General features: G+C 66.5%; 42 protein-coding genes, 1 tRNA gene and 1 pseudogene. 21 read left to right on the forward strand and 23 right to left on the reverse strand.

Features of this window, described 5'->3' with window-relative positions; all coding sequences use genetic code 11:
- Nucleotides 1–163: 163 nt before the first annotated feature.
- Nucleotides 164–1,684, reverse strand: a complete 1,521-nt coding sequence (locus tag A6A04_RS09055; RefSeq protein WP_068492086.1) for a pentapeptide repeat-containing protein — start codon at nt 1,682–1,684, stop codon at nt 164–166.
- Between the two features lie 141 nt (nt 1,685–1,825).
- Here A6A04_RS09055 and A6A04_RS09060 point away from each other — a divergent pair, with 141 nt between their 5' ends.
- Nucleotides 1,826–3,667 carry an ABCB family ABC transporter ATP-binding protein/permease gene (locus tag A6A04_RS09060; RefSeq protein WP_068492163.1) on the forward strand — a complete coding sequence of 614 codons (1,842 nt, stop codon included), beginning with the start codon at nt 1,826–1,828 and terminating at the stop codon, nt 3,665–3,667.
- A gap of 16 nt (nt 3,668–3,683) precedes the next feature.
- On the opposite strand, the gene A6A04_RS09065 is transcribed toward A6A04_RS09060, so the two are convergent.
- The 6 genes from A6A04_RS09065 to A6A04_RS09090 form a co-directional block, all read right to left on the reverse strand.
- The gene (locus A6A04_RS09065) at nt 3,684–4,475 is read right to left on the reverse strand and encodes an ABC transporter permease (protein WP_068492089.1); all 792 of its coding nucleotides are present in this window, start codon (nt 4,473–4,475) and stop codon (nt 3,684–3,686) included.
- Nucleotides 4,472–5,446 carry an ABC transporter ATP-binding protein gene (locus tag A6A04_RS09070; protein ID WP_068492091.1) on the reverse strand — a complete coding sequence of 325 codons (975 nt, stop codon included), beginning with the start codon at nt 5,444–5,446 and terminating at the stop codon, nt 4,472–4,474. Before A6A04_RS09070 ends, A6A04_RS09065 begins: the two co-directional genes overlap by 4 nt.
- Nucleotides 5,447–5,541: 95 nt before the next feature.
- Nucleotides 5,542–5,835 carry a CcdB family protein gene (locus A6A04_RS09075; RefSeq protein ID WP_068492094.1) on the reverse strand — a complete coding sequence of 98 codons (294 nt, stop codon included), beginning with the start codon at nt 5,833–5,835 and terminating at the stop codon, nt 5,542–5,544.
- A 3-nt stretch (nt 5,836–5,838) separates the two neighbouring features.
- The gene (locus tag A6A04_RS09080) at nt 5,839–6,096 is read right to left on the reverse strand and encodes a type II toxin-antitoxin system CcdA family antitoxin (protein ID WP_068492095.1); all 258 of its coding nucleotides are present in this window, start codon (nt 6,094–6,096) and stop codon (nt 5,839–5,841) included.
- Nucleotides 6,097–6,145: 49 nt separating this feature from the next.
- Nucleotides 6,146–7,549 (reverse strand): cobyrinate a,c-diamide synthase, encoded by a 1,404-nt coding sequence (locus A6A04_RS09085; protein WP_068492098.1) that lies wholly within the window; start codon nt 7,547–7,549, stop codon nt 6,146–6,148.
- Entirely contained in the window at nt 7,546–8,547 is a 1,002-nt protein-coding gene (locus tag A6A04_RS09090) for a glycosyl transferase family protein (RefSeq protein WP_068492100.1), read from the reverse strand. The genes A6A04_RS09085 and A6A04_RS09090 overlap by 4 nt, the downstream gene beginning before the upstream one ends.
- A gap of 92 nt (nt 8,548–8,639) precedes the next feature.
- Between A6A04_RS09090 and A6A04_RS09095 the strand changes: the two genes are divergently transcribed.
- Nucleotides 8,640–9,323, forward strand: coding sequence for a class I SAM-dependent methyltransferase (locus tag A6A04_RS09095; protein ID WP_082914821.1), 684 nt, complete (start codon nt 8,640–8,642; stop codon nt 9,321–9,323).
- A 52-nt stretch (nt 9,324–9,375) separates the two neighbouring features.
- Here the strand turns inward: A6A04_RS09095 and A6A04_RS09100 are convergent, their stop codons facing one another.
- Both A6A04_RS09100 and A6A04_RS09105 read right to left on the reverse strand, forming a co-directional pair.
- A complete protein-coding gene (locus A6A04_RS09100) occupies nt 9,376–10,221 on the reverse strand; it encodes an OmpA family protein (protein WP_245651141.1) in 846 nt (281 codons plus the stop codon).
- 28 nt (nt 10,222–10,249) lie between these two features.
- Nucleotides 10,250–12,277, reverse strand: coding sequence for an AsmA family protein (locus A6A04_RS09105; RefSeq protein WP_068492102.1), 2,028 nt, complete (start codon nt 12,275–12,277; stop codon nt 10,250–10,252).
- Between the two features lie 281 nt (nt 12,278–12,558).
- On the opposite strand from A6A04_RS09105, the gene A6A04_RS09110 reads away from it, so the two are divergent.
- Nucleotides 12,559–13,833 (forward strand): diguanylate cyclase domain-containing protein, encoded by a 1,275-nt coding sequence (locus A6A04_RS09110; protein ID WP_068492103.1) that lies wholly within the window; start codon nt 12,559–12,561, stop codon nt 13,831–13,833.
- On the opposite strand, the gene A6A04_RS09115 is transcribed toward A6A04_RS09110, so the two are convergent.
- From A6A04_RS09115 to A6A04_RS09155, 9 genes are all read right to left on the reverse strand, one after another.
- Nucleotides 13,815–14,393 (reverse strand): GNAT family N-acetyltransferase, encoded by a 579-nt coding sequence (locus tag A6A04_RS09115; RefSeq protein WP_068492105.1) that lies wholly within the window; start codon nt 14,391–14,393, stop codon nt 13,815–13,817. The two genes, A6A04_RS09110 and A6A04_RS09115, sit on opposite strands and share 19 nt — an antisense overlap.
- A gap of 89 nt (nt 14,394–14,482) precedes the next feature.
- Nucleotides 14,483–15,415, reverse strand: a complete 933-nt coding sequence (locus A6A04_RS09120) for a ribose-phosphate pyrophosphokinase (RefSeq protein WP_068492107.1) — start codon at nt 15,413–15,415, stop codon at nt 14,483–14,485.
- Nucleotides 15,416–15,520: 105 nt separating this feature from the next.
- The gene (locus tag A6A04_RS09125) at nt 15,521–16,429 is read right to left on the reverse strand and encodes a hypothetical protein (RefSeq protein WP_245651142.1); all 909 of its coding nucleotides are present in this window, start codon (nt 16,427–16,429) and stop codon (nt 15,521–15,523) included.
- 106 nt (nt 16,430–16,535) lie between these two features.
- Entirely contained in the window at nt 16,536–17,303 is a 768-nt protein-coding gene (gene pgeF, locus A6A04_RS09130; protein WP_068492109.1) for a peptidoglycan editing factor PgeF, read from the reverse strand.
- Between the two features lie 2 nt (nt 17,304–17,305).
- Complete coding sequence (locus A6A04_RS09135) at nt 17,306–18,379, reverse strand: class I SAM-dependent methyltransferase (RefSeq protein WP_068492110.1); 1,074 nt, start codon at nt 18,377–18,379, stop codon at nt 17,306–17,308.
- A complete protein-coding gene (gene lgt, locus A6A04_RS09140) occupies nt 18,376–19,191 on the reverse strand; it encodes a prolipoprotein diacylglyceryl transferase (RefSeq protein WP_068492112.1) in 816 nt (271 codons plus the stop codon). The genes A6A04_RS09135 and lgt overlap by 4 nt, the downstream gene beginning before the upstream one ends.
- Complete coding sequence (rfaD, locus tag A6A04_RS09145; protein WP_068492119.1) at nt 19,191–20,177, reverse strand: ADP-glyceromanno-heptose 6-epimerase; 987 nt, start codon at nt 20,175–20,177, stop codon at nt 19,191–19,193. The genes lgt and rfaD overlap by 1 nt, the downstream gene beginning before the upstream one ends.
- Nucleotides 20,178–20,370: 193 nt before the next feature.
- A complete protein-coding gene (locus A6A04_RS09150) occupies nt 20,371–20,982 on the reverse strand; it encodes a ribonuclease D (RefSeq protein WP_068492122.1) in 612 nt (203 codons plus the stop codon).
- 141 nt (nt 20,983–21,123) lie between these two features.
- Nucleotides 21,124–21,210, reverse strand: a tRNA-Leu gene (locus A6A04_RS09155).
- A gap of 208 nt (nt 21,211–21,418) precedes the next feature.
- Between A6A04_RS09155 and A6A04_RS09160 the strand changes: the two genes are divergently transcribed.
- Nucleotides 21,419–22,426: a complex I NDUFA9 subunit family protein gene (locus A6A04_RS09160; RefSeq protein ID WP_068492124.1), complete on the forward strand. Its 1,008-nt coding sequence runs from the start codon at nt 21,419–21,421 to the stop codon at nt 22,424–22,426.
- Between the two features lie 34 nt (nt 22,427–22,460).
- Here A6A04_RS09160 and A6A04_RS09165 read toward each other — a convergent pair whose 3' ends face one another.
- Entirely contained in the window at nt 22,461–23,264 is an 804-nt protein-coding gene (locus A6A04_RS09165; RefSeq protein WP_068492126.1) for an undecaprenyl-diphosphate phosphatase, read from the reverse strand.
- Between the two features lie 246 nt (nt 23,265–23,510).
- Here A6A04_RS09165 and A6A04_RS09170 point away from each other — a divergent pair, with 246 nt between their 5' ends.
- The gene (locus A6A04_RS09170; RefSeq protein WP_068492129.1) at nt 23,511–24,923 is read left to right on the forward strand and encodes an NAD(P)-dependent oxidoreductase; all 1,413 of its coding nucleotides are present in this window, start codon (nt 23,511–23,513) and stop codon (nt 24,921–24,923) included.
- A gap of 105 nt (nt 24,924–25,028) precedes the next feature.
- Nucleotides 25,029–29,558, forward strand: coding sequence for a glutamate synthase large subunit (gltB, locus tag A6A04_RS09175; protein WP_245651143.1), 4,530 nt, complete (start codon nt 25,029–25,031; stop codon nt 29,556–29,558).
- Nucleotides 29,559–29,618: 60 nt separating this feature from the next.
- Here gltB and A6A04_RS09180 read toward each other — a convergent pair whose 3' ends face one another.
- Both A6A04_RS09180 and A6A04_RS09185 read right to left on the reverse strand, forming a co-directional pair.
- Nucleotides 29,619–30,101 (reverse strand): Hsp20/alpha crystallin family protein, encoded by a 483-nt coding sequence (locus tag A6A04_RS09180; RefSeq protein WP_068492172.1) that lies wholly within the window; start codon nt 30,099–30,101, stop codon nt 29,619–29,621.
- Nucleotides 30,102–30,474: 373 nt separating this feature from the next.
- Complete coding sequence (locus A6A04_RS09185; RefSeq protein WP_068492130.1) at nt 30,475–32,442, reverse strand: methyl-accepting chemotaxis protein; 1,968 nt, start codon at nt 32,440–32,442, stop codon at nt 30,475–30,477.
- A gap of 640 nt (nt 32,443–33,082) precedes the next feature.
- Between A6A04_RS09185 and A6A04_RS09190 the strand changes: the two genes are divergently transcribed.
- From A6A04_RS09190 to A6A04_RS09260, 15 genes are all read left to right on the forward strand, one after another.
- Entirely contained in the window at nt 33,083–33,613 is a 531-nt protein-coding gene (locus tag A6A04_RS09190) for a recombinase family protein (RefSeq protein ID WP_068492133.1), read from the forward strand.
- A 447-nt stretch (nt 33,614–34,060) separates the two neighbouring features.
- Nucleotides 34,061–35,188: a hydrogenase small subunit gene (locus A6A04_RS09195; protein WP_068492135.1), complete on the forward strand. Its 1,128-nt coding sequence runs from the start codon at nt 34,061–34,063 to the stop codon at nt 35,186–35,188.
- 6 nt (nt 35,189–35,194) lie between these two features.
- Nucleotides 35,195–36,217: a hydrogenase 2 operon protein HybA gene (gene hybA, locus A6A04_RS09200; RefSeq protein WP_068492137.1), complete on the forward strand. Its 1,023-nt coding sequence runs from the start codon at nt 35,195–35,197 to the stop codon at nt 36,215–36,217.
- Complete coding sequence (hybB, locus tag A6A04_RS09205; protein WP_068492139.1) at nt 36,210–37,415, forward strand: Ni/Fe-hydrogenase cytochrome b subunit; 1,206 nt, start codon at nt 36,210–36,212, stop codon at nt 37,413–37,415. Before hybA ends, hybB begins: the two co-directional genes overlap by 8 nt.
- 13 nt (nt 37,416–37,428) lie before the next feature.
- The gene (locus A6A04_RS09210) at nt 37,429–39,132 is read left to right on the forward strand and encodes a nickel-dependent hydrogenase large subunit (protein WP_068492141.1); all 1,704 of its coding nucleotides are present in this window, start codon (nt 37,429–37,431) and stop codon (nt 39,130–39,132) included.
- 84 nt (nt 39,133–39,216) lie between these two features.
- A complete protein-coding gene (locus tag A6A04_RS09215; protein WP_068492143.1) occupies nt 39,217–39,699 on the forward strand; it encodes a HyaD/HybD family hydrogenase maturation endopeptidase in 483 nt (160 codons plus the stop codon).
- Nucleotides 39,700–39,715: 16 nt separating this feature from the next.
- Nucleotides 39,716–39,949, forward strand: coding sequence for a HypC/HybG/HupF family hydrogenase formation chaperone (locus tag A6A04_RS09220; protein ID WP_068492144.1), 234 nt, complete (start codon nt 39,716–39,718; stop codon nt 39,947–39,949).
- Nucleotides 39,949–41,055, forward strand: coding sequence for a nickel-dependent hydrogenase large subunit (locus A6A04_RS09225; RefSeq protein ID WP_068492146.1), 1,107 nt, complete (start codon nt 39,949–39,951; stop codon nt 41,053–41,055). Before A6A04_RS09220 ends, A6A04_RS09225 begins: the two co-directional genes overlap by 1 nt.
- A gap of 1 nt (nt 41,056) precedes the next feature.
- Nucleotides 41,057–41,392: a hydrogenase maturation nickel metallochaperone HypA gene (hypA, locus tag A6A04_RS09230; RefSeq protein ID WP_245651144.1), complete on the forward strand. Its 336-nt coding sequence runs from the start codon at nt 41,057–41,059 to the stop codon at nt 41,390–41,392.
- The gene (gene hypB / locus A6A04_RS09235) at nt 41,392–42,231 is read left to right on the forward strand and encodes a hydrogenase nickel incorporation protein HypB (RefSeq protein ID WP_068492150.1); all 840 of its coding nucleotides are present in this window, start codon (nt 41,392–41,394) and stop codon (nt 42,229–42,231) included. Before hypA ends, hypB begins: the two co-directional genes overlap by 1 nt.
- Nucleotides 42,231–43,307, forward strand: a complete 1,077-nt coding sequence (locus tag A6A04_RS09240; RefSeq protein ID WP_245651145.1) for a Kae1-like domain-containing protein — start codon at nt 42,231–42,233, stop codon at nt 43,305–43,307. The genes hypB and A6A04_RS09240 overlap by 1 nt, the downstream gene beginning before the upstream one ends.
- A 110-nt stretch (nt 43,308–43,417) precedes the next feature.
- Nucleotides 43,418–43,654, forward strand: coding sequence for a HypC/HybG/HupF family hydrogenase formation chaperone (locus A6A04_RS09245; protein ID WP_068492152.1), 237 nt, complete (start codon nt 43,418–43,420; stop codon nt 43,652–43,654).
- Nucleotides 43,651–44,817, forward strand: a complete 1,167-nt coding sequence (gene hypD, locus A6A04_RS09250) for a hydrogenase formation protein HypD (RefSeq protein ID WP_068492155.1) — start codon at nt 43,651–43,653, stop codon at nt 44,815–44,817. The genes A6A04_RS09245 and hypD overlap by 4 nt, the downstream gene beginning before the upstream one ends.
- Nucleotides 44,814–45,863: a hydrogenase expression/formation protein HypE gene (gene hypE, locus A6A04_RS09255; RefSeq protein ID WP_068492157.1), complete on the forward strand. Its 1,050-nt coding sequence runs from the start codon at nt 44,814–44,816 to the stop codon at nt 45,861–45,863. Before hypD ends, hypE begins: the two co-directional genes overlap by 4 nt.
- A 160-nt stretch (nt 45,864–46,023) precedes the next feature.
- The gene (locus A6A04_RS09260) at nt 46,024–47,658 is read left to right on the forward strand and encodes a hydrogenase maturation protein (protein ID WP_068492176.1); all 1,635 of its coding nucleotides are present in this window, start codon (nt 46,024–46,026) and stop codon (nt 47,656–47,658) included.
- 6 nt (nt 47,659–47,664) lie between these two features.
- On the opposite strand, the gene A6A04_RS09265 is transcribed toward A6A04_RS09260, so the two are convergent.
- Nucleotides 47,665–48,657 carry a hypothetical protein gene (locus A6A04_RS09265; RefSeq protein WP_068492159.1) on the reverse strand — a complete coding sequence of 331 codons (993 nt, stop codon included), beginning with the start codon at nt 48,655–48,657 and terminating at the stop codon, nt 47,665–47,667.
- Between the two features lie 93 nt (nt 48,658–48,750).
- A pseudogene (locus tag A6A04_RS22685) lies at nt 48,751–48,970 on the reverse strand (efflux RND transporter periplasmic adaptor subunit); the annotation flags it as partial.

Raw genomic sequence — 48,970 nt, forward strand, 5'->3', positions numbered from 1 at the left:
GGGGAGGCCGGGAGGGGGGAGGCCGGGAGGGGGGAGGCCGGGAGGGGGGCTCGCGTCCACCTGCACTTCCGTTCCCGTCAGCCCCCACCCCAACCCACCCCCGGCAAAGCCGAGGGAGGGGGCTGAAACGACGCAGGTTAATGGCTCAACGCTATAGAAAACGTCACTCCGGCTTGGCCGGACGCGACAGGCCGGGCGGCAGGCGGGTGGCCAGATCGCAGATGGTCTTTTCCACCTGCCCCTGGGTCAGCCCCTCGGCCTTGGACAGATCGGCCTCGCGCAGATCGGCGCCGATCAGCACGGCGCCCTTGAAATCGGCCCCGGCCATGCGGGCGCCGGTCAGGGTGGCGCCCGACAGGTCGGTGCCGCGCAGGACCGCCCCTTCCAGATTGGATAGCCGCAGCTTGGCATGGCGCAGCGCCGCCACCCCCAGATTGGCGCCACCCAGATCCGCCGCCTCCAGCTTGGCGTAACGGAAATCCGAGCCGTCGAGACGGGCATCGGACAGGCTGGCATCGGACAAGTCCACATCCTTGAAGGTGGCGTTGGGCAGCAGCGCCCCGGTCAGGTCGGCCCCCGCCAGATCCATGCCGGAAAAGGTGGCGCGCTTGCCCTCGGCGCCCTTGCTTTGCAGCCAGGTTCCGTGCTCGGCCACCACGGCTGTGAGGTCGAGGGCCGCCACGTCGCCACCCTTGCGGGCCTTGTGGCCGGACTGTTCCATGGCCTCCTGCCACTGTTGGCGGCGGCGCTCGGCGGCTCGGCGGCGGGCCTCCTCGTCGGGATCGGGCTTGCGCACCGCCAGATCGCCGTCGCCGAGCTTGCCGCCCGCCAGCTTGACCGGCGCAGGCGCCAGATCATCAAGGTCGAGCTTGCCCCCCGAGGGGCGCTTGGCCACGGCCGGGGCGTCGTCCATGTCGAACGACCCGCCCGAGGGACGACGCCCACTGGCTGGCCCGGCGCCGCCACCGCTATATCCGTCCCCCGGAGCAGTCGGCGCGGGACGTGGCGCGGGCGCGGCCGGAACAGGAGACGCGGGGCGTGGCGCGGGCGCCGCAGACGGGGCGGCAGGCGCACCCCGCGCCGCCAGCCGGGCGGCCAGGGCGGCAACCTCGGGGATGGCCTCCTTGGCGGGGGCCGGCGGCGGCGGAGCGAAGCCGGTGACCACGGGCGCGGGCTTGTCCTCGCCCGCCATCTCGGGAAGCGGATCGGGATCCTTGATGGCGTTCAGTTTGGGCTTGGCCACCACCGTGGCGGGCGCCGCCAGACGCTGGGGATTGGCCAGGGTATCGGCCACCCGGTGCGACAGTTCATGGCCGGAAATGGGCTTGGGCAGGGTGCCCTCGATGCCCAGGGCCTTGGCCCGGTCGATATCGTCCTTCTGGCTGGACGGCGCCACCACCAGCACCGGCACCGCTTCGAACGGATTGCCCGCCGGGCGGCGCAGAGCCTCCAGCACCGCCAGTCCCTTTTCCGGCGAGGCCGCCAGGTCCAACAGCACCAGATCGACGCCACGCCCCATCAGCCCGGCGGTCTCGGCCGGGTCGCTGAACGGCGTCACGTCGCGCACCATCAGTTTGCGGAAGGTCTGGCGGGCAAGAAAACGAAATTGATCATCCAGGCCGAACACCAATAGCCGGACATTCTTCCAATCGGTGGCGGTCTGTCCGCCGGTGGGATGACGCATGAACCCTCTGCCCTCAACTCCTCGCCATGGCGGCGCCACGGCAACCTTCCCCCCGCTCCACCATAGTCATCCCTTGCACCCAGGGCAATTGCCTGGCTGTGTCGGGTTGCAACACCGCGTGACGAGGCTCATGTTATGCGGATGAGACCCCGTACCCCCTCCACCTACGACAAGGCGCGCGGCCAAGGGCCGAACGCCGACTGGACCACCATCCGCTCACTGCTTCCCTATCTGTGGCCGCCGGGCGAATCCGGCCTGCGGAGTCGGGTGGTGATCGCCATGATCTGCCTGGTGGCGGCCAAGGCCATCGGCGTCGGCGTGCCGCTGATCTACAAACAGGCGGTGGACGCCCTGACCGCCCGGCCCGAGGCGGTTCTGGTGGTGCCGCTGGGGCTGCTGGTGGCCTATGGCGCGGCGCGCGTCCTGGCCGGGACCTTCGGCGAGCTGCGCGACATCGTCTTCGCCAAGGTGGCGCAGAAGGCCATCCGCACCGTGGGGCTGCGGGTCTTCCGTCATCTGCACCGCCTGGGCCTGCGCTTCCACCTGGACCGCCAGACCGGCGGGGTATCGCGCGCCATCGAGCGCGGCACCAAGGGCATCGAGTTCCTGTTGCAGTTCATGCTGTTCAACATCATCCCCACCCTGCTGGAGATCGCCCTGGTCACCGCCGTGCTGTGGGGGCTGTACGACATCAGCTTCGCCCTGATCACCGCGGCGACCATCGTCTGTTACGTCGCCTTCACCTTAGGCATCACCGAGTGGCGCACCAAGTATCGCCGCGCCATGAACGAGACCGATTCCGAGGCCTCGACCAAGGCCATCGACTCGCTGCTCAACTTCGAGACCGTCAAATACTTCTGCAACGAGGACCACGAGGCCGGGCGCTACGACAAGGCCCTGGCCCGCTACGAGGGCGCCGCCACCAAGAGCAAGGTGACGCTGTCCATGCTCAATATGGGCCAGGGCGCCATCATCGCCATCGGCCTGACCCTGGTGATGATCCAGGCGGCCCGGGGCGTCGCCGCCGGGTCCATGACGCTGGGCGACTTCGTGCTGGTCAATGCCTATCTGGTCCAGCTTTACATGCCGCTCAACTTCCTGGGCTTCGTCTATCGCGAGATCAAGCAGTCGCTGACCGACATGGAATCCATGTTCCGGCTGCTGCGCGAGAATGCCGAGATCGAGGATTCCGCCCATGCCGCGCCGCTGGTCTTGAGCGGCGGCGAGGTCCGTTTCGACGATGTCCGCTTCGGCTACGATCCCGAGCGGGAAATCCTGGGCGGAGTGTCCTTCACCGTGCCCGCCGGACGCACCGTCGCCATCGTCGGCCCGTCGGGAGCGGGCAAAAGCACCATTTCGCGGCTGCTGTTCCGTTTCTACGACGTCAATGGCGGCGCCGTGGTCATCGACGGCCAGGATATCCGCGACATCACCCAGGCCAGCTTGCGCTCGACCATCGGCATCGTTCCCCAGGACACGGTGCTGTTCAACGACACCATCTATTACAACATCGCCTATGGCCGCCCCGGCGCCTCGAAGGACGAGATCGAGCAGGCGGCGCAGTTGGCCCGCATCCACGACTTCGTCATCACCCTGCCCCAGGGCTACGATACCCGCGTCGGCGAGCGCGGCCTGAAGCTGTCGGGCGGCGAGAAGCAGCGCGTCGCCATCGCGCGCACCATCCTGAAGCGCCCTTCCATCCTGATCTTCGACGAGGCCACCAGCGCGCTGGACACCCATACCGAAAAGGAAATCCAGGTCTCCCTGCGCGAGGTCTCCCGGGACCGCACCACCCTGATCGTGGCGCATCGCCTATCCACCGTGGTGGATGCCGACGAAATCCTGGTGCTGGACCAGGGCCGCGTCGTCGAGCGCGGCCGCCACGACCAATTGCTGGCGGCCGATGGCGCCTATGCCGGGATGTGGCGCAAGCAGCAGGAAGCCGCCCAGTTGCAGGAACGGCTGGAGACGGAACTGGCGTAAGTGGCAGCATCGCCGCTCAGACGGCGGCCACGCCTTTTTCCCGCTTCTCCACCCGGATCATGGACAGGCCCAGGCAGGTGGCGGCCCAGGCGATGGTGACCGCCAGCGAGGTCAGGTATTGCGGGTCGGCCAACAGGGTGACGGGTCCGCCATAGAACGGCGCCCGGATGATGATCAGGGCATGGCTGACCGGATTGGCCAGCATCACCAGCTTCATGGCCGCCGGAACATTGCCCAGCGGGAACAAGGCGCCCGAGAGCATCCACAGCGGCATCAGGAACACCATCATCACCGCGTGGAAGGCCGAGGTCGACTTCATGCCCCAGGCCAGCAGGAATCCCAGGGCCGAGAAACCGATGCCGGTCAGCACGAAGCCCATCAGCAGCAGAACAAGGCTGCCGAGGCCCAGATGCAGCCCGAGGAACGGGGCGGCTATGGTGAAGATCAGGGTCTGGACCAGGGCGATGGAGGTGGAGCCCAGCACCTTGCCCAGCACAATCCCCAGCCGGGGAACCGGCGCCGCCAGCACGCCCTGAAGGAAGCCCGCATCCCTGTCCTCGATGATGGTGATGGACGAGAAGATGGAGGCGAACAGCATCATCATCAGCATGACGCCGGGATAGAAATATTCGAGATAGGTGACGTTTTCCATGCCCGCCGGGCGGAACGAGCCGCCGAAACCGGCGCCCAGGAACAGCCAGAACAGCAGCGGCTGGGCGACAGTGCCCACCACCCTCTGGGGCTGGCGGATGAAGCGGGTGAACTCACGCTTGGCCAGCGAGACGGTGACGCGGGTCATGGCGCTCATGATCCGGTCCTCCGCAGGTCCAGGGCCAGGGCATGGTCGGGGACGGCGCGGCTGGTGACATGGACGAAGACGTCGTCGAGACCGGGCTGCTTGATGGAAATGGACAGCACCTCGGGCCGGTAGCGGTCGAGGATTTTTTCCAGCAGCGGCAGGCTTTCGCCGTTCTCGGTCTCCTCCAGGCGGACCTCGTCGCCGATGCAGCGCACCGCCAGGCCCATCTCGGAGCGCAGCCGGGCGGCCAGACCCTCGGTGTCCTTGGCCTGGACCACCACCATCTCGGTACCGATCATGGCCTTGAGCGCGGCGGGGGTGTCATAGGCCAGCAGCACGCCCTCGCGCATGATCGCCACCCGGTCGACATCGTCGGCCTCGGCGAAGACATGGCTGGTCATCAGCACGGTCATGCCCCGGCTTTTCTGCAGCCGATGCAGGGCGTCGAGGAAATTGCGCCGCGACACCGGATCAAGGCCGGTGGTGGGCTCGTCCAGCAACAGCACCTTGGGATCGGTCATCAGCACCTTGGCCAGTTCCACCTGCCGCGCCAGTCCGCCCGACAGGGTCGCCACCTGCTGGTCCAGCCGGTCGGCCAGATCGGTCCAGCCCAGCGCCTCGTCGCGGCGGCGGGAAAACTCCGCCCCGCGCAACCCGTAGAGATCGGCGTGAATCCTCAGATTCTCCGCCACCGACAGATGCTTGTCCACCGCCGGGCTCTGGAACACCACCCCCAGGATGGTCCGCACCTTCGCCGCCTGGGTGAACAGGTCGAAGCCGCCGATATGCACCGTGCCGGAACTGGGCAGCGCCAGGCCGCACAGGATGCGGAACAAGGTGGACTTGCCGCTGCCATTGGGGCCGGACAGGATGGCGAACTCGCCGTCGCCCACCTGTAGAGACAGATCGGAGATGGCGGTGCGGGGCGCCGTCTTGCGGCTTCCCGGATAGACGTGGGTCAGATGGTCGATACGGATCATGGCGGGCACTCTTCCACAGCCCGACGGGTGGGTAAAGAGCTAGCGTCGGCGCAGCATATTAAAATTTCTCAAGACTGGGATGCGCCACCAACGTGTCAGACGCCATCGAACAGCATGTCGATGGCGGGCTTGATGACGAAGTGCTCATGGGCCAGCGATCCCCGCCGGTTCCGTAACTCCGACACGGGAACCGAGGCCATCATCTGGGGCATCAGCACATAACGGGCATCGCCGATGGTGAAGACGGGATTCAACCGCTCGGCGGGCCGGGGGGCGAAATCCACGGGAAGCAAGGGAACCACCATTCGGGTCGCGAACCCGTCCAGCAGGTCGGACTGCGCATCCAGGACCAAGGTGCCGCCCAGGGCGTAGAGATCGAATTGCGCCATGCCTCAGAACCGCCGATAGCGGGCCAGCGGCAGTCCGTTGCGCTCCACGTGCTCGTTGAACGAGGCGATGGCGTCGGCATTGTCGTGGCGCCACTGCTTCGCCCGCATTTCCCTGATCTGCATCTCCAGCCCCAGTTCGCAGGCGCGCGAGACATTGATCTTCAGTCGGCGCGCCAAGTCCAGCAGGCTGGAATTGAGCGTCAGGTTGGCGGCTTTCCTCGGAGCGTCGGGGTCGAATTGAAGATCGTCTTTCAAAGGCATCGGCATCTCCCGCACATGACAAGACGGTATGCGCACAAACATGCGCATGTCAACTCCGGCCGACTTGCCTCACCTTGCGCACGAAGGCGACGAAGCGCGGCGCCCAGGGATTGGCGCCGACGCTGCGCAGATGGGCGTAATTGGCCAGGGTATTGCCGACCATGATGCCGTCCTGCTTTTCGGCGATGCCGGCGCCGCGCACCACCCGATAGGCGAAGCGGGGCGAGCCCTCGATATTTTCCAGCCGGGAATGGTGGAACTCATGGGCGGGAATGATGCCGGGGCCATCCTCCAGCCGGGGCCAGGGGAAATCGGCGGTCTCGCGCAACCGGACATAGCCGCGCCCCTGGGGTGCCTTGTGCATCACCGCCTCGCCGGGGATCAGGCCCACCATCTCGCGCCGCTGGCCGTGCCAGACGATGGCGCGCGACAGGAACATCAACCCGCCGCATTCGGCATAGATGGGCAGACCGGCGCGGCCCCGGGCCAGGATATCGGCCCGCAACGAGGCATTGGCCTCCAGCGCCTCTCCTTGGGTCTCGGGAAAGCCGCCGCCGATGAACAGCCCGTCGAGATCGGGCGGCAGGCAGGGATCGCGCAGCGCATCGAACGCCACCAACTCGGCCCCAGCGCGGCGCAACGCCTCCATGTCGTCGGGATAATAGAAGCCGAAGGCGACGTCTTGGGCGATGCCGATACGCAGATCGGCTTTCGGTGACGCCGCGACGGTGTCGGCGAAGACCTCGACCGGAGCGGCGGTGGCGGCCAGGGCCAGCAGCGCGTCCAGGTCCACCTGGGACGCCACCGCCCCGGCCAGCCGGGCGATGGCGGCGGCGGCCTCCTCGGCTTCGTTGGCGGGAACGAGGCCCAGATGCCGCTCGAGAATCCGCATCTCGGGGCCGCGATGGACGGCGCCCAGCACCGGGATGCGGGTGTAGTGGGCCACCACGTCGCGCAGCTTCTTCTCGTGGCGGGGGCCGCTGACCTTGTTGAGGATGACACCGGCGATGCGAAGAGTGGGGTCGAAGGCCTGATAGCCGATCAGCAGCGGCGCGATGCCCCGGGTCATGCCCTCACAATCGACCACCAGAACAACCGGCGCGTCCAGCCACTGCGCCAGCATGGCCGAGGAATTGGCGCCTTCCAGGTCGACCCCGTCGAACAGGCCCTTGTTGCCCTCGATCAGGCTGAGATCGGCACCGCGCGAGTCCAGTTCGAACGCCTGACGGATGGCCTTGGGCGGCTGGGTGTGGAAATCCAGGTTGCGGCAGGGGCGGCCGGTTGCCGCCGACAGCCACAAAGGGTCGATATAGTCCGGCCCCTTCTTGAACGGCTGCACCGCGAGGCCACGCGCCGCCAGGGCGGCGGCGAGGCCCACCGTCACCGTGGTCTTGCCCGAGGACTTGTGCGCCGCCGAGATCAGCAGCCGGGGGGCCGGTCGGGTCTGGTTCACACCGCCCCCGGCACCTTTGAGCGGTCGCGCTCGCGCCACAGCACCAGGGCCATGCCCTCGGCCTCGTCGATGGAGGCGGCGCGGCCCATGGCGCGCAGCGCGATGGCGGCGGTGCCGGAAATCACCGCCACGGCGGCCTCATCCTCGGCCTCGCCCCGCCACAGCGCCTTGAGCCGGGACAGGTCCAGGCTGTCCAGATGGGGCCGGGTGCCGGAAATCAGGGCGGGCCAGTCCTCGGACAAGGGCTGGCCATCCACCAGGGACAGCACCTCGCATTCCTTTTCCGGGCGGCGTTCCACCTCGCCGCCCTCGCCCTTGAATACCGCCATGCGGGCCTCGCCCAGCAGGCGCGAGGCCTCCTGGTGCACCGGGCCATAGGCAGGATGGGAGACGCTGGACAAAGCGCAGGCGGCGCGGAAGGGATTGACCAGCCGCGCCACGGTATGAACCGGCGAGCGCAGGCCCAGCAGGTGACGCAGTTCCATGATGGCGTGCAGTTGGGGCGACAGGTGTTCCAGGGTCATATAGGCGAAATTGCCGCTCTCCAGCCGCCGGGCGGCGTCGGCGGCACTGGTGGATACCGGCACGCCCAGGGCGGCCAGCGCCTCGGAGGTCCAGACCCGCCCGGCGGTATGGCCTTCCGATCCGTGCATGAACACCCGGATGCCGTGGCCCGCCAGCAGCAGCGCCGACAGCACGTAAAGGGGAAGCTGGCGGGTCTTGCCCGCATAGGACGACCAGTCGAGATCGATCTGGGGGGCGCCGGGCGGCGGGGCGACGAATTCGCGGATGGCGGCGGCGAGGCCCGCCGCCTCCTCCGGGGTTTCGGTCTTGACCCGCAGCAGGCAGAGGAAGGCGCCCAGTTGCACCGGCTCCACCTCGCCCTTCATGACCATGCGAAAGCCGTCCCTGGCCTCCTCGAAACTCAGCGGCCGCGACAGGCGCGGTCCCTTGCCGAGGACACGGACGAATGGGGCGAAGGGATGTTCGTGGCTCACGGGGCAACCTCTGTCTTGAACCGATCAACTTGGCCCATGATAGTCGAAGAACACCCATGCTTGGAAACATGCTTATTTCAGGAAACCATCATATGACGCTGGACATCCGAAGCGCCTTCGATGCCGCCGCCCAGAGCTATGACGCGGAACGCCGCTCGCTGATCCCTTGCTTCGACGAATTTTATGGCGCGGCAGTGGATCTGGTGGCGGAGATGGCACCGCCCAAGCCGCGCATTCTCGATCTCGGCGCCGGAACCGGCCTGCTGTCGGCCCTGGTGGCCCAGGCGCGGCCTGACGCCGAATTCGTGCTGTCCGACCTGTCCGAGGCCATGCTGGAGCAGGCCAGACGCCGCTTCGCCGGAACCACCGTCACGGCCTCGTTCAGGGTGATGGACCATCTTTCCCTGGCCGACGAGGCCGCATTCGATGTGGTGATGTCGGCGCTGTCCATCCATCACCTGGAGGACCCGGACAAGCGCGCGCTTTACGCCGCCTGCGCCCGGGCACTGAAGCCCGGCGGGCTGTTCCTTAACGCCGATCAGGTGGCGGGCGACACCGCCACCATGGAGGACCGCTACTGGCGCCACTGGTTCGATGCGGTCAAGGCCTCGGGCCTGGCCCAGGACCGCATCGAGGCGGCCATTCATCGCCAAAGCTTCGACCGCCGGGCACCCTTGGCGCCGCAACTGGACTGGCTGCGCCAGGCGGGCCTGGCCGAGGTGGAATGCCGCACCAAGAATGTCAGCTTCGCGGTGCTATGCGGCATCCGCGAATGAAAAAGGCCCGCCTCGTTACCGAGGCGGGCCCTGATCACTCACCGGATCGGGATCACTTCTCGAAGTAGATCTCGACGCGACGGTTCTTGGCTTCCTTCACATTGTCCTTGGTCGGCACGGCCAGCTTGGTCTTGCCGAAATACTTCTGGTCGACCTTGGAGGCCACGCCCAGCTTGCCCAGGGCGGCACTGACGGCATTGGCCCGATTGGCCGACAGCTTGTCGTTATAGGCGCTCTTGCCCACCGCGTCGGTGTGGCCCGAGACATAGATGCTGGTCGGCTTGATCTCGCCAGTGGCGGCGGCCACGTCCTTCAGGACCTTCTGGGCGTCCTTGGTCAGGGTCGCCTTGTTGAAGTCGAAATAGACGATGAAGGTCTTGACGATCTTCGGGGCGGCCGGAGCGACGGCCTTGACCTGCAGTTCGGGCTCGAGCTTCAGGAAAGCGGCACGGCAATCGGAAGTGGTGTCGCCTTCATTCTCTTCCTCGACCCAGCAGTCGAACTTGGCCTGGGCCTTGGCGGCGGCGGCGGGAACGCGCTCGCGCGCGCCATTGCCGTAATAGCCGATCAGACGGGCGCGGGCATCGCTCAGTTCCTTGACGCGAGCGGCGGGAACATTCCAAGCCGAGATTTCTTCCGGAGCGACCACCTCGCCGGTGGCGGCGCGCAGGCCCTTGCGGGCGAAGATCGCGGCGTCATCCCATTCGAACTCTTCCTTGGCCTCGTAGGTGGCATAGGCCTTGTACTCGGCGAAGAGAGCCTTGGTGAAGGCGCTGCCCGCGGTCGGCGCGGGGGCGGCCATGATCTCGTTGACCTCGGACACTTCCCACGGGGTGGCGCAGGCACCGGCCAGAGCGGTCATACCCAGGATCACAGCCAAACGAAATTGCTTCATCATTCTTGTCTCCAGTTTCTCGATTTAAGGGTTATCTGCCAAAAAGCTTGAGCGGATTGAGCGGCGCGGCGCCGGAATCACCCGGCTTGGCCGTGCCCGATGGCTTGCCGACGACGCCGCCGACCAGACCACCAACGGCATTGCCGATATTCTGGACGTTCTGCTTGAGCAGCGCTTCCAGGTCGGGGCGATAGCTGAGATTGTCCCACGGTCCCGTCACCAGCACCGGCACCACCAGCCCGGCGGCATTGCCGCCGCCCTGGCCTTCCAGCGAGGCCACGACCTTGGGGTCGATGCGGTAATTGACGCTGCGCTGGGGCAGATCCACCGTGCCCTTGCCCTCGACCCGCAACAGGGGCGACTTCAGCGCCAGATCGTTGTTGGTCAGGATGCCCTTGGCGATGGTGAAGGTGCCCCCCAGTTCGGCGAAGTCGGTCTTCTCGTTCGAGGCAGAGCCGCCGGTGAAGGCGGTGGCGACATTGCGCACCATGGCGGCCAGATTGATGCCCTTGATGGCGCCGTTCAGGAAGGCGAGCGCCCCCCTGCCGTCCAGGGAGGAGATGATCTGGCGCTGGCTCTTGCCCCGTCCGGCGACGGTGATGTCGAAATTACCGGTGCCCGACAGACGATCCATATCGGCGGCATCGGTCAGGAAGGGCTCGGCCTGCAGGCCCTTCAACTGGAAGCTGGCGTCGAGCCCGACCCCGGGCTGGCTGCCATCCAGCGCCACCCGGCCCTTGCCGCTGCCCTGGTAGAGCGCCAGTTCGGTCAGATCGGCGGCGAGGCGGCCGTCATGCAAGGCGATCTTCAGGGCGCTCTTGCCCACCTTGATCTTCTTGACCAGGATGCCACCGCAAGTGAGGTTGAAATCCACCTCCGCCGCCTTCAGGCCCGAAGCGTCGATGGGGTCGTCGCTCCAGCCGCCCTTGGCCGCCGCCTGCTGGCTTCCGGCGCCCGCCTTGCCCTCGCCCGCCGCCTTGCCGCCAGACTGGGCGGCGCCCTCGGGCGGCAGATAGGGGTTGAGGTCCAGCATTTCCACGTCCAGGCGACCCTTGATCACCGGCTTGGGCCCGCCGATGCCGACGCTGACCTCGCCCTTGCTCTTGATGGCGTCGATGCCGATGGCGGCCTGGCTGAAGTTGATCTGGCTGGGCGATGCCGCCAGCTTGCCGGTAATGGCCAGCGGCCCCAGGCCATTGCCCGCCATGGTGATGGGCGATCCCGCCCAGGCGGCGAGAGCGCGGATGGACGGCACCGCGAGGTCGAGGTCTCCGGTCAGGCCGGGGGTTGCGCCGCCCTTGGCGCTGCCCTTGAAGCCCAGCTTCACCGGCTCGGAGGCGATGGACAGGCTGGTGGCCGAGGCTTCGCCCGCCATCACCGCCTTCAGGCTGGCGACCTCGGCATTGATCTCGACCTTCTTGGCGTTCCACACCAGGCTGCCCTTGGCGGTGAAGGGCGAATCCAGGCTTTTCAGCGCCAATTGCAGATTGATCTCGGACACCTCCTGCTTGGTGCCGGTCTTGCCGTCGATCTGGGTCAGACGGGCATTGCTGATGCGAACATCGCCCAGGCGAATGTCGGACAAGCCACCGCCGGAAGCCACCGCCTGGGACGGAGCGGCAGGCTTGCCCTCGGCCTTGGCCTCGGGCTTGGCGCCAGCGGCGGCGGGCGGGGCGTCGAACACCCAGTTGCCCTTGCCCTGTCGATCGGTTTCCAGGGTAATGACGGGGTCCACCAGGACAAAACTGTCCACCTCGACCTTGCCGCCCAGCAACGGCATCAGCTTGAGGCGCACATCGACGGCGCCGAGGCGAACCAGATCCTTCGAGGAATAGCCGGGGGGATTGGACAGCGCCACATTGCCGACCTGGACCGACAGCGACGGAAACACCGACACCGCGACCTTGCCCTGGATCGACAGATCGCGACCGGTGGCGGACTTGACGCCCGCGACGACCTCGTCCTTGATCCGGTCGGCCGGTACCAGCATGGGCAACACGACCAAGGCGCCGATGATCAGGACAATCACCGCCCCCAGGACAATTAGACCCTTTTTCATCTCGTCATCCCCTCATGACTAGCCGAAAGGGATAACAGCCTATACCTCCGCGGCCCATTGGTCCAGACACCGCCTTTACAATGTCACCATTTGCCTCACTTCACCTGCTGTTGCCGTGGTCCTGCAGCCATGACGCTCAATTCGGACCGATTGCGGATAAAGCTCCACTTCTGATATAGGTACTACCAAGGCACACCGGGCGACGGAGGGATGAGGCCGCAGCCCGGAAGATTGCCAAGAGGGGGGTAATCCATGACTCTCGCCCACGCGGAGCCGGGGACATGACCGAACTGGACCTGAGCGGTCTGGCCGGTGTTCTGGAAGACAGTCCCATCGGCGTCTCCATCTCGCGCCGTCGGGATGGCGTCATCGTGTTCGCCAACCATACCTTCACCGAATTGCTTGGAGTCCCGCGCCAGACCCTGCTGGGATCCAGGGCCCGCGACTATTACGTGGACGACGACCAACGCGCCGCCGTGATCAAGCATCTGCGCCGCCACGGCAGCGTCGATCATGCCGAGGTCCAGTTCCGCCGGGCCGATGGCACCCCGTTCTGGACCCTGCTGACCATCCGCGAGAACACCTATGCGGGCGAGCCGGTCAATCTGGCCTGGGTCTATGACATCACCGAACGCAAGAGTTCGGAGGAAAAGCTGCAACTGGCGGCCAAGGTGGTGGAAACCGCCAATGAAGGCATCATGATCACCGGCCCCGACGGGGTGATCGAGGCGGTCAACACCGCCTTCACCCGCATCACCGGCTTCAGCCTGGACGAGGCGGTGGGCCAGAAGCCCAACATCCTGAAATCGGGTCGGCACGACCAGGATTTCTACCGCGACATGTGGCGTTCGATCCTGGAAACCGGGCAATGGCAGGGGGAAGTCTGGAACCGTCGCCGGACCGGCGAGGTCTTCATCGAATGGCTGTCCATCGCCACCGTGCGCGACGCCTCGGGCAGCGTGTCCCATATGCTGGGCGTGTTCTCGGACATCACCGCGCGCAAGGAGGATGAGGAAAAGGTCTGGCGTCAGGCCAATTTCGACGTGCTCACCGGTCTGCCCAACCGTTCGCTGTTCCTTGACCGCCTGGGGCAGGCGGTCAAGGCGGCGCGCCGCGACAAGACCCGCTTCGCCCTGCTATTCGTCGATCTGGACGGCTTCAAGGCCGTCAACGACACCTTCGGCCATGCCGTGGGCGACCTGTTGCTGCAGGCCGCCGCCACCCGCCTGTTGCTCTCGGTGCGCTCGTCGGACACGGTGGCGCGATTGTCGGGGGACGAATTCGTGGTGATCCTGCACGATGTGGAAAGCCGTGACGAAGTGGGCCTGGTGGCGGGCAAGGCGGTGGGGCGGCTGGCTGAACCCTACGACCTGGACGGCCATGCCGTCTCGGTCCAGGCCAGCATCGGCGTCGCCCTTTATCCCGATGACGCCGAGGACGCCGCCATGCTGATCCGCCTCGCCGACCGGGCCATGTACACGGTCAAGGGATCGGGCAAGAACAACTTCGCCTTCCACCAGATGCCGGAACGGCTGGTCTATCCCTTGGATTCCTGATCCCGGGTCAGCAGCCCGCCGGTCAGCGCGTCGCCATAGGCCTCGACCATTTCCGCCCAGTCATGGAACATGGCGAACAGACCGGCCTGCGCCTCCTGGGTCACGGTGATGGGATCGGGCGGAGGCAGGTCGAGAAAGGCCTCGGCCTCGCCCGCGTCGCAATGCAGCTCCATGCCGCTGCGCCGGGCCAGCGCCACCATGGAGCGGTTATCGGACAGACAGAGGGTGTAAAGCTTCTCGGCCCGCCGATTCCGGGCGAAGGCCACCGCCTGGGTCAGCAGATCCCGTCCGACGCCCCCGGCGCGATGATCGGCATCGACGCTGATGCCGATCTCGGCCACCGAGCCGTTGATGGCCACATGGACCGCGCCCACCACCCGGTCGTGCTCGACCACGCCCAGGATCAGGTCGTCGTCCCCGATTCCCGCCACATAGGCGTCGATGGAGGAATCATTGACGCCTCCACCGGCGAAGCGCATGCGCCGGTCATGCTCGGGCAATCGTTTCAGATGGTCGCTGTAGAGCCCACGTTCATGGGCATGAAGCTTACGGATCAGCATGGCGCACCTCGCGGTTTGCCCCCCTGCCTATAGAGATAAGGCGGTTATGCTGCACCGCAACATAAATTATGACCGATGGCGGAAATCCGTCAGTCGAACAGGCTGGAAACCGAGCGTTCCTCGCTGATGCGCTGGATGGACTCGGCCATCAGCGGCGCGATGGTGACCTGGCGGATGTTGTGAGCCAGCTTGACCGCCTCGGTAGCCGGGATCGAATCGGTGATCACCAGTTCCTCCAGCGGCGAGGCGGTGACGCGGGCCACCGCGCCGCCCGACAGCACGCCATGGGTGACGAAAGCCGCCACCGACACCGCGCCGGCCTTCATCAAGGCCTCGGCGGCGTTACAGAGGGTGCCAGCCGAATCAACGATGTCGTCGACCATGATGCAGCGTCGGCCGCGCACGTCGCCGATGATGTTCATCACCTCGGAGACGCCTGCCTTCTCGCGGCGCTTGTCGATGATGGCCAGATCGGCGTCAATGCGCCGGGCGATGGCGCGGGCGCGCACCACGCCGCCCACATCGGGCGACACCACCATGACGTCGTCGCCCTGGTATCGGGCGCGGATGTCGTTGGTGAACACCGGAGCGGCGTAGAGATTGTCCAGCGGAATGTCGAAGAAGCCCTGGATCTGACCGGAATGCAGGTCCAGGGTGACCACGCGGTCGGCCCCGGCGGTGGTGATCAGATTGGCCACCAGCTTGGCGGAAATGGGCGAGCGCGGGCTGGACTTGCGGTCCTGGCGGGCATAGCCGAAATAGGGGATCACCGCCGTGATGCGCCGGGCCGAGCCGCGCCTGAGCGCGTCCAGGGTCACCAGCAGTTCCATCAGGTTGTCATTGGCGGGATAGCAGGTGGACTGGATGACAAAGACGTCCTCGCCGCGGACGTTCTCGTGGATTTCGACGAAGACCTCCATGTCCGAGAAGCGGCGGATGACCGCATTGGTGATGGACATGGTCAGGTATTCAGCGATCGCTTCCGCGAGAGGCCGATTGCTGTTACAGGCGAGGATTTTCATGATTTTACCACCGGGTTCGCGCGCGCTTATGCGCTCCGTGAAATCGGCACCCGTATACCAGCCGGATACCGCGTCTGTAAACTGCCTTGCCCGGCAAAAAAACATTCACTTGCGCAAGGCGGCCCGAATGATCGCGACCACGCCTTCGGTTCCCCCCGCCGCGATATCGGTGGCCAGCCCCCCCCAAGGGCCGGACAGCCGCCCCTTGGGCACGGCGCCCTGTTGGGTGGCGGTGCCCAGTTCCCTGCCGTCGCGGTCCAGCACGGTCCAGGCCAGGTCCAGCACCTCGTCGCCCGACGCCGCCGCCGACAGGGTCGCCTGGCCGCGCAAGCGGAAATCGGCCGCGCCGGGCTCGGCGGTGCCGATGCCGTTGCCGTCCAGCAGACGGCGCATGGCCGCCGCCAGGGAAACGCCACCATCGCCGGGCAGCCCCGCCAGGGGCAGTAGCGCCACGGTCGGGCGCGCCGTCGAGGCGGTTTGGCCGGGCGCGGGCGCCATCTCTCCCATCAAGGTGGGAGAAAGCTTTTCCACCACTTCGGCGGCGATCAATTCCACGGTCTTGGGCGTGGCGCGGGCCCAGGTGGCGGCGGGAACCCTTTGCTCCACCACGACCGGATCGCCACCATCCGGCCGGACCAGTACCCAGCGGAAGCGGGCATGGGTGGCGTCGGGCTCGATCCCGGCGCCAATCACCCAGGCGCCGGGCACCACCGGACGGATGGAGGCGGGAATTTCCGCCTCCAGCAGGCGGCGCACCACCGCTTCGGCCACCCGGCGGGCGGGCGCGCTGTCATCGGCCGGACGCACCACCACGCCGCGCGCCGCCAGCGGCACCACGGCGGTGTTCAGTCCCTCGTGACGGAAAGGCTGCGGAATCTCGCCGCAGGCCGCCAGCAGCAGCGGAAGGAGGAGCGAGACGATACGTAACCCTCGCCCGCTGGCGGGAGAGGGTGGCGAGCAAAGCGAGCCGGGTGAGGGCCGGGGCGACAGCAATACTAGAAGGACTCGGTGCATCCGGAGACGTCTACTCATTCGTTAAATGTCGGAAAGAGCCCTCACCCTCCCCACCGCTACGCGGCGGTCCCCTCCCTCTCCCGCAAGCGGGCGAGGGAGAAACCCCTCATCGATCCAGGACGATGGCCGAAAGCTGGCGCCCATAATCGGGCTCGCCCCTCAGGCAAGCGCGGCGATAGCTGAAGAAGCGGGTCTCGTCGCGGCAGGTATCGGCGGGCACCCGCGTCACCTCGTGCACGCCCAGGCGCGACAGCTTGCGCGAGATATAGCCCGGCAGGTCGAACAGGGCATGGCCGGAGCGCGGCGCCGGGGCGAAGAAATCCACATTGGCGCCGTCCTCGGCCAGGAAGGGCGCCGGGAATTCCGGCCCCACCTCGTAGGAGCGGTGGCCGATGCACGGTCCCATGGCGGCAACGATATTGGCGGTCTTGGCCCCCAGCCCGACCATGGCCTTGACCGTATTGTCCAGCACGCCGCCCAGCGCGCCCTTCCACCCGGCATGGGCGGCGGCCACGATGCCCGCCTTGCCGTCGGCCAGCAGCACCGGGGCGCAGTCGGCGGTCAGGATGCCCAGCGCCAGACCCGGCCGGTCGGTGACCAGGGCATCGGCGGTGGGCTGCTGCCCGGCGGCCCAGGGCTCGCGCACCACCACCACATCGGCGGTGTGGGCCTGATACAGGGTGAGCAGCGCCTCGGCCGGCAGATCCATCATGGCCATGGCGCGACGACGATTCTCGGCCACCGCCGCCGGAGCATCCTTGGAACCAGGGCCACAGTTGAGCGAGGCATAGACGCCCTCTGACACGCCGCCCTCGCGGGTGAAGAAACCGTGGCGGACCCGGGTGAAGTCATTCAGCGCGGACAGGGTGATCATGATCAGGGTTCCAGGCCGGGGGGAACGGGCAGAAATGGACCGGCCAGGGCCAGCACCTGGAACAGGGTGCCCATTTCGGCGGGATCGATCAAGCGCCGTGCGCGACCGGCCAAATCGGCAGCCTGGGCCGGATTCGCGCCCTGCGTCAACATGGAAAGGCGCTCCTCAATCCCCAGGCGGAGCAGCCAACGCCCCTGGGACACCGGCCCGTGGACCTTGGCGCCAACGGACCCGGCCGCCTCGGCCAGGGCCTGGAAGTCCACATGGGCGGTCAGGTCCACCTGCCCCGGATCGGCCAGGGCGGAGTGATAGCGATGCCCCTTGACCGCTTGCAGCGTGTCAGCGGTACCGCTGGTGGCAGAGCCGTAATCAATGATCAAGGCCGCCCCCCCCTGCCCCAGCAGCCGACGCCCCATGGCGGCGGCCAGATCGCGCCCGGCATCATTGATCTCGGCGATGGAACCATCGGGCGCTGCCAGCACCGAAGGCGCCAGGGCGGGCGCCTCGACCGCCTCGCCCAGGGTGAAGGTGAAGCCCCCGGCTGTGTCCAGTCCCACCATCCGCTCGAACCAGCGCCCGCCCCGCTTTTCCAACTGGCGGATGGGCAGGGCGTCGAACAGTTCGTTGGCCACCAGCAGCAGTGGCCCCTCGGGCAGTTGTTCGAAACGCTCGGCCCATTGGACCTTTTCCCGTTCCAGGGTCTGGGCCTGCCGGTTGCGCAGGGCGGGGCTGGTCTCCACCAGCCAGGGCTCCAGCGCCGCGAAGAAGGGCGGCAAGGTGCGGGCGGCACGCAGCAGATCGGCCATCAATGTGCCGCGTCCCGGCCCGATCTCGGCCAGCACCACCCGGGAGGGCATGCCCATGCTCTGCCAGACCACGGCGCACCACAGCCCGATCAACTCGCCGAAGATCTGGCAGATTTCCGGCGCGGTGGTGAAATCACCACCGCTACCGAAAGGATCGCGATGCATGTAATAGCCGAACTCGGGATGGCCCAGCGCCTCGGCCATGAACTCCGACACCGGGATCGGCCCCCGCTCCCGGATACGCCCGGCCAGCAGATCCGACAGGCTCATCCGGCCGACCGGGGCTGGTGCGTCCTCCATGCCCAGGCCAGCAGGGCCAGACCCACCAGGACCTGGGGCATGGACAGCAGTTGGCCCATGGTGGCGCCGCCCCACAGGAAGCCCAGATGGGCGTCGGGCTGGCGGAAGAACTCGCAGATGATCCGCGCGATGCCGTATCCGGCCAGGAACACCCCGGACAGGGCGCCGAAGCGATGGCGGATGGAGGTGAAGCGCCACAACAGCATCATGACAATGAACAGGACGGCGCCTTCCAACCCGGCCTCATAGAGCTGGCTGGGGTGGCGGGGCAGCGGGCCGCCATGGGGGAACACCATGGCCAGGGCGGCGTCGGGGGCGATGCGGCCAAACAGCTCGCCATTGATGAAATTGGCGATGCGGCCGAAGAACAGGCCGATGGGCACCACGCAGCAGATGACGTCGCCCACCTGGAACAGGTTGCGGCCCCGCAGCTTGGAAAAGGCGATGATGGCGGCGATGACGCCCAGGGCGCCGCCGTGGAACGACATGCCGCCCTGCCAGATCATGGGGATTTCCAGCGGATTGGCCAGGTAGTACATGGGCTTGTAGAAGATGACATAGCCCAGCCGCCCGCCCAGCACCACGCCCAGTGTGGCCCAGACCAGGAAGTCGTCCACCTGTTCCTGGCTCATGGCCTCGGGCGGGCGCGACACCAGGAACTTGACGATGCGCCAGCCCAGCATCAGGCCGGTGATATAGGCCAGGGCGTACCAGCGGATGCCGAACGGCCCGAGCTGGATGGCGATGGGATCGATTTGGGGAAAGGCGAGGGCGAGGGTCATCAGCGGTACGGATCGGCGGCGGCGAGGAACTGCTTCACATAGGTCTCCACCCCTTCCTCCAGGGTGGTGAAGGGCTTGGAATAGCCCGCCTGGCGCAGCCGGTCCATCCTGGCCTGGGTGAAGTACTGGTACTTGTCGCGAATCTCGATGGGGGTGTCGCGGAACTTGATCTGCGGCTCGCGCCCCACCGCCTGATACACCGCCGAGGCGAGGTCAAGGAAGGACCGCGCCTGACCGGTGCCGACATTGTAGACGCCGCTGACATTGGGATGGTCCAGCAGCCACATCACCACATCGACCACGTCGCCGACCCAGATGAAGTCGCGCAACTGCCCGCCATCGGGGTATTTGGGATTGTGCGACTTGAAGAGCTGATAGGCGGCGCCCTCGACGGCATGGGGATGAACCTGGGCCACCACGCTTTGCTGGCCGCCCTTGTGGTACTCGTTGGGGCCATAGACGTTGAAGAATTTCAGCCCGGCCCATTGCGGCGGCTTGCGCGCCCCCGACAACACCTTGCGCGATACCCGGCGGTCGAACAGATGCTTGGACCAGCCATAGGCGTTGAGCGGGTGCAGCCGGGCCAGATGGTCGGCCGACCAGTCGTCGTCGAAGCCCTGGGCGCCGTCGCCATAGGTGGCCGCCGACGAGGCATAGATGAAGCGCACATTGTGCAGCGCGCACCATTTCCACAGCGCCAGCGACAGCGAGAAATTGTTGGCCAGGATCTTGTCGGCGTCGGTCTCGGTGGTGGCCGAGATGGCGCCCATATGGATGATGACCTCCATGCGCTTGGCATTGGCGTCCAGGAACTCGAAAATCTGTTCGGGATGGACGATGTCGGCCAGTTCGCGCTTGGCGATGTTGCGCCACTTGCTGCCGGAGCGCAGGCGGTCGCACGCCACCAGCTTGCCCGCGCCGCGCTCTTCCAAGGCGGCCAGGATGTTGGACCCGATGAAGCCGGCGCCGCCGGTGACGAGGATCATCGCATGCTCCGCAAAAAGAAAACCGCCACGGTTATAGGCCGGGACGCGCGGCCCGGCAAGCGAAGGGAGGTGACAATACGGAGCGCGGGCGCCCTCGCTGCGAGGAGCGGAGCGACTGGGCCGTTGAGGCCCCGCGCTCGTGCGCGCGAAAGCCCCGCGAATGGAGTGAGCGCCCGGCGACTGAGGGACAATCTCAGTGCGAGAAGATGTCTTCCTCGGGCCAGCCCGCCAGATCCAGCTCGGCGCGGTCGGGCAGGAAGCGGAAGCAGGCCTCGGCCAGCTCGCGGCGGCCTTCGCGGTCCAGCAGGATCTCGAAGCGGGCCTTCAACTGGTGCAGATACAGCACGTCCGAGGCGGCATAGGCCAGTTGGTCCTCGGTCAGGCTGGGTGCCCCCCAGTCGGAGCTCTGCTGCACCTTGGACAGGTCGATGCCGAGGAATTCCTTCACCAGGGTCTTCAGGCTGTGGCTCTCGGTATTGGTGCGGGTCAGCCGCGAGGCGATCTTGGTGCAGAAGACGGGATCGATGCGCACGCCGAAATGATGGCGCAGCTTGGCCACGTCGAAGCGGGCGAAATGGAACAGCTTGACCACCTTGGGGTCGGCCAGCATGCGCACCAGATTGGGCGAATTCCATTCCGGCTTGGGATAGTGCACCACATGGGCATCGCCGTCCCCGGCCGACAGTTGGACGACGCAGAGGCGGTCGCGATGGAGATTGAGACCCATGGTCTCGGAATCGATGGCCACCACCGGACCGAGGTCCAGACCGGCGGGAAGATCGTTGAGATGATAATGGACGGTCACGATCTTCTCCTGAATCCAAGCCCCGGCGGGCCGATACCCTTGCCACGGATGGTTTTCTAGCGGGTTCCGGCACGCCTTGCCAAGCCTATAAGCCGCCCGGCGAAAAAGAAAAGCCCCCGCTGATCGGCGGGGGCTTTGCTTTGGTGCCCAGGAGAAGACTCGAACTTCCACGACATCGCTGCCACACGGACCTGAACCGTGCGCGTCTACCAATTCCGCCACCTGGGCAGGTAGCTCACGAACGGCCTCGCCGTCCGAGGCGCGAAGAAATATGCGAGGCGGCCGGTGCTGTCAACGGTCTTTTCTCACCCTTTTTCTTTTTTGCCGATGCGGCCCCCCGCCGCTGCGGTCTTTACACCCTTCGGAATTATGGGATAGCTTCCCACCCGAATGTGGGGGACGGTCGCGCCCGTCCCATTGACGAGGAGGGTTGGCGATGGCTCGGCGTCTGGTCACGGTGTTCGGTGCTTCGGGATTCATCGGCAGGACGCTGGTGCGTCGTCTCGCCCAGCAGGGCTGGGTGGTGCGCGCCGCGGTGCGCGACCCCATCGCCGCCGAGTTCTTGAAGCCCATGGGCGATGTGGGTCAGGTGACCCCGCTGCGGGCCGATATCAGCGATGCCAAGGCGGTCGCCGCCGCCGTCAGCGGTGCCGACGCGGTGGTCAATCTGGTGGGCGTGCTTTACGAGAGTGGGCGGCGGACCTTCGACGCCGTCCATGTCAAGGGTGCCGCCACCGTCGCCGCCGCCGCCAAAGCCGCCGGGGTGCCCAGCCTGATCCATATGTCGGCCCTGGGCGCCGACAAGAATTCCGAATCCACCTATGCCCGGAGCAAGGCGGCGGGCGAGGAAGCGGTGCTGGCCGCCTTCCCCGGCGCCACCATCTTCCGCCCGTCGGTGGTGTTCGGCCCCGATGACGACTTCTTCAACCGCTTCGGCAAGATGGCCATGGTGTCGCCGGTGCTGCCGGTCTTCACCGCCGACGGCTTCAAGCCGGTCTGCACCGAAGAGGGCTGCTCCATCGACCTGTTCGGCTCGGGCGGCCCCATTTTCCAGCCGGTCTATGTGGGCGACGTGGCCTGCGCCATGATCAATGTGCTGAACGATGCCCGTCTGGCGGGCAAGGTCTACGAATTGGGCGGGCCTCGCCGCTACAGCATGAAGGAAGTGATGGAACTGGTGGTCTCGACCACCGGCCGCCCCGCCCGTCTGGTGCCGGTGCCTTTCGGTCTCGGCATGTTCCAGGCCACCTTCCTGCAACTGCTGCCCAAGCCGCTGCTGACCAAGGATCAGGTCAGGCTGATGAAGGTGGATAACGTGGCGCGCGGCGGCAAGCCGGGTCTGGCCGAACTGGGCATCACCCCCACCGCCGCCGAAACCATCCTGCCGACCTATATGAAGCGCTACGGCAAGGCCCGCCCGGCCGGAGCCGACGAGGCCGCCTAGGGTCTCTGGGGGCCGCCTTAACGGGCGGCCTCCCCTACCACCCGTTCCAGAGAATCAGGGCCAGGGCGACGGCACCAAGGACGATTCGCGCCAGCGCGAAGGGCGCGAAGCTGCGCCGATTGACCCAGGCCATCATCGCCGCCACCGCCACCAGGGCGGAGCCGCCCGCCGCCGCCGCCGCCAGGGCCAGATCACTGGACAGCACCAGATCGGCCCGTTGCGCCAGCCCCCAGAAGGTGCGCCCGGCATGGCCGATGATCAGCGGCATGGCCAACAGAAGAGAGAAACGGGCCGCCGACTGGCGCTCCCAGCCCAGCAGCCGGGCCAGGGTGATGGTGATGCCGGTGCGCGACACTCCCGGCACCAGGGCCAGGACCTGCATGGCGCCCAGCACCAGCGAGCCGACGAAGGTCATGTGCTCGATGCGGCGGACGGTCACGCCCAGCCGGTCCGCCACCAGCAGAAAGATCCCCCCGGCCAGCACCAGCCCCGCCGCCAATGCCGGGCTGACCAGACCGGCCACCCGATCCAGCAGGAACCATCCCGCCGCCGCCGCCGGGATGGTGCCGAGCGCGAGATGAAGAAGCAGACGCGACCCGGCATCGGGCTTGCCCTTGCCCAGCCGCCACAAGCCCGCGCCCATGGCGCCGACATCGCGCCAGAAATACAGCATCAAGGCCACCAGGATGCCCAGATGGGCGGCGACGGACAGGGCGGCGCGCCCCTCGATACTCCCCGCCAGACGGGGAAGCGCGGCCAGCAGGCCCGATGCCCCCAGCGGCAAAGCCTCCCCCAACCCCTGAATCAGGGCCACCAACAGGACGTCGAGCAAGGTCAAGGCGTTCCCCCCGCATATGCCGCGCCCCGTTTATATCACCGAGCGTTCACCAACAGGAAGGCCCCCTTAATAGTCCCAATTCGGACCTATTGCACCCAAAATACCCTTACGGATTCCCTGACATTCGACAGCGCCAGTGGCTTCATTGTTTTTTACGGCAGCATTGATGACATAAATTGGCGATTCACGTTGAAATGGCTGGTGGATTGACGTAAATTCCCCGCGTTTCGGCCAGAGGATTCCGCCATGACCCGCAAGATGCTGCAGTTCACCCACATCCATCAGCGCCAGCCCGACAAGCGCGGCGCGGCCGAGCGGCGCGGCGATTTCGGCGAGATCAGCAAATCCTTCGCGCCGCCCCAGGCGGGCGAGCAGTCGTCGCGCTGCGAGCAATGCGGCATTCCCTTCTGCTCCCTCCATTGCCCCCTGGGCAACAACATCCCCGACTGGCTGATGCTGGTGGCGCAGGGACGGATGGAGGAGGCTTATGCGGTATCGTCCGCCACCAACACCTTCCCCGAGATCTGCGGCCGCATCTGTCCCCAGGACCGGCTGTGCGAGGGCTCTTGCGTGCTGGAGCAGTCCACCCACGGCAATGTCACCATCGGCGCGGTGGAAAAGCACATCACCGAGCACGCCTTCGCCGAGGGCTGGGTCAAGCCGCTGCTGCCCGGCGCCGATCTCGGCCGCTCGGTGGGCATCATCGGCGGCGGCCCCGCCGGACTGGCGGCGGCGGACAGCCTGCGCCGCAAGGGGTACGCCGTCACCGTCTATGACCGCCACGACCGCATGGGCGGGCTGCTGATCTATGGCATTCCCGGCTTCAAGCTGGAGAAGGAGGTGGTGGAACGCCGCGTCCGCCTACTGGCCGAGGCTGGCGTGACCTTCGTCACCGGCTGCGAGATCGGCACGACCATCAGCTTCGCCGAACTGCGGGGCAAGCATGACGCGGTGCTGATCGCCACTGGCGTCTACAAGGCCAAGCCGCTGGGCATTCCTGGCGCCGACCGCCCCCATGTCCACGCCGCCCTGGACTATCTCATCACCCAGAACCGCCGGGGCCTGGGCGACAGCGCCGTGGCGCCGGAGCTGGACGCCAAGGGCAAGTCGGTGGTGGTGATCGGCGGCGGCGACACCGCCATGGACTGCGTCCGCACCGCCATCCGCCAGGGCGCCAAGTCGGTGAAGTGCCTCTATCGCCGCGACCGCGCCAATATGCCGGGCTCCAAGCGCGAGGTCGCCCATGCCGAGGAGGAAGGCGTCGACTTCGTCTGGATGGCGGCGCCCGATTCCGTCACCGCCGAGGGCGTCAAGGCCAATCGCATGCATCTGGGCATGCCCGACGCCTCGGGCCGCCAGAGCCCGGTGGTGATCGAGGGGTCCAGCTTCACCCTGCCCGCCGACATGGTGATCGCGGCGCTGGGCTTCGACCCCGAGGACGTGCCCGCCCTGTTCGGCGCCCCCGACCTCAAGGTCAGCAAATGGGGCACCGTCGAGGTCAACGACGCGCTGATGACCAGCCTGGACGGCGTCTTCGCCGCGGGCGACATCCAGCGCGGCGCCTCGCTGGTGGTCTGGGCCATCAAGGACGGCCGCGACGCCGCCGACGCCATCCACCGCTATGTCAGCGCCAAGACCGCACGGCAGGCCGCCGAGTAGACGGGCACCAATATTCAATCGTCATGGCCGGACTTGATCCGGCCATCCATGGCCCCCCGGATCAAGTCCGGGGGTGACATGAAGAGAAAGTCAAAGGAGAGCACCATGTCCCGGAACCACGGCGAGCAATTCGTTGCCGAGTATCTGGAAAACGCCGCCATTCTGGAAGCCGCGGGCATCGACACCGCGCCGCACGACGCCTGCGGCGTCGGCATGGTCGCCGCCATGGACGGCAAGGCCCGGCGCGACGTGGTGGTGGCGGGCATCGAGGCCCTGAAGGTGCTGTTCCATCGCGGCGCGGTGGATGCCGACGGCAAGACCGGCGACGGCGCGGGCATCCATGTCGAGATTCCCCAGGACTTCTTCAAGGACCACATCCGCCACCAGGGCCACGAGCCCAAGCCCGGCCATCTGGCGGTGGGCCAGGTCTTCCTGCCCAAGACCGATCTGGGGGCGCAGGAGACCTGTCGCTGCATCGTCGAGACCGAGATCCTGAACGCGGGCTATACCATCTATGGCTGGCGGCAGGTGCCGGTGGATGTCACCGTCATCGGCGAGAAGGCCAACGCCACCCGGCCCGAGATCGAGCAGATCATGGTGGCCAACGCGCTCGGCACCCCCGAGGAGAAGTTCGAGGCCGACCTCTACGTCATCCGGCGGCGCATCGAGAAGCGGGTGCTGGCCGAGCATGTCACCGATTTCTACATCTGCTCGCTGTCCTGCCGCTCCATCATCTACAAGGGCATGTTCCTGGCCGAGCAGCTGACCACCTTCTATCCCGACCTGCTGGACGAGCGCTTCGTGTCGCGCTTCGCCATCTATCACCAGCGCTATTCCACCAACACCTTCCCCACCTGGCGCCTGGCCCAGCCTTTCCGCATGCTGGCCCATAACGGCGAGATCAACACCCTGACCGGCAACATCAACTGGATGAAGGCCCACGAGCCCCGCATGGAGCACGAGACCTTCGGCCCGGCCATGGACGCCCTGAAGCCCATCGTCCAGCCCGGCGGCTCGGATTCCGCCGCGCTGGACAACGTGTTCGAGGTGATGTGCCGCGCTGGGCGCCCGGCGCCACTGGTCAAGCAGATGCTGATCCCGGAGAGCTTGGGCTCCAACGCCATGATGCCCGAGGCCCATCGCACCTTCTTCGGCTACTGCAATTCGGTGATCGAGCCCTGGGACGGCCCGGCGGCCATCTGCGCCACCGATGGCACCTGGGTGGTGGCGGGCGTCGACCGCAACGGATTGCGCCCCATGCGCTTCACCATCACCCGGGGCGGCTTGCTGATCCTGGGCTCGGAAACCGGCATGGTGAAGGTGGCCGACTGCGATGTGGTTGAAAAGGGCCGGGTCGGCCCCGGCCAGAGCATCGCCATCGACCTGGATGCCGGGCGGTTCTACCGCGACACCGAGTTGAAGGACGTGCTGTCGGCCCGGCGCAACTATTCCGCCTGGGTCAAGCGCATCACCGAGCTGGACAGCCTGGTCAGGACCGGTGCGCCGGAACCGGCCGTGCTGTCGGGCGAGGAATTGAAGCGCCGCCAGGCCACCTATGGCCTGACCATGGAGGACATGGAGCTGATCCTGCACCCCATGGTGGAGGACGCCAAGGAGGCGGTGGGAAGCATGGGCGACGACACGCCGCTGGCGGTGCTGTCCGAGGGCTATCGCGGCCTGCACCACTTCTTCAAGCAGAACTTCAGCCAGGTCACCAATCCGCCCATCGACAGCTTGCGCGAGTCGCGGGTGATGTCGCTCCGCACCCGCCTGGGCAATCTGGGCAATATCCTCGACGAGGATGAGAGCCAGTGCGACCTGTTGCAGTTGGAAAGCCCGGTGCTGTCCAACGCCGAATTCGCCGCCATGCGCAAATACATGGGTGAGGCGGCGGCCGAGGTGGACTGCACCTTCGACCCCAAGGGCGGCGACAACGCGCTGCGCGATGCCCTGTCGCGAGTGCGGCGCGAGGCGGAAGAGGCGGTGCGCGGTGGCTGCACCCATCTGATCCTCACCGACGAGGCCGCCGGTCCCGACCGCGCCCCCATTCCCATGATCCTGGCGGCGGGCGGCGTCCATTCCCATCTGGTGCGCGAGCATCTGCGCACCTGGACCTCGCTCAATGTCCGTTCGGGCGAATGCCTGGACGTGCACTATTTCGCCGTACTGATCGGCGTCGGCGCCACCACGGTCAACGCCTATCTCGCCCAGGAGGCCATCGCGGATCGCCAGCGGCGCGGGTTGTTCGGCGCCATGGCCCTGGAGGAATGCGTCCGTCGCTACAAGTATGCCCTCGACCAGGGCCTGCTGAAGATCATGGCCAAGATGGGCATCTCCATCGTCAGCTCCTATCGCGGCGGCTATAACTTCGAGGCGGTGGGCCTGTCGCGCACCCTGGTGGCCGAGTTCTTCCCCGGAATGACCAGCCGCATCTCCGGCATCGGCCTGCTGGGCATCCAGAAGAAGACCATCGAGCAGCACGCCATCGGCTTCGGCGGGCCGTCGCCGGTGCTGCCCATCGGCGGCTTCTACCGCTTCCGCCGGGGCTCCGAGGCCCACTCCTTCGACGGCACCCTGATCCATATCCTTCAGATGGCCGTCGCCGAGGATTCCTACGCCCTTTACAAGAAGTATTCCGATGGCATGCGGCGCCTGCCGCCCATCACCATCCGCGACCTGCTGGACCTCAAGCCCCTGGGGGCGCCGGTCAACCTGGACGAGGTGGAAAGCATCACCGAGATCAGGAAGCGCTTCCTGACCCCGGGCATGAGCCTGGGCGCGCTCTCCCCCGAGGCCCACGGCACGCTCAACATCGCCATGAACCGCATCGGCGCCAAGAGCGTGTCGGGCGAGGGCGGCGAGGACCGCGAGCGCTATCGCCCGCGGCCCAACGGCGACAACGCCAATTCGGCGGTCAAGCAGATCGCCTCGGGCCGCTTCGGCGTCACCGCCGAATATCTCAACATGTGCCGCGAGATCGAGATCAAGGTGGCCCAGGGCGCCAAGCCCGGCGAGGGCGGCCAGCTTCCCGGCTTCAAGGTGACGGTGGAAATCGCCAAGCTGCGCCACGCCACCCCTGGCGTCATGCTGATCAGCCCGCCGCCGCACCATGACATCTATTCCATCGAGGACCTGGCCCAGCTGATCTACGACCTGAAGCAGATCAATCCCGAGGCCCGCGTCACGGTGAAGCTGGTGAGCCGGTCCGGCATCGGCACCATCGCGGCGGGCGTGGCCAAGGCCAAGGCCGACACCATCCTGGTCTCCGGCCATGTGGGCGGCACCGGCGCCTCGCCCCAGACCTCCATCAAGTTCGCGGGCCTGCCCTGGGAACTGGGTCTGTCCGAGGCCCATCAGGTGCTGACGCTCAACCGTCTGCGCCACCGGGTGCGGCTGCGCACCGATGGCGGCCTCAAGACCGGCCGCGACATCGTCATCGCCGCCATGCTGGGCGCCGAGGAATTCGGCATCGGCACCAGTTCGCTGGTGGCCATGGGCTGCATCATGGTGCGGCAGTGCCATTCCAACACCTGCCCGGTGGGGGTCTGCACCCAGGACCTTTCCCTGCGCGGCAAGTTCACCGGCAGCCCCGAGAAGGTGGTCAACCTGTTCTCGTTGATCGCCGAGGAAGTGCGCGAAATCCTGGCGGGCCTGGGAGCGCGATCGCTGGCCGAGGTGATCGGCCGCACCGACCTGCTGTCCCAGGTCAGCCGCGGCGCCTCGCATCTGGACGACCTCGACCTCAACCCGCTGCTGGCCCAGGCCGATACCGGCGGCTTCCCGCGTTATTGCATCGAGGAAAAGGGCAACGAGGTCCCCGAGACCCTGGACGCCCGCATGATCATCGACGCCAAGCCCGCCCTGAACGACGGCGAGAAGATGCAGCTGGACTACAATGTCCGCAATGTGGAGCGCGCCATCGGCACCAAGCTCAGCCACAAGATCTTCAAGAAGCACGGCATGACCGGGCTGGCGCCGGGCCATGTCACCGTGCGCCTGCGCGGCTCGGCCGGGCAGAGCCTGGGCGCCTTCGCCGTCCAGGGCCTGACCCTGGAAGTGTTCGGCGATTCCAACGACTATGTGGGCAAGGGCCTGTCGGGCGGTACCATCATCGTGCGCCCGCCGGTGGCGGCCCAGCTCAAGAGCAACGAGAACACCATCATCGGCAACACCTGCCTGTACGGCGCCACCGCCGGGCGCCTATTCGCCGCCGGACAGGCGGGCGAGCGCTTCGCCGTCCGCAATTCCGGCGCGGTGACGGTGATCGAGGGCTGCGGTTCCAACGGCTGTGAATACATGACCGGCGGCACCGTGGTGATCCTGGGTCCGGTGGGGGCCAATTTTGCGGCGGGCATGACCGGCGGCATGGCCTTCGTCTACGACCCCGACGCCAGCTTCCCCAAGCGGGTCAATCCGGAATCGGTGATCTGGCTGCGGCCCGAGACCGAACACTGGCAGGGCGTTCTGAAAGCCCTGGTGCAGGAACATGCCGAGGTCACCCAGTCGGCCTGGGCCGAAGCCATCCTGGCCGATTGGGAACGCGAACTGGCCAAGTTCTGGCAGGTTGCGCCCAAGGAGATGCTGAGCCGCCTGGAACACCCGGTCGGCCGCGACCGCATCGCCGCCGCCGAGTGAGCCGAACACCCCGCCCCGGAGCCGGATTTCCGACCCCGGGGCGGAGGCATGATTATCCGATTAGTTGATCGGGATACGCTTCTCGGTGCGATCGCTTTCCGGCTTCTTCTCGACCGTGACGGTCAGCAGCCCATTCTTGAGGCTGGCCGAGACCTTGTCCGGGTCGATGTCGGAGCCGAGTTGGACGCTACGCTGGAACTGCCCATACCACCTTTCGGTATGGCTGGGGCTCCCGGCCTCGGACTTCTTCTCGCCGCGAACGGTCAACACGCCGTCGCGCAGGGTGACATCCACTTCCTTCTCTTCCATGCCGGGCAATTCGACGGAGACCTTCACCCCGTCGGCCTTGTCCTCCACCTCCATCTTCGGCCAACCGCCGCCCCAGCCGAACCGGCTGGTGGGCAGGTCGGCGCCATGGAAAAAGTCGTCGAACAGCCGGTTCATCTCGCGGTGAAGCGCGAGGAACGGGCTGCCATCGTCCATCGGCCGCTCGGCCGCCAAATTCTTGGAGCGATTCCACGGCATCAGGCTTTTCACGTCCATGATCATCCTCCGTCTTTGATGCGCGGTTCACGGCCCTGTGGGGACCGATGAACCCGCCCGTCATCCCAGGGCGATGGCCCGCCCCGCACATGCTGCCGGTCGCATCGAGGAGGGGTCACTCATGGCGATGGGTGAGCATGGATTCGGAGATTCTGTCCCATAGCCACATCCCCTGCGAGCAACATGGTTACGAGGACTGACGGCCTCGCCGTCGTCTCAAGCCAGCCCGCATGGCGGCGCTGGCACGAAATAAGATGGTGCGGTTCCGAAAGCCGTCAAGCGCCCTCCAGGCCCGACACATCCATGACAACCCATTGAAATGACAGGCCGCCAGGCGGGACGGGCCCAGGCGGGCCCGTCCGCTCTTCATGGGTCAGGCCGCCCTTGACCGCCACTGGTTGAGATTGGCGGCCAGACGGGTCTGGGTCGCCGAATCCAGGGCGAACTGGAGGTGGGTCTTGCCCGCCACCACCGCCACCACCCGGGCGCGGACGGCGTCCATGCCGCCCAGCGATACCTGGACCGTCGACCCCGAGGGCAGCCCCAGATCACCATCGAGACAGGCGCCGCCTTCCGAGATGTCCTCGGTGGCGATCTCGCGGCCATTGGCCTTGGCCGCCACATGCGCCGCGAAACGCTCGAAGCGGCGGCGATTGCCGGTCTGCTTCAGGGCGGCCAGGAAATCGGTGACATCCGAGGTCAGTTCCTCGGCCCGTTGGGTCAGCTCGTTGGCGGTGCCATGGAGTTGGCGGGCGGATTCGCCGGTGGTGGCGGCACCGTCGCTGACCTGGGTGATGGTCTCGGTGACATTGCGGGTGCCGCTGGCGGCCTCGTGGACGTTGCGGGCGATTTCCCGGGTGGCGGCGCTTTGCTGCTCCACCGCCGCCGCGATGGCCGAGGCGGTATGGTCGATGTCGGAGATGGTGGCACCGATGGAGCGAACGGCTTCCACCGTCTCGGCGGTGACCGTCTGCACCGCCTGGATATGAATGCCGATCTCGTCGGTGGCCTTGGCGGTCTGGTTGGCCAGGGTCTTGACCTCGTTGGCCACCACGGCGAAGCCCTTGCCGGCTTCGCCCGCCCGTGCCGCCTCGATGGTGGCGTTGAGCGCCAGCAGATTGGTCTGGGACGCGATATCGTTGATCAGGTTGACCACCTCACCGATGCGTCCGGCCGCCTGGGTCAGGCCATGGACGATGGAGTCGATGCGCCGCACGTCATCGGCCGCGGCCCTGGCGATCCGGCTGGACCGGGCCACCTGATTGGCGATCTCGACCTCGGCCGCCGCCATTTCCTCGGCCGCGGAGGCCACGGTTTCCACATTGGCCGAGGCCTGATGGGCCGCTGCCGCCACCGCCGCCGCCTGGCTGCTGGTATCCACCGCCACATCCGACAGCGCCCCGGCCGCCGAACGCAATTGGTGAGTGGACGAGGTCACCGATTGCAGCACCCCTTCCACGCTCTGATTGAAGTCCTGGGTCAGGCGGTCGATGGCCTGCTGGCGGCGGTCCCGCGCCTCCTGATCGGCGGCGCGCTCGGCCTCCAGACGACGGCGCTCCTCGGCATTGGCCTTGAACACCCCCATGGCCTCGGCCATCTCACCGATCTCGTCACGCGGCCCTTCAGCATCGATATCCACCGTCAGATCGCCCTCGGCCAGCCGCAGCATGGCTTCGGCCTGGGCGTGGACGCGATTGCCGATCCTCATGCCGATCCAGACCGATGCCCCGGTCACCAGCGCCAGGATGGCGAGCGCAATGCCACCGACCTTGAGCATGGCCGCCCGGGTCACCGCCTCCACATCGTCGATATAGACGCCGGTGCCGATCCCCCAGCCCCAGGGGGCATAGGGAATGATCTGGGCCAGCTTGGGCGAATCATAGGAATCGGCGCCGGGACGACGGCCGACATAGTCCACCAGCCCACCGCCATTGCGGCCAACCTCGATAAAGGCGCGGTAGATGAACTTGCCCGCCGAATCCTTCACCTCCAGCATGCTCTTGCCCACTTCCTTGGCCCGGAAGGGATGCATCAGCAAGACGCCGTTCAGATCGTTGACCCACAGGTAGTTGTCGCCGTCGAAGCGCAGCATGCCGATAGCCGCCAGGGCCTGGGCCTTGGCCTCGGTCTCGGTCAGTTCCCCCGCCTTGGCCTTGGCGTGGAAGGACTCCGCTATCTTGGCCCCCGCCTCCACCACACTGTGGATCTGGACGCGCCGCAGTTCCATCTGGTTGGCCCGGACCGTCAGCACGGTGGTAACCGCGAAGGCAAGCAGCCCCAACGCCGCCAGGGCGGGAATGGCAAGCAGCCTGATGCGAAGAGAAACCGTCTTTCGGTTCATTTCTGCCCCCAAAGTTTAACCCAAAATTCTCTCGACATACCGGAAGCATAGGCAATCCGATTGTGATGGAAAGCCCCTTACCGACATCCCTGCCATGCTCGGACATCCGGCCTGGTTCCGAGGGGCGGCCCGGCACCATGGACGGCTTGTTGATATTTCGAATCATTAATGACCGGGATGCCCCCGCCATTCCCGTTGGATATCCGTGCTTATTCATCATGCGAAATAGGGATTCGGGTCGTCACCATCATTATTGGTTGATAAATTATCCACATTCTCCTCCGGGATTTTCGTGCGTATTCATACTGCAATTCATGTGGCCAAGTTGTGGACTTCCTGTGGACAGAATGATTGCCGCCTCGCCCCGTCACCCCGTTCCGGTGGCGACAAATCACCTGGAACGAGAGGGGCGCCATCGTATCGCCTGCGAAACAGCCCCGCATCTTGACGCATACTCCGGTATGGGGCCATGCGTATCCATACTGCATAATTTGAACGCCAGGATCGACGTGCCTTGCCCCAGGGTTCCAGACGATGGCAGAGCCGCCACCAGCGATGCAAAACCATCCTGCATTTTTGATGGACAGGCCCCAGGCTTTGCGGCATTCCCTAGGTTGCGGCAAAGTGGAGGGCCGCCCCGATGATCGTCGGCTATTTCAGACAGATCGACGAACCAGAGGCTGGATCGGCCACCACCATTCTGCGGGCCGAGCGCTGCCTGCGCATCGAGTCCGATCCTCCCACCCGCCGTGACGCCCGCTCCAGCCTGATCGACTCCCTGAGCAACGGTGATGTGCTGGTGACCCCCTCCATTCTTCACCTTGCCGGGTTCACCGCCGAACTGCTGCGGGTAGCCCAGAGCATCCATGCGCGGGGCGCCACCCTGCGGCTGGTGGCGGAGCGGATCGACACCGCCGTGCCGGCGGCGCGCAATGTCCTGGCGGCCCTGGCGGAGTTCGAGCGACGCCAGATGGAGACCAAGCGCGCCATTGGCCTGGCCGAGGCCGAGGCCCGGGGCGCCCGCCCGGGACGGCCACGCAAGATCGACGCCTCCCTGCTGCGTTCCATCCAGGACGAGATCGCCAATGGCGGCACCTATGGCGCGGTGGCCCGCAGGCTTGGCGTGCACCCCACCACCGTGATGCGGCTGCTGGGGCGGGCCGGGGAGTAATCCCGCTCGGCCTGACACCTGACTCGTCGTGTCATCCCGAGCGAAAGCGAGGGATCTCCCCCCCCCCGGATCACGGCGCCGATTCTGAACGGTCATGCCCGGACAAGATCCCTCCGCCCCAGGTCGTCGGGATGACAGATCACATCAAAGCTCGGGTCAAATCAAAGCTCGGGCGGCGTAACTGCGGGGCCGAACCGAACCGGCCCGCGAGCGGTAAGTTACTTACCATGTGCGGATATTTTATTTTCACATTATCCACCATCGCCGACGCCGCCCGGGCGGCCCTCAGCCTTGCGCCTGCTGCAATGGTGGCATTCCGCCAACCCCGACGACCTACCCGACGGGGCTGGCACGGCCTTTGCGGTGACGGCAGCGCACAACGAGATCACGAGGTCGGGACACCTCCCGGCCTCTTCCAGCCCGACGCGCCAGACAAGGTGGGGGACAATGTACGACGACACCCAAATTTCCCGCGAGATCGCCAACCGGTTCGACCTGGACCGCCGCGACTTCCTGAAATTCTGCGCCGCCATGGCCGCGACCATGGGTCTGCCCAAGGGGGCCGAGGCCCAGATCGCCCAGGCCATCACCGTCAAGGAGCGCCCCAGCGTCATCTGGCTGCACTTCCAGGAATGCACCGGCTGTACCGAGTCCATGCTCCGCGCCGAACACCCCACCATCGAGAAGCTGATCATGGAGATCATCTCGCTGGACTACCACGAGACCCTGTTCGCCGCCGCCGGCCATCAGGTGGAAGCGGCACGCGAAGCCGCCATGAAGAAGAACTGGGGCAAGTATGTCCTGGTGGTGGAAGGCGCCATTCCGGTCAAGGACGGTGGCGTCTACTGCAAGGTGGGCGGCAAGACCGCCATGCAGCTGACCAAGGAATGCGCGGAAGGAGCCGCCGCCGTCATCGCCATCGGCTCCTGCGCCTCGTGGGGCGGCATGCCGTCGACCCCGCCCAACCCCACCGGGGCGACCGGCGTGGGCGAGTTCCTGGGCAAGCCGGTGGTCACCATCCCCGGCTGTCCGCCCAATCCCTATAACTTCCTGTCCACCGTGGTCCACTTCCTGACCTTCGGCGCCCTGCCCGCCGTGGACGACAAGGGGCGGCCGAAATTCGCCTATTCCCGCCTGATCCACGAGAACTGCGAGCGGCGCGCCCATTTCGACGCCGGCCGCTTCGCCCTGGAATTCGGCGACGAGGGCCACCGCAAGGGCTATTGCCTCTACAAGCTGGGCTGCAAGGGTCCCGAGACCTACGCCAATTGCCCGGCCATCCTGTTCAACGACGTGGGTTCGGGCTCGTGGCCGGTGGGCACCGGCCATCCCTGCATCGGCTGCACCGAGAAGCATATCGGCTTCGAGAAGCCGATCCACGCCCTGGCCAATCTGGAAAACCAGCGTCCGCCCGCGGGCTATCCCCGCGTGGTCGAGGAACAGGGCGCGGGTGCCTCCATCGGGGCGTTGGCCACGGTCGCCGCCGTGGGTGGCCTTGCCATCGGCGCCGGCGCCAAGCTGGTGGGCAATCTGGGCAAGAGCGAATCCGACCAGGACTCCGGCAAGCAGGGGTAAGCCGCCATGAGCATCACCAGACGCAATTTCCTGCGCGCGGCGGCGAGCGGTACGGCGGCGGCGGCGGCTTGCGCCGCGCTGACCCCCGGCCCGGCCGAAGCGCGCGAGAACCATAAGGTCCCCGACAAGGCCATCGGCCTGCTCTACGACTCGACGCTGTGCATCGGCTGCAAGGCCTGCATGTCGGGCTGCAAGGAAGCCAACAACCTGCCGCTGGAAGACACGATCGGCGAGAAGCTGTGGGATACGCCGCTGGAGCTGTCGGGCAAGACCTATACCGTCATCAAGATCTACCAGCACGGCACCATGGCCAACAAGGACAAGGCCGAGAACGGCTTTGCCCATCTCAAGCGCCAGTGCCTGCACTGCGTCGATCCGTCCTGCGTTTCCGCCTGCCCGGTCTCGGCCATGCAGAAGCGGGCCGAGGATGGCGTCGTCACCTACAACAAGGACGCCTGCATCGGCTGCCGCTACTGCGTCGCCGCCTGCCCCTTCGGCGTGCCCCAGTTCCAGTACGACACGCCCAAGCCGGAAATCGCCAAGTGCCAGCTGTGCAAGCACCGCCTGGCCGAGGGCAAGATCCCGGCCTGCGCCCAGCAATGCCCCACCGGCGCCACCCTGTTCGGCTCCTATCCGGCGCTTTCCGAGGAAATCGAGCGTCGCCGGGCGCTGAAGCCGGGCGAGCCCGCCCTGTTCCCGCGCCGCACCGTCGATTCCGGCGATACCCACGAGCGGGCCGCGCCGGAATACGTGGACTATGTCTACGGCCAGAAGGACGCGGGCGGCACCCAGGTGCGCTATCTGTCGGGGGTTCCCTTCGACAAGCTGGCGCTGCCCATGGGCCTGCCGGACCGGTCCTATGCCGCGGATTCAGAGACCTTGCAGCACACCTTGTATGGTGGGCTGATCCTGCCGGGCGTCGCCCTGGCCGGTCTGGTCGCCGCCGCCTGGAAGGGGTCGAAGGACCACCACGACGACGATGATTTCGACATGTTCGATCATCCCGAGGGGGGGAAGCATCATGGTTAATCATCCCATCCCCAGCGAGGTGGCGAACCGCCTCCGCAAGCCCAAGGCCGGGCATGCCGCCATCGGCGGCAGCCTGATCAGCCCCTTCACCCTGGTGCTCGGCGCCCTGGTGGTGGTGGCCATGTACTTCCTGGGCCAGCGCTTCATGTACGGCCTGGGGGCCGTCACCAACATCAACAACGGCTATCCCTGGGGCGTCTGGGTGGTGTGGGACGTGGTCATCGCCACCGGCTTCGCCTGCGGCGGCTATGCCATGGCCCTGGTCACCTACATCCTCAATCGCGGCGAATACCATCACCTGGTGCGCCCGGCGCTGACCGCCTCGCTGTTCGGCTATTCCCTGGGCGGTGCCTCGGTGCTGATCGATCTGGGCCGCTACTGGAACTTCTGGCACATCCTGTGGCCGGGCTATGCCCAGCCCGGTTCGGTGATGTTCGAGGTCGCCGCCTGCATCAGCCTCTACATCCTGGTGCTGTGGATCGAGTTCTCGCCCGCCTTCCTCGAGCATTTCGGCTTCAAGCAGTTGAAGGCCAAGCTGAGCAAGGTCATGTTCGTGTTCATCGGCCTGGGCGTGCTGCTGCCCACCATGCACCAAAGCTCGCTGGGCTCGCTGCTGGTGGTCTACGGCTATCAGATCCACCCGCTGTGGCAGACGCCGCTGCTGCCGCTGCTGTTCCTGCTGACCGCCGTCTGCATGGGCTTCGCTGTGGTGATCCTGGAGGCCACCCTGGCCGCCGTCGGCTTCAAGCGCGACATCAACGCCGAACTGCCCATGCTGTCGAAAATCGGTAAGATCATCATGGGCACCGTGGCCGCCTATCTGGTGATCCGCCTGGGCGATCTGGTGGTGCGCGGCGCCATCTTCCAGGTGTTCACCTCGGGCGTGAAAAGCGTGATGTTCCTGATCGAGATGGCGGTGTTCGTCTATCCCGTGGTTGTGCTGTCCTCGCCCGCCAACCGCCGCAAGCTGTCCAAGCTGCTGGCCGCCGCCCTGTCCATGCTGACCGGCGCGGTGCTGTATCGCATCGACGCCTTCCTGGTGGCCTACGACACCGGCCCCGGCTGGCACTACTTCCCCAGCGCTCCCGAGATGCTGGTCACCATCGGGGTGATCGCCATCGAAGTGCTGGCCTATATCGTTTTCGTCCGGAAATTCCCCATTCTACCCGGCCATTCGTCCACCGCGGCCGCCGAGTAAGGAGACCTGAGCAGTGTCCAAGAGAATCACCATCGATCCCATCACTCGGATTGAAGGCCATCTGCGCATCGACGTCGAGGTCGACGGCGGCAAGGTCACCAAGGCCTGGTCCTCGGGCCAGATGTGGCGCGGCGTCGAACTGATCCTGCTGGGTCGCGACCCCCGCGATGCCTGGGCCATCACCCAGCGCATCTGTGGCGTGTGCACCACCGTGCACGCCATCACCTCGGTCCGTGCGGTGGAAAACGCGCTGAACCTGGAAATCCCGGTCAACGCCCAGTTCATCCGCAACATGATCATCTCGGCCCACGCCATCCATGATCACATCGTCCACTTCTACCACCTGTCCGCCCTGGACTGGGTCGACGTGGTCAGCGCGCTGAAGGCCGATCCGCTCAAGACCGCCCAACTGGCCGAAAGCCTGTCGGACTGGCCCTTGAACAACAAGCACGTCATGACCCAGACCCTGGAGAAGCTGAAGAGCTTCGTCGGCACCGGCCAGCTGGGTCCGTTCACCAACGGCTATTGGGGCCATCCGGCCATGAAGCTGTCGCCGGAAGTGAACCTGCTGGCGGTGGCCCACTACCTTCAGGCCCTGGATGCCCAGCGTCACGCCAACAAGATCGTGACCCTGCTGGGCTCCAAGAGCCCGCACATCCAGAACGTGGCTGTGGGTGGCGTGTCCAACCCCATCGCCACCGACAGCCAGTCGGTGCTGACCATCGAGCGCCTGCTGAAGCTGAAGATGCACATGGACGCGCTCGGCGACTTCATCCGCAAGGTCTATCTGGTGGATATCGCCGCAATCGGCGCCTTCTACGCCGATTGGACCAAGTACGGCGCGGGCATCACCAACTACCTGTCCTGCCCCGACTTCCCCATGGACTCCAAAGGCACCCAGTTCCTGGTTCCCGGCGGCCATATCCCCAACGGCGACATGGCCAAGTTCAAGCCCATCACCGCCTTCGGCGACGCTTACTTGCGCGACGGCGTCGAGGAGTCGGTGAAGCACTCCTGGTACAACTACTCCAAGCCCGGTCCGCTGCACCCCTATAAGGGCGAGACCGTGCCCAACTACACCGACTTCCAGGACGACGGGAAGTATTCCTGGCTGAAGGCCCCCACCTTCTACGGCGAGCGCGCCCAGGTGGGTCCGCTGGCCAGCGTCCTGGCCGGTGTCGCCTCGGGCCACCAGCCCACCATCAACTACGCCACCAAGGTGCTGGACACCGCCTCGTCGCTGCTGGGCTCCAAGATCCCGCTGGCCGCCCTGCACTCCACCATCGGCCGCCATGCCGCCCGCGCCGTCCGCGCCGGCGTCATGCAGGAAGTGATGGTGCAGAACTGGCAGGCCCTGATCGACAACATCGCCAAGGGCGACACCAAGAGCTTCAACAAGCCGGTCTTCCCCAAGGGCGAGATCATGGGCTACGGCTTCCACGAGGCGCCGCGCGGCCTGTTGTCCCATTGGACGGTGATCAAGGACGGCAAGATCGCCAACTACCAGTGCGTGGTGCCCTCCACCTGGAATGCCGGTCCGCGCGACGAGAACGACAAGATCGGCCCCTACGAGGCCTCGCTGATGGACAATCCCATCGCCGATGCCGAACTGCCGCTGGAGGTGCTGCGCACCGTCCACTCCTTCGACCCCTGCCTGGCCTGCGCCGTGCACGTGGTCGAGGACAACAAGGAAGTCGTTCAGGTCAAGGCCCTGTAGTATAAGCCGCCTACCCCTCTCCCGCTCGCGGGAGAGGGTGGCGAACACAGTGAGCCGGGTGAGGGCTCGAAATCGAGGCTATTTATGCGCGTGGTCATTCTTGGGGTCGGCAACATCCTGCTCACCGATGAAGGCGTGGGCGTCCACGCGGTCAACGAACTGACGGCCCGCTACGACCTTCCCGACGAGGTCGAGGTCATCGACGGCGGCACCTCGGGCATGGACTGCCTGGATCAGGTTTCCGACGCCGACTGGCTGGTGATCGCCGATTCCATGCGCGCCAAGAAGGAACCCGGCACCATCACCCGCCTGACCGGCGACGAGATTCCCGCCTTCTTCAAGACCAAGATTTCGCCCCATCAGGTCGGCATTTCCGACATGCTGGGCACGCTTAATTTCCATGGCCTGATGCCCCGCAATATCGTGTTGCTGGGGGTCGAGCCCAAGAGCTTCGCCACCGCCATGGAACTGTCGCCGGATATCGCCGCCGTGCTGCCAAAGGTAGTGGACATGCTGGTGGCCGAACTGGTGGCCATCGGCGTCCCCCCCAAGCCCAAGGCGGCGTGAGGGAGGCACCTGAGTCATGTGCATGGCCGTGCCGTCCCGCATCATCGCCATCGACAACGGTGTCGCCACGGTCGAGGCCTTCGGCGCCACGCGGACCACCAGCCTGATGCTGTTGGACGAAGAGGTGGCGGTGGGCGATTTCGTCATCCTGGGTGCCGGGGGCAATTTCGCCTCCGAGAAGGTATCGGCCGAGCAGGCCGCGGAATCCCTGGCCTATCTGGCCGAAGTCCTGGACAGCGGCCTGGCTTGATGCTGCCTGTCGATACGGGGCTGTCCGTCACCTTGTCGCCGCGAGACGGCCGCATCGCCGATGTGGACATCCGTTCGGGGCGGCTGGTCCAGGCATCGCGCCTGCTGGTGGGCAAGCCGCCCGCCCAGGTCGGTACCATCCTGCCCTCGCTCTACAGCCTGTGCGGCACCGCCCAGGGATTGGCCGGAGCCGAGGCCATGGAACAGGCCCTGGGCCTTGGCCTGGCCCCGGCCCAACGGACGGCCCGCCGCTTCCTGCTGCTGGTGGAGACCATAACCGAACACGCCGCCGCTATCCTGCGCGATTGGGCATTGCTGCTGGGCGGCCCGCCTGATGCAGCGGCGGTCAAACCGCTGCGCCCGCTGCTGGCGACCGCCCGCCGCGCCCTGTATCCGCAGGGTGACTGGGCCAGGGTAGGGGGGGGAGGGCTGCTGCCTGACGTCGAGGCCCTGGCGGGTCTGATGCGGGGGTTGTCACAGGCGAGCGAACGCGGCCGCATCGCCGCCACGCCACTGCTGGACCGGGTCGAAGCCAAGGGGCTGGGCGGATTTGGTGTCGCCCCCTTCCGGCCCATGCCCGAAAACGGTCCGGCCGATCTGGCGGAAAGACTGGCCAAGGATGAGGACGGCGCCTATGTCGCATGCCCCGATTACCGGGGCGAGTCCCTGGAAACCGGGCCGCTGGCGCGCCGCCGCGACCATGCCTTGATCGCCGGATTGATGGCCCGCCACGGCGCCGGACTGATGCCCCGGTTCATGGCCCGTCTGCTGGACATGGCAGCGGCATTGCGGGAAGCGGAGGAATTGGTGCAGGATTTGACCGAGGCGCCCTCTGGTACCGAGCCCCCACTCACGGACGGTGTCGGGCTAAGCCGGATCGAGGCGGCGCGCGGCCTGCTGGTCCACCGGGTCGAAATGGAGAAAGGCGTGGTGCGTCGCTATCAGATCCTGGCTCCCACCGAATGGAACTTCCATCCCAAGGGGGCCTTCGCCAAAGGTCTGACCGGCGTGGCCGCCGGTTCCGATCCTGTGTTCCTCGCCCGACTGCTGGCGGCGGCATTGGACCCCTGTGTCACCTGCGACATCACGGTGGCCGGACATGCATGAGATGAGTCTGACCGAGGGCGTGGTGCGCATCCTGGAGGAACAGGCCGCCAGCCACGGCTTCACCAAGGTCAAGACGGTGTGGCTGGAAATCGGCGAGTTGTCCACCGTGGTGCCCGAAAGCATGGAATTCTGCTTTGGCGCCGTGGCCCGGGGCAACCCCCTGACCGCCGAGACCCGGTTGGAGATCATCCGAATTCCCGGCACCGCCTGGTGCATGGACTGTTCGAAGACGGTGGCGGTAACCTCGCGCATTGATCTGTGCCCCGATTGCGGCGGCGCCAAGCTGGCCGTCACCGGGGGCGAGGAGATGCGGATCAAGGAATTGGAGGTGGAGTGATGTGCACGGTTTGCGGCTGCGGCGACGCCAAGCTGGACGGCCACCAGCATTCCCATGATCACGGCCACTCCCACGATCACGACCATGACCACGGCCATGGTCACATCCATTACGGCCAAGGCATCGCCGGGGTGCATGTGCCGGGTCTGTCCCAGGCGCGCATCGTCCAGATCGAGCAGGACATCCTGGGCCATAACAACGACTTCGCCGGGCGCAACCGGGCCTGGCTGGAGGCCCACGGGGTCTTCGCCCTCAATCTGGTGTCCAGCCCCGGCTCGGGCAAGACCACGCTGCTGTGCCGCACCGCCCAGGCCTTGAAGGACAAGTTCCCGCTGGCGGTGATCGAGGGCGACCAGCAGACCAGCTTCGACGCCGACCGCATCCGCGCCACCGGCATCCCCGCTCTTCAGGTCAATACCGGCAAGGGCTGCCACCTGGACGCCCATATGGTGGAATCGGCCATCGCCAAGCTGGCCATCGCCGAGGATTCGGTGCTGTTCATCGAGAATGTGGGCAATCTGGTCTGCCCCGCCGCCTTCGACCTGGGCGAGGCCTACAAGGTCGCCATCCTGTCGGTGACCGAGGGCGAGGACAAGCCGCTGAAATACCCCGACATGTTCCACGCCGCATCCATGATGATCCTGAACAAGACCGACCTGTTGCCCCATACCGATTTCGACGTCGAGCGCTGCATCGCCTTCGCCCGCCGCGTCAATCCCGACATCGTGGTACTGCAACTCTCGGCCCGGACCGGCGAGGGCTTCGACGAGTGGCTGGCCTGGATCGCCGAGGGGCGGCGGCGCATGGCGGCGCACCGCAAGGCACAGTCGGGACGCTGATGACCGCCATCGCCGCCACCATCGCCCTGCCCCGCGCCGTCCCCGGCGTGCTGGCGGTGGGCGCTTTCCTGAAGAACACAATCTGCGTCACCAAGGGCGATCGGGCCTATCTGTCGCCGGTCCATGGCGACCTCGGCACCCCCGAGGCCATTGCCGGTTTCGAGGCTTCGGTGGAGGCCCTGGTGGCCGAGACCGGCGCGTCACCGCTCCGCGTCGCCCATGACCTGCATCCCGATTTTCATTCCACCCGCTTCGCCCAGGGCCTCGACCTGCCCCTGGTGCCGGTGCAGCACCACCATGCCCATGCGGCGGCGGTGGCGGCCGAGCACGGCCATGACGGGCCGGTGATCGCCCTGTCCCTGGACGGTTTCGGCCTGGGACCGGGCAACCAGTCCTGGGGCGGCGAGTTGCTGCTGGTGGACGGCGCCGAATTCCGCCGAATCGGCCATCTGGCCTTGCTACCCCAGCCCGGCGGCGACGTGGCGGCGCGCGAGCCCTGGCGCATGGCGGCGGGCGTACTGCAGCGCCTGGGGCGCGGCGACGAGATCGCCCGGCGCTTCCGCGACTTCCCCGCCGCCGCCATGCTGAACCGCGTGCTGCACAAGCGGCTGAACTGTCCCGAGACCTCCAGCGCCGGGCGACTGTTCGACGCCGCCTGCGGCCTGCTGGGCATCCACCCGGTGGCCGAGTTCGAGGGCCAGGCCCCCATGGCCCTGGAAGCCATGGTCACCGAGCCGGTGGCGGTGGCCTCGGGCTGGCTGCTGCAAGACGGAATTCTTGACCTGATGCCGCTGCTGGCGCTGTTGTCGACTTGCACCGACCCGGGAAAAGGAGCCAACCTGTTCCACGGCACCCTGATCGACGCCCTGACCCATTGGGCGGCGGAAGCGGCCCAGGCGGTGGGGGTTCCCACCGTGACCCTGGGCGGCGGCTGCTTCCTCAACCGGGTGCTGCGCAAGGGCGTGGTGGAAGGACTGACCCGCTACGGGCTGCACCCGCTGACCGCCTCGGCGGTTTCGCCCGGCGATGCGGGGCTCAGCCTGGGCCAGGCCTGGATCGCGGCGTTGAGTGAGTGACTGCCCTTGCCCGTCATGCCCGGACTTGATCCGGGCATCCATGGACCCCCGGGTCAAGCCCGGGGGTGACGAAACAGGGACCCGATGACATTGAGGAATGGACCCCGATCATGTGCCTCGCCTTGCCCGCCCTGGTCACCGAATTGCTGCCCGACGACAACGCCAAGGTCAATCTGGGCGGCATCGCCAAGACCGTGTCGCTGGCCCTGGTCAGCGACGTCAAGGTGGGTGACTACGTCATCGTCCATGTGGGCTATGCCCTGTCGGTGATCGACCCAGAGGAAGCGGCCCAGACCCTGGCGCTGTTTCAGGAAATGGGGGAATTGGCGGCGGAGCCCCAGGCGTGAAGTATATCGACGAATTCCGCGACGGGGAGGTGGCACGGGCCATCGCCGCCTCCATCAAGGCCGAGGTCGACGCGGGCGCCTCCTACCACATCATGGAATTCTGTGGCGGCCACACCCATGCCATCTCGCGCTATGGGCTGGAAGACCTGCTGCCCGCCAATGTGCGCATGATCCACGGCCCCGGCTGCCCGGTCTGCGTCCTGCCCATCGGCCGCATCGACGCCGCGATCTGGCTGGCCCGCCAGCCTGGGGTCATCTTGTGCACCTATGGCGACATGCTGCGCGTGCCCGGCTCCAAGCGGGTGTCGCTGCTGAAGGCCAAGGCCGAGGGCTGCGACATCCGCATGGTCTATTCCACCATGGATGCCCTGAAGCTGGCCACCACCCATCCCGACCAGCAGGTGGTGTTCTTCGCCATCGGCTTCGAGACCACCACGCCGCCCACCGCCGTGGCCATTAAACAGGCCCAGGCGCTGGGCCTGACCAACTTCTCAGTGTTCTGCAACCATGTGCTGACGCCGTCGGCCATCACCCAGATTCTCGACAGCCCGGAAGTGCGCGAGTTGGGCACCGTCAAGCTGGACGCCTTCATCGGCCCGGCCCATGTCTCCACCATCATCGGCTCGCGGCCCTACGAATATTTCGCCGAGGAATACCAGCGCCCGGTGGTGATCGCCGGATTCGAGCCGCTGGACGTGATGCAGGCGGTGCGCATGCTGGTGCGCCAGATCAATGACGGCCGCTTCGAGGTGGAAAACGAGTTCTCGCGCGCCGTCACCCGCGACGGCAACGAGAAGGCCAAGTCGCTGGTGGCCGAGATGTTCGAACTGCGCCGGGTGTTCGAATGGCGGGGCCTGGGGATGGTGCCCTATTCCGCCCTGCGCCTGAAGGAGCCCTATGCCGCCTGGGACGCGGAACGGCGCTGGGATGTCCCCCAGGACACGCCCGCCGATAACAAGGCCTGCGAATGCGGCGCCATCCTCAGGGGCGTCAAGAAGCCACTGGACTGCAAGCTGTTCGGCACCGTCTGCACCCCGGAGAACCCCATGGGCTCGTGCATGGTTTCGGCTGAGGGCGCCTGCGCCGCCTACTGGACCTATGGCCGCTTCCGCGACGCCGCCCCCGGCGACGCCGAAGGCCCCGAGCCGGAGAGTGATGAATGACCCTGCCCCGCCGCGCCCATCCCCGCCCGCTGGACATCGCCCATGGCCGTGTCGACCTGACCCATGGCGGCGGCGGCCGCGCCATGGCCCAACTGGTCGAGGAGCTGTTCATCAAAGCCTTCGACAATCCGGCCCTGAACCAGCGCAATGATCAGGCCGCCTTCGACGTTCCGGCGGGCCGCATGGTCATGACCACCGACGGCTATGTCATCAGCCCGCTGTTCTTTCCCGGCGGCGATATCGGTAGCCTTGCCGTGCACGGCACCGTCAACGACGTGGCCATGGCGGGCGCGGTGCCGCTGTCGCTGTCGGCGGGGTTCATCATCGAGGAAGGTTTTCCCCTCGCCGACCTGAAGCGCATCGTCGACTCCATGGCCAGGGCCAGCCGGGAAGCGGGCGTGCCGGTGGTCACCGGCGACACCAAGGTGGTGGAAAAGGGCAAGGGTGACGGCATCTTCATCACCACCGCCGGCATCGGCATGGTGCCGCCCGGCGTCGAGATTTCCGGCGACAAGGCGCAAGCGGGCGACGCCATCCTGATCTCCGGCACCATGGGCGACCACGGCGTGGCGGTGATGAGCCAGCGGGAGTCGCTGGGCTTCGAGACCGATATCCTGTCGGATTCGGCGGCGCTGCACACCATGGTAGCCGAAATGATCAAGACCTCGCCCGGCATCCATGTGCTGCGCGATCCCACAAGAGGCGGTCTGGCCGCCACCTTGAACGAGATCGCCACCCAGTCGGGGATCGGCATGCTGATCGAGGAAAACCTTGTCCCGGTGCGGCCCGAGGTGCGCGGCGCCTGCGAGCTGCTGGGCCTCGACCCGCTTTATGTCGCCAATGAGGGCAAGCTGATCTGCATCTGCGCCGAAGCCGATGCCGAGGTGGTGCTGGCGGTGATGCGTGCCCATCCCCTGGGCGAAAATGCCGCCCGTATCGGCACCTGCCGCGCCGATTCCCACCACTTCGTCCAGATGAAGACCGGCATGGGCGGCATGCGGGTGGTGGACTGGCTGGCGGGCGAACAGTTGCCGAGGATCTGCTGATGTCGCCGTCACCATGCCCCCTCCCCAACCCTCCCCCGGCCAAGCCGGGGGAGGGAGTCGTTAAGAAGGCCCTCCCCCGCGCGAAATCGGGGAAGAGTCCCTCCCCCATCCCCCTCCCCCGCGCGAAGCGTGGGGGAGGGTCGGGGTGGGGGCCTTCACCATGAAAATCCTCCTCCTCGCCCATTCCTTTAATTCGCTGACCCAGCGGCTGTGGGTGGAACTATCCGAGCGCGGCCACGACGTCACCTGCGAGTTCGACGTCAACGATTCCGTCACCATCCAGGCGGTGGAACTGGCCCGGCCCGACCTGATCATCGCCCCCTTCCTCAAGCGCGCCATTCCCGAGACGGTCTGGAAGAACCACCTCTGCCTGGTGGTGCATCCGGGACCCGAGGGCGATGCCGGTCCCGCCGCCCTGGACTGGGCCATCCTGGAGGGCAAGGAGACTTGGGGCGTCACCGTGTTGCAGGCCGAAGCCGAGATGGATGCCGGACCGGTCTGGGCGACGCGGAGCTTCCCCCTGCGCCCCGCTAGCAAGTCCAGCCTCTATCGCAACGAGGTCGCCGACGCGGCGGTTTCGGCCGTTCTGGAAGCCATCGGCAATTTGGCGACCGGACCCAAGGGCCGCCCCAAGGCCGTCACCTGGAAACCGGCCATGAAACAGGCCGACCGCGCCATCGACTGGGCGGTGGACGACACCGCCACGGTGCTGCGCAATATCCGCTCGGCCGATGGCACGCCCGGCGTGCTCGACCGCATCCAGGGGCGCGAGGTCTATCTTCATGACGCCCACGCCGCCGAGGGATTGAGCGGCGAGCCCGGCACCTTGCTGGCGCGGCGCGGCGGCGCGGTGGCGCGGGCCACCCGTGACGGCGCGGTGTGGATCGGGCACTTACGCGCCCGCGAGCCCCATGCCCTGAAGCTGCCCACCGCCCGGGTGGTCGACACTTCCGGCCTGGCCGAGGCGCCGGGCACTCACGACATCTGGTATGACGAGCGCCACGGGGTCGGCTTCCTGCATTTCCCCTTCGTCAACGGCGCCATGAGCACCGAGCAGTGCCAGCGCCTGACCGAGGCCTTCGCGGCGGCGGCCACGCGCCCCACCAAGGTCATCTGCCTGATGGGCGGCCCCGATTTCTGGTCCAACGGCATCCATCTCGGCACTATCGAGGCAGCCGCCAGCCCGGCCGAAGAATCCTGGCGCAACATCAACGCCATGAACGACCTGTGCCGGGCGATCGTCACCTGCACCAGCCATCTGACCATCGCCGCCATGCAAGGCAATGCCGGAGCGGGCGGGGTGTTCATGGCACTCGCTGCCGATCTGGTGCTGGCCCGCGATGGCGTGGTGCTGAACCCCCATTACAAGGGCATGGGCAATCTGTTCGGCTCGGAATACTGGACCTATCTGCTGCCCCGGCGCTGCGGCGAGGATAAGGCGCGCCAGGTGGTGGAGGCCCGCCTGCCCATGGGCACCAATGAGGCGGAACGCCTGGGGCTGATCGACTCCCATTTCGGCGCCAGCGTGGCGGAATTCCGTTCCCTGGTGGAGGCCATGGCCGAAGCCCACGCCGCCGATCCGACCCTGGAGGAACGGCTGCTGGCCAAGCGCCTCGCCCGCGCCGCCGACGAGGCCGCCAAGCCGCTGGACGCCTACCGCGCCGAGGAACTGGAGCATATGAAGCTGAATTTCTACGGCTTCGATCCCAGCTACCACGTGGCGCGCTATAACTTCATCCACAAAGTGCCCAAGAGCCGCACTCCGCTCTATCTGGCGCGGCACCGCCGGAAATAGGCGAAATCAGCGCTTCTTGCGCTTGGCGGCCGCCGGGCGGTCCAGTGCCGCCAGGGTGCGCTCGATCACTGGCCCGCACAGGGCGCGAACATCCATCTCGGTACGGAACCGAGCCGAGTTCTCCGCAGCCAGCTCGCCCCAATTCCCCTCGGTGATGATCGAGCGGCAGACCTCGGGCAAATCCTCCACCGACGCATTGACCATGAACGGCCGATAGGGATTGTCGAAGGGAATCTCCTCGGACACCACCAGGGTGCCGCGCGACAGCATGTCGACGATGCGCAGGCAGGACGCAAAGCGGGGATCGACTTTGCCCTTGCTGTCCTCGGCGGAATGGAAGGTAAGATTGAGGCCGATGCAGGCCCTGTCCTGCAGCGAGGTGGTCAGGCTGGACGACTGCCAGCCCATGGGAAAGCCGTGACCCACCGCCACCACCTTGACCCCGGCGGCGATGATGGAGTGCAGGGTGCGGCCCCGATGCGGCGTCAGCTTGCCGAAGAAGACGGCGGGCAAGTCCCGGGGCGAGCGCCGCGCCTCCAACACACCCTCGCTGCCGACATAGCCCAGGGGAAAGAACTCGGTCACCGCCGCCCGATTGCGATATTCCTTTGCGGTACGCTCCAGCAAGCACCACAGGAAGTCCACTTCCTGCGCCACCGCATTGAACCCGGCGACGCGGTCGGGGATGTAACTGGGATCGGGATGGGTGATGCCGAATCGGCCATAGGGAATGGCGCCGCCGATCATCAATTCCGTGGCGATGACACCGATCTTGACCCCGTGCTGGCGGCGCAGGGCACGGAAGCGTTCGGCAAACCCCGCCCCCTTGGGGAAGTGCTCAAGATAGAGATTGATGGCATCGGGATAGACCTGATCGTGCACCACGCTGACTTCGTGGCCGCATAGGGACAAGGTACGGCGCAGATGATCCAGCACCGGTGCCAGCGACTCGATGGTCTCCATATCATGGTGGTTATGGGTCAGAATATTGAACCACATGGCGGCCCCTTGGCGATCGACTGTCTGCGGCTATGCCGCGCCGATGCAAGATACCCTCATCCACTGCCTTGCGAAAGCGACCTCGGATCCCCCTCAGCCCGGCGGAGAGAGCAGCACCTTCCCGCTCATACCGGCGAAGAGTTCGGGGAAATGGCCGCCGATGGCGCCGGTCACCTTGACCGACTGGCTGATGGGGTCGATGCGGGCGCCAATTCGGACCATCTTGACCGGATAGATCTTGCCGGTCTCGTCGATGGCCACCTGGAAGGCGTGGCCGGGCTTCAACCAGACCAGCCATTTGCTCGGCACCACG

It is taken from the genome of Paramagnetospirillum marisnigri, assembly GCF_001650715.1.
Lineage (GTDB): Bacteria > Pseudomonadota > Alphaproteobacteria > Rhodospirillales > Magnetospirillaceae > Phaeospirillum > Phaeospirillum marisnigri.

Coding starts and splice junctions, on each gene's coding strand:
- A6A04_RS09245 (WP_068492152.1), top strand. CDS start 43,418: ATGTGCCTCGCCTTGCCCGCCCTGGTCACCGAATTGCTGCCCGACGAC.
- A6A04_RS09135 (WP_068492110.1), bottom strand. CDS start 18,379: ATGAGCCTGTCGGATCTGCTGGCCGGGCGTATCCGGGAGCGGGGGCCG.
- A6A04_RS09075 (WP_068492094.1), bottom strand. CDS start 5,835: ATGGCGCAATTCGATCTCTACGCCCTGGGCGGCACCTTGGTCCTGGAT.
- A6A04_RS09265 (WP_068492159.1), bottom strand. CDS start 48,657: ATGTGGTTCAATATTCTGACCCATAACCACCATGATATGGAGACCATC.
- A6A04_RS09110 (WP_068492103.1), top strand. CDS start 12,559: ATGACCGAACTGGACCTGAGCGGTCTGGCCGGTGTTCTGGAAGACAGT.
- A6A04_RS09065 (WP_068492089.1), bottom strand. CDS start 4,475: ATGAGCGCCATGACCCGCGTCACCGTCTCGCTGGCCAAGCGTGAGTTC.
- hypB (WP_068492150.1), top strand. CDS start 41,392: ATGTGCACGGTTTGCGGCTGCGGCGACGCCAAGCTGGACGGCCACCAG.
- A6A04_RS09080 (WP_068492095.1), bottom strand. CDS start 6,096: ATGCCTTTGAAAGACGATCTTCAATTCGACCCCGACGCTCCGAGGAAA.
- A6A04_RS09170 (WP_068492129.1), top strand. CDS start 23,511: ATGACCCGCAAGATGCTGCAGTTCACCCACATCCATCAGCGCCAGCCC.
- A6A04_RS09095 (WP_082914821.1), top strand. CDS start 8,640: ATGACGCTGGACATCCGAAGCGCCTTCGATGCCGCCGCCCAGAGCTAT.
- A6A04_RS09100 (WP_245651141.1), bottom strand. CDS start 10,221: ATGATGAAGCAATTTCGTTTGGCTGTGATCCTGGGTATGACCGCTCTG.
- A6A04_RS09120 (WP_068492107.1), bottom strand. CDS start 15,415: ATGAAAATCCTCGCCTGTAACAGCAATCGGCCTCTCGCGGAAGCGATC.
- hypE (WP_068492157.1), top strand. CDS start 44,814: ATGACCCTGCCCCGCCGCGCCCATCCCCGCCCGCTGGACATCGCCCAT.
- A6A04_RS09070 (WP_068492091.1), bottom strand. CDS start 5,446: ATGATCCGTATCGACCATCTGACCCACGTCTATCCGGGAAGCCGCAAG.
- lgt (WP_068492112.1), bottom strand. CDS start 19,191: ATGACCCTCGCCCTCGCCTTTCCCCAAATCGATCCCATCGCCATCCAG.
- hybA (WP_068492137.1), top strand. CDS start 35,195: ATGAGCATCACCAGACGCAATTTCCTGCGCGCGGCGGCGAGCGGTACG.
- pgeF (WP_068492109.1), bottom strand. CDS start 17,303: ATGATCACCCTGTCCGCGCTGAATGACTTCACCCGGGTCCGCCACGGT.
- A6A04_RS09195 (WP_068492135.1), top strand. CDS start 34,061: ATGTACGACGACACCCAAATTTCCCGCGAGATCGCCAACCGGTTCGAC.
- A6A04_RS09260 (WP_068492176.1), top strand. CDS start 46,024: ATGAAAATCCTCCTCCTCGCCCATTCCTTTAATTCGCTGACCCAGCGG.
- hybB (WP_068492139.1), top strand. CDS start 36,210: ATGGTTAATCATCCCATCCCCAGCGAGGTGGCGAACCGCCTCCGCAAG.
- hypA (WP_245651144.1), top strand. CDS start 41,057: ATGAGTCTGACCGAGGGCGTGGTGCGCATCCTGGAGGAACAGGCCGCC.
- A6A04_RS09225 (WP_068492146.1), top strand. CDS start 39,949: ATGCTGCCTGTCGATACGGGGCTGTCCGTCACCTTGTCGCCGCGAGAC.
- gltB (WP_245651143.1), top strand. CDS start 25,029: ATGTCCCGGAACCACGGCGAGCAATTCGTTGCCGAGTATCTGGAAAAC.
- A6A04_RS09105 (WP_068492102.1), bottom strand. CDS start 12,277: ATGAAAAAGGGTCTAATTGTCCTGGGGGCGGTGATTGTCCTGATCATC.
- A6A04_RS09160 (WP_068492124.1), top strand. CDS start 21,419: ATGGCTCGGCGTCTGGTCACGGTGTTCGGTGCTTCGGGATTCATCGGC.
- A6A04_RS09125 (WP_245651142.1), bottom strand. CDS start 16,429: ATGCACCGAGTCCTTCTAGTATTGCTGTCGCCCCGGCCCTCACCCGGC.
- A6A04_RS09180 (WP_068492172.1), bottom strand. CDS start 30,101: ATGGACGTGAAAAGCCTGATGCCGTGGAATCGCTCCAAGAATTTGGCG.
- A6A04_RS09220 (WP_068492144.1), top strand. CDS start 39,716: ATGTGCATGGCCGTGCCGTCCCGCATCATCGCCATCGACAACGGTGTC.
- A6A04_RS09190 (WP_068492133.1), top strand. CDS start 33,083: ATGATCGTCGGCTATTTCAGACAGATCGACGAACCAGAGGCTGGATCG.
- rfaD (WP_068492119.1), bottom strand. CDS start 20,177: ATGATCCTCGTCACCGGCGGCGCCGGCTTCATCGGGTCCAACATCCTG.
- A6A04_RS09115 (WP_068492105.1), bottom strand. CDS start 14,393: ATGCTGATCCGTAAGCTTCATGCCCATGAACGTGGGCTCTACAGCGAC.
- A6A04_RS09055 (WP_068492086.1), bottom strand. CDS start 1,684: ATGCGTCATCCCACCGGCGGACAGACCGCCACCGATTGGAAGAATGTC.
- A6A04_RS09240 (WP_245651145.1), top strand. CDS start 42,231: ATGACCGCCATCGCCGCCACCATCGCCCTGCCCCGCGCCGTCCCCGGC.
- A6A04_RS09215 (WP_068492143.1), top strand. CDS start 39,217: ATGCGCGTGGTCATTCTTGGGGTCGGCAACATCCTGCTCACCGATGAA.
- A6A04_RS09185 (WP_068492130.1), bottom strand. CDS start 32,442: ATGAACCGAAAGACGGTTTCTCTTCGCATCAGGCTGCTTGCCATTCCC.
- A6A04_RS09060 (WP_068492163.1), top strand. CDS start 1,826: ATGAGACCCCGTACCCCCTCCACCTACGACAAGGCGCGCGGCCAAGGG.